This is a genomic window from Ruegeria sp. YTSA072, from assembly GCF_059610285.1.
The window spans coordinates 684,449-738,770 of the sequence record NZ_JBXWNI010000001.1 but is presented as its reverse complement, the minus strand read 5'-3'; the positions used below and the strand labels follow the sequence as shown (position 1 = coordinate 738,770).

The following is a 54,322-nucleotide window of genomic DNA, read 5'->3' as shown; positions in this document are numbered from 1 at the left end:
GGCACGTTCGGCCACCGCCTGGTTTTCCCGGAATGCACCGGATTGTTTGAGCAGCTCATCCACCAGGGTCGTTTTACCGTGGTCCACGTGAGCGATGATTGCGATATTGCGCAGGTCCATGAGAGGTCAGCCTTTGAACGGGAAGTTGCCGCGCGCATAACGCGGATTGACTGAATAGGCCAGCCCTAACCGGTCGTCAGTGGCCCGCTGTGCTGGAAAACAGGTGAATGACCAGGATTCCGGCCAATATCATCGCCAAACCGAGCACCGCAGGCCAGTCCAGGCGCTGACCAAAAACTATGAAGCCTATGATGGCGATCAGCACGATCCCCAAGCCGGACCAGATGGCATAGACGATGCCGACCGGCATGTACTTTAGGGTGAGGCCCAGCAGGTAAAAGGCAATTCCGTAACCCACGACAACCAAAACAGAGGGCCAAAACCGGCTGAACTGCTGGCTGGCCTGCAGCGCCGTTGTGCCAATTGTTTCGGCGAAAACCGCCAGCAAAAGGATGAGATAGGCTTTGGGCACGGCAGGTCTCGATTCAGTTGTAGTTGGGGAGGTTGACCACAAAATCCCAATTCACGACAAGGGGAATGTGAATGGATATCGGGAAAAGTTCTGTGTCGGAAGAACCGGGACTACCCACCGAAGAGGTCAGGATAACCATACTATTTCAAAGAGAAAAATTCTGATATGAAATGGGTGGTTTTTAGTTTTCTTTTATGAGTTTTCAATGACGAAATTTGCGATATCCGTGATCGTTGCTTCGGCATTCATAGTGGCGCTTGGGTGGCTTGCGGGCGGGGGGTCCGTCGACATAAACGCAGCCAGTGGTGTTGAGCGGTTTGAAAGTTTTCAGGTTTAAGTGCCTGCCGGAACGATTGGAAAAGGGGCCTTTGCGCCCCTTTTTCTATTGGCTCAACCGACAGTGTTTTCTGAAAAATACGTGCTCAGTTTCGGTCGCAACCATGACCACAGCGCTGGTGCGCCGCGATTGATCGGCGTTCCCACACGGCGTTCGATCTGGGCAAAGGTCACGTTGTAATCGACCCAGGATCCGCCACCTGTTTCAAGGTTCCCGATCGGGGTTTGAAACCGATCGATCGCCTTGGCAAATCGCGCGTCTGGCGACTCGGCGGCTTCGAACTCCTCCCATAGCGTCCGGAAGGCGTGCTGAGGTGCCTCGGGCAACAACCCGAACAACCTGTCGGCTGCTGCCTTTTCCTCGGCTTCTTGTGCGGCGTGGTCGACTTGTCCGTGGATGGGATGATCTCCGGCATCAATTTCGACGATGTCATGCAGCAGAAGCATTTTCAGGACTTGGTCCAGCGATACACCGGGCTGCGCGTATTCCGCCAAAACCCAAGCAAACAGCATGATGTGCCAGGAATGTTCGGCCGAGTTCTCAAACCGATCGTCAGACAACAGGCGCGAGGCGCGGTAAACGGACTTCAGGCGGTCTGCCTCAGTCAGAAAAGCCAGCCGTTCTGAAAACGCAGTTTCGGGCGTTGACTGCGCGTGCAGCAGGGCGCTGGCCAGAGCGTGTGCTTGGGGGAATTCCTGTGCCAAATACGCGACGCGACCACTGCTGAGGTTTTCCCGCGCTACTTCAACATGATCCGGGTTGGGGGTTGGCGAACACAAGACTTGAAACAGCGGTTGGCATCGGTCCAGATACTTGGCGAATTTCGCGTCCGGCGTCGTGTCGGCCTCGAACTCTTCCCACAGGGCTTGAAACGCAGACGTCTGATCGTCCGGCAAGAGATTAAACAACTCGTCCGCCGCCGCGCGCTCGGCGCGTTCCACGGCGTTCCAATCGGTTTCCAGGTGAATGGGGTGATCGCCGACGATGATCTCGACCAGATCGTGCAACAGCAGCATGCGTATGACGCGGTTAATGTTAACGTCGTCACCCGCCAGCGGCTCCATCGTCAGTGCCCATAAGGCCAGGTGCCAGCTGTGTTCTGCAGAGTTTTCAGGGCGGGACCGATCCAGTAGCGCATTGGCGCGATCGACCGACTTCAGCCTGTCCGCGCGTTTCAGGAATTCAAGTTGCGCGGACAGTCTTTCAGTCATTTCTTTTCAATCGCTTTCACTTGGGATCGATGTTTGGTCAGTGCGTCGATGACAAACTTGCGCGCTTTGCGTTCAGCAATACGTACACGCATTTCGGTCAAAAAGGCCTCTTCCAAGGTCTGGGAGGATGCGCCCAAAAGCTCTCCCACCTCGACAAAGAAACGATCATTGCCGGTTTCGTCCATCACTTTCATCGTGTCCTCGGCCAGTTTGGCCGCGAGGTTACTGATGGTGTCGGACATCAGCGCGTGTTCTCGGTCAGGCGACGCTTCACATAGTCACTGACATCGGTGATCAGCGTGTCCATATGACGGTCCTGGAAGAAGTGATCAGCACCCTCTACCTCGTTATGGGTGATGGTGATGCCCTTTTGCTCGTGCAGCTTGTTGACCAGCGACGTGGTGTCGGCGGGCGGGGCCACACGGTCGGAAGAGCCGTTGATGATCAGGCCGGACGAAGGGCAGGGGGCCAGGAACGAGAAGTCATACATGTTGGCTGGTGGCGACACGCTGATAAAGCCTGTAATTTCGGGGCGGCGCATCAGCAGTTGCATTCCGATCCAGGCGCCGAACGAGAAGCCGGCAACCCAGCAGTGCTTGGAGTTGTTGTTCATCGACTGCAGATAATCCAGCGCTGACGCTGCATCGCTCAGCTCACCGATGCCCTGATCGTATTCGCCCTGGCTGCGGCCCACGCCGCGGAAGTTAAAGCGCAACACGGTAAAGCCCATGTTGTAAAACGCATAGTGCAGATTATAGACCACCTTGTTGTTCATGGTCCCGCCGAATTGTGGATGCGGGTGCAGCACGATGGCAATCGGTGCGTCTTTTTCCTTTTGCGGGTGGTAGCGGCCTTCCAGGCGGCCTTCGGGTCCGGGAAAAATCACCTCGGGCATGTGTGCTTTGGTCCTGTCTTTTTCTTCCTGATGCCATGATATACTTGACGGTAATCGTAAGGCACTTTAGAACGGTTCTAATTATGATGCTTTGCGCTAGGCGCTGCCTGTCGGAGATACGCACTGGCGGCGGCGGCGTCAATGTTTTCGCTTATAACCTGCCATGAGGGAAAGACAATGAAGCTTTCGACAAAGGGTCGTTACGCGATGGTTGCACTGGCTGATATTGCTCTACAGCCCTCGGACCGCTTGGTGACGCTTAGCGAAATCTCCGAACGTCAGGATGTCTCGCTTCCTTATCTTGAACAGCTTTTTGTCAAATTGCGCCGGGCCGAACTGGTTTCGTCCGTACGTGGACCGGGCGGCGGGTATCGTCTGGCGCGGCCTGCTTCCGAGATTCGGGTGGTCGAAGTTCTGGCGGCGGTGGATGAAACCGTGGACGCGCTGCAAAAAGGGGCCGGGGCATCCGGGGCATCCTCGGGCAGCCGGGCGCAGTCTTTGACCAACCGTCTTTGGGAAGGTCTCAGTGCGCATGTCTACGTTTTTTTGCACCAGACGCGCCTGTCTGACGTGATCAAGAACGACCTGGCCCCGTGCCCGGCAGTTCCCAGTCTGTTTTCCATCGTTGATGAGTAATCTAATGCTGTTTGCCTCTTGGGTTTCTTCCCCGCTTTGCGACCAGGAAAAGATGTATCCATGAATCGTGTTTATCTGGATCATAACGCAACATCACCGCTGCGTCCCGAGGCCCGCGAGGCCATGGTGGCGGCGATGGAATTGTGCGGGAACCCTTCGTCCGTTCACGCCGAGGGCCGTGCGGCCAAGGCTCTGATCGAGCGGGCAAGGGCGCAGGTTGCAGCCGCATTTGGTGGGGATGGGGCAGACATTGTGTTTACATCAGGTTCGACCGAAGGGGCCGCGCTGACATTGATCAATCGTGATTTGCACGGGTCCGCGATTGAGCATGACGCGATCAGATCATGGATCACCGAAGACTTGCCCGCGTCGCAATCTGGTCAGGTGGACGTGTCAAACCCCGAGCAGTCGACCCTGCAATTGGCGAACTCCGAAACCGGGATCGTGCAGTCGCTACCTAAAGGATTGGCTGTAACCGACGCGACACAGGCCTTTGGTAAATTGCCGGTGGCCTTTAACTGGCTGGGCGTCCAGATGGCGTTAATTTCGGCCCACAAGCTAGGCGGCCCGAAAGGTATTGGTGCGGTGGTGATGAAACGTGGCACCGAACTGCCTGCAATGATCAAAGGCGGTGGGCAAGAGATGGGCCGACGGTCAGGTACTGAAAATGTCATTGGAATCGCAGGGTTCGGGGCGGCAGCTGAAGCTGCGGCGCGGGATCTTTCAAATGGTATCTGGGAACAGGTTCGTGAATTTAGAAATATTCTAGAAAATGCCCTTGAGGCTGGTTCTAAATCTACTATTTTTGTCGGGAAAGGTCAGGACCGCCTTCCGAATACCTCGTGTTTCGCAACCCCCGGCTGGAAGGGCGAAACGCAAGTCATGCAGATGGATCTGGCAGGTTTCGCTATCAGTGCAGGTTCTGCCTGTTCCAGCGGCAAGGTCCGGGCAAGCGCGGTGTTAACCGCGATGGGTTTTGATGAGGTCACAGCAGCAAGCGCGATCCGCGTGTCTCTGGGACCTTTGACCACTGAAGAAGATGTGCTGCGTTTCGCCGAAACGTGGCTTGAAAAAGAAAAGAAGCATCGCGCGCGCGCCGCGTGATCTGACGGAGGTATCATATGGCCGCTTTGGACCAGACCCAGGTAAAAGAAGGTGTCGATCAGGAAACCGTGGACGCGGTACGCGAGGTCAGTACCTACAAATACGGTTGGGATACCGATATCGAGATGGAGTATGCGCCCAAGGGCGTGAACCCGGATATCGTCCGGCTGATCTCGGAAAAGAACGAAGAGCCCGAATGGATGACAGAGTGGCGTCTGGCGGCCTTCGAACGCTGGACCAAGATGGATGAGCCGAACTGGGCTATGGTCCACTATCCCAAGATCGACTTTCAGGACCAGTATTACTATGCCCGTCCCAAGTCGATGGAGGAGAAGCCGAAGTCGCTGGACGAGGTCGATCCAAAGCTGCTGGCTACTTACGAAAAGCTGGGTATCCCGCTGAAAGAACAGATGATTCTGGCCGGTGTCGAAGGCGCCGAGGATATGCCTGCCGAAGGTCGCAAGGTAGCTGTGGATGCGGTGTTCGACTCGGTTTCCGTTGGCACAACGTTCCAGGACGAACTGGCCAAACACGGCGTGATCTTCTGTTCGATTTCCGAGGCGATCAGGGAGCACCCTGAACTGGTCAAAAAATATCTTGGCACCGTTGTGCCTGTTTCTGACAACTTTTACGCCACTCTGAACTCGGCCGTATTCTCGGATGGCTCGTTTGTCTACATCCCGCCAGGCGTGCGCTGCCCGATGGAGCTGAGCACCTATTTCCGCATCAACGCGGAAAACACGGGTCAGTTCGAACGCACACTGATTATCGCGGACAAGGGTTCTTACGTTTCGTATTTGGAAGGCTGCACCGCGCCGCAGCGCGACACGGCCCAGCTGCACGCGGCTGTTGTTGAGATCATCATCGAAGAAGATGCCGAGGTAAAATACTCGACCGTTCAGAACTGGTTCCCCGGTGATGAAAACGGCAAGGGCGGTATCTATAACTTTGTGACCAAGCGCGCCGATTGCCGGGGTGACCGGTCCAAGGTGATGTGGACCCAAGTGGAAACCGGATCCGCCGTGACCTGGAAGTACCCTTCCTGCATCCTGCGCGGTGACGAAAGCCAGGGTGAGTTTTACTCGATCGCCATTACCAACAACATGCAGCAAGCTGATACCGGCACCAAAATGGTGCATCTGGGCAAGAACACCAAGTCACGTATCGTGTCCAAAGGGATCAGCGCGGGTAAAGCACAGAACACCTACCGTGGTCTGGTCTCAATGCATCCCAAGGCAAAGGACAGCCGCAACTATACCCAGTGCGACAGCTTGCTGATCGGCGATAAATGCGGCGCACACACGGTGCCGTATATCGAGGTTCGCAACAATTCCTCGCGCGTGGAACATGAGGCGACGACATCCAAGGTAGATGACGATCAGCTGTTCTACTGCCGTCAGCGCGGCATGGACGAGGAAGAGGCCGTGGCCCTGGTCGTCAACGGGTTCTGCAAGGACGTCCTGCAGGCGTTGCCGATGGAGTTTGCCATGGAAGCGCAGCAGCTTGTGGCCATCAGCCTTGAAGGATCAGTGGGTTAACCCCGCATTCCTCTGAATTTAGAACATATCGGGGCCGGATGGCCCCTTGCGGTACGCAAAAGGACAAAAAATGCTGGAAATCAAAAACCTGCACGTGAAACTTGAGGAAGAAGAAAAGCAAATCCTTAAAGGTGTCGACCTGACCGTCGAGGCCGGAAAGGTGCATGCGATCATGGGGCCGAACGGTTCGGGCAAGTCGACACTCAGCTATGTGCTGTCGGGCCGCGATGGGTACGAAGTGACCGAAGGCTCTGCCACGCTGGAAGGTGAGGACCTTTTGGAGATGGAGCCGGAAGAGCGCGCTGCGGCGGGTATCTTTTTGGCATTCCAGTACCCTGTGGAAATCCCGGGCGTTGGTAACATGACCTTCCTGCGCACGGCCGTGAACGCTCAGCGCAAGGCGCGCGGCGAAGATGAACTGTCAGCTGCTGATTTCCTGAAGGAAGTTCGGGCCAAGGCGAAATCGCTGAAAATCGACGCGGATATGCTGAAGCGCCCTGTGAACGTCGGCTTCTCGGGTGGTGAGAAGAAGCGTAACGAAATCCTGCAGATGGCGATGCTGGAACCCAAGATGTGCATTCTTGACGAAACGGATTCGGGTCTGGACGTCGATGCGATGAAACTGGTGGCCGAAGGCGTGAACGCGTTGCGTGATGAAGGCCGTGGTTTCCTGGTCATCACCCACTATCAGCGCCTGTTGGATCACATCAAACCCGATGTCGTGCACATTATGGCAGACGGTCGAATTGTTAAAACCGGCGGTCCCGAACTGGCATTGGAAGTTGAAAACAACGGTTATGCCGACATCCTGGCCGAGGTGAACTGATGGCTTTGCCCGAAGTAAAACAAACCGCGACCGAGGCACGGCTGGCCACGCTGACCATGCCCGATGCCGGGTGCACCCGTGCCGCACGCGAAGACGCGCTGGCTCGTGTGTTGGAAATGGGTCTGCCGGGTCGGCGCGACGAATATTGGAAGTACACGCGCCCCGACACGCTGATTTCGGTCGAACAGCCGCATGCCGCTTTGTTCCACTCGGACGAACCGCTGCTGTTTGGCAATCTCGACCGGTTGAAGATCGTGTTCATCGACGGTGTGTTCAGCGCCGAAGACTCGGATGATTTAGAGCTGGAAGGTGTCAACATCGATCGGATCGAGGATATCTGCTGTAAGGATATTCACTGGGCGAAAGAGTTGTACGGCGTTCTGGAATCGCGCGGGCAATCCCCGGTTCAGCGGCCGTTGGCTGCTTTGAATACGGCTTTTGCCGCAGACGGTGTTGCGATTCACGTCACCGGTAAGCCGACCAAGCCGATCAGCCTGATCTATCGCCATGCATCCGAGACCTCGGACGCCATGCTGCACCACATCATCCGTGTTGAAAGCGGCGCTGAGGTTACGATTTTGGAAAACGGCCCGGCAGCGTCGCGGTTCAACAAATGCATCGAGATCGACATCGCCGATGGCGGTACGTTGCATCACGTGCGCGCGCAGGGCAGGGACCATGAACGTCGCGCCGCGACCCACATGTTCACGCGGCTAGGACAGAAATCTGTCTTTAAGTCCTTCACGCTGACAGTGAATGGAGTTTTGACACGTAACGAACAGGTGATCGAACTGACCGGCGACGACGCTATTGCTCATGTGGCAGGCGCCTGCGTAGGTGATGGTGATTTTCACCATGACGACACGGTTTTCGTTACCCATGACGCAGTGAACTGCGAAAGCCGTCAGGTCTTTAAGAAAGTTCTGCGCAACGGCGCGACCGGCGTGTTCCAGGGTAAGATCCTGGTCAAAGAAGGCGCACAGAAGACTGATGGATATCAGATCAGCCAGTCCTTGCTGCTGGATGATGACAGCCAGTTCCTCGCCAAGCCCGAACTTGAGATCTATGCCGATGATGTTGCGTGTTCACATGGCTCGACCTCGGGTGCGATTGATGAGACGGCGCTGTTCTACCTGCGTTCGCGTGGGGTTTCGGTTAAGGACGCCACCAATATGCTGACACTGGCATTTTTGGCCGAAGCCGTCGATGAGATCGAAGATGAGGCATTGGCAGAGGCCATCGTGAACCGCCTTGAAGGCTGGCTGTCGCGACACATCTGATGCCTTTGACCTCGGATATCGTGGCCACTTATCGGGGGCCGGGTCGTGTCGTGCGGCGGCTTCTTGACCTTGGCCCGCGCGAGGACAGGGCGTTGATGTTTGTCATGGCGTTCTGCGTCGTGGCATTCATCGCGCAATTGCCCAGCCTTGCGCGACGCGCGCATATCGAAGGGCTAGAACTGGATATGTTGATGGGCGGTGCCTTGATGGGCACCGTCATTATTCTGCCTCTGTTTTTCTACCTGCTGGCATTTGTCTCATACGGCGCGGCCCGGTTGGTCGGCGGTCAGGGGACGTCCTATGGCGCTAGATTGGCTCTGTTCTGGGCGCTATTGTCCTCAACACCTCTGGTTTTGTTGAATGGTTTGGTCGGTGGTTTCATAGGATCTGGCCCGGCCCTGACACTCGTCGGGATCGTCTGGTTCGCAGTTTTCCTGTGGTTCTGGCTGGCAGGTCTCAGTCAAGCGCAAAGGCGGCAAGAATGAATCCCACTGGCTTTGTCGATCTTGCGATCTTGACCCTGACACACCCCGCCCAAGCGGCCCGACGCCTTTTGGACATGCGGCCTGGGCGTGAATTCCTATGGCTGGCTTTCTTTTTGGCTGTGGTGCTGAATGGCCTTGTGCAACTGGGTATTGATCACTTGATTCCCGTCCCCAGTGGTGAATCCGTACCCCCACCTACGCCTGTGTTCGTGGGTCTGGTCCGATCTGCGGGCGCCATGTTGCTCAGCGTCGGGGCATTCCTGTTCGTGGGGCGGTTACTGGGGGGCCGTGCAACATTCGATGACATTCTGACGCTGACGATCTGGCTGCAATACCTTCAGATCGCTGCGATGGTGATCACGCTGGTCATCACCATCGTGCTGCCGTTTTTGATGCTTATGTTTTTGCTGGCCACGGCGATTATCAGCCTTTACGTCACGCTCCATTTTCTGAATGAAGCGCATCAGTTCGGTTCGCTTGCTAAATCCTTCGGGGTCATCGTGTTATCTGCCTTGATTGCAGTGCCCTTTGTCCTCGCATTAACGCCCGGCGGCCCCGTATAGGGAATAAAAGACCATGTATGACGTGCAGAAAATCCGCTCAGACTTTCCAATCCTGTCTCGGGAAGTGAACGGCAAGCCGTTGACCTATCTGGACAATGGCGCATCGGCGCAGAAACCGCAGGTCGTGATTGATGCGGTGACACGGGCATATTCCGAAGAATACGCGAATGTTCACCGCGGCCTGCATTACCTGTCCAATCTGGCGACCGAAAAATACGAATCCGTTCGCGGAACCATCGCCCGTTTTCTGGGCGCGGCGGACGAGGATGAAATTGTCTTGAACTCAGGCACGACCGAAGGCATCAATCTGGTCGCCTATGGCTGGGCCATGCCGCGCATGCAGGCCGGGGATGAGATCGTGCTGAGCGTGATGGAACACCACGCCAATATCGTTCCCTGGCATTTCCTGCGCGAACGTCAGGGCGTCGTCCTGAAATGGGTCGACGTGGACGCTGACGGTGGCCTTGACCCGCAGGCCGTGATCGACGCGATCGGTCCCAAGACCAAGCTGGTTGCAGTGACGCAATGTTCGAACGTGTTGGGCACGGTGGTCGATGTCAAAGCGATCACAGAAGGCGCGCACGCAAAAGGCGTACCGGTGTTGGTCGATGGCAGCCAGGGTGCCGTGCACATGCCTGTCAATGTCGCTGATATCGGATGCGATTTCTATGCAATTACTGGCCACAAGCTTTATGGCCCTTCGGGGTCGGGTGCGATTTACATCAAATGCGAACGCATGGCCGAGATGCGCCCCTTTATCGGTGGCGGCGACATGATCAAAGAGGTCAGCAAGGACCAGGTGATCTACAACGACCCGCCAATGAAGTTTGAGGCCGGAACGCCCGGTATTGTCCAAACCATCGGTCTGGGTGTTGCGCTGGATTACATGATGGATCTGGGGATGGAAAATATCGCCGCTCATGAGGCCGGGTTGCGCGACTATGCCATGCAGAAACTGACCGGTTTGAATTGGTTGCAGGTTCAGGGCACACGCCCGGACAAGGCCGCGATCTTCAGCTTTACGATGGACGGGGCGGGGCACGCACATGATGTCTCGACCATTCTGGATAAGAAAGGCGTGGCTGTCCGTGCCGGTCATCACTGCGCCGGTCCGCTCATGGATTTCTACGGTGTCACCGCGACTTGCCGCGCAAGCTTTGGTCTGTACAACACCACGGAAGAGGTCGACATACTGATCGACGCGCTGGAATTGGCACACGATTTGTTTGCGTGAAACCTGGCCGATCCGGAAAGATTTGCAGTTGCGCCCGGATCGGATCAAGGTTAGCTAACGGCCAAGGCACCTGTAGCTCAGCTGGATAGAGCGCTGCCCTCCGAAGGCAGAGGCCAGAGGTTCGAATCCTCTCAGGTGCGCCAAAAGATTCTTTATATCTCATTGTGGTATAAGCGAGGCGATCTTGAGCGAGACTTCCTCATTTCAGTTCGAGTGCCGTTGAATTCAAAACAGTTTCGTTCAATTCTTATACCAGCAGTAAGGTCTTCTCCACGTAAGATCGGTTGGCTTTCTGGATTAAGAGATGTGATTTGCATGCAGTATTGGGTTCCGCGCATTTTTTCTTCTTTACGTACTCGCCAAATGGGAATCTTAAGCTCCGGAGATGCTATAAGCCTCAGAAATATCGCGTCTCTTATTTTTGGGGGAATGGTCCATCGGACTACTGAATATCTGTCTCCATATGCAACATAGCCCGAGTTGCAGAGGTCCTAGTGACTTTGACTACCGCCGATTACGGAAGTGAAAGCGAAATTTGCGTTCCAACTGCAACGGTTTTCGAGATCCTTTTTCCTGTTTTGGGTGAGTTTGACTCCAATTGAAAAGGGGTAAGCGCCTATTGATGTTCAGAAGAACAGTTAAGGCCTGCCTATCTTCAGAAAATCCAGTAGTCACACATTTTTCGGGGCGGGAGATGTCGAAGGAAGCGAGCGCCGCTTAAGATCTTCGGTGAGAAGGGCTGGCTGCTTCCTTCAAGCAAGTGGGTGCCGCTAATTCCGCCGCCGGGTACGCTGCGTACGCGGTAGGGTTTCACCGCGACTAATTTAGTGGAGTGATTTCGGACCTTCAACGCCTCAGTATAGCCGGAAATTTAGCCCCAGCCTGCTGCCGTACCAATGTCATCTACCGGGCCAGTAAGCTGCTCAACAATCTCATCAATTTGTGCACGCGAAGCGCAACCATTTGTTGATAGATTCTCATCAATCTTCGCGACTTTCTCAATCCAAATTGCGATGCGAATGCTGAGTTTTTCATCAACCCAAATTTCGGTTTTCTGCGGTTTCCGATCCAGCTAAGTCTTGGCGGTCGATTCAAAGAAGCTAAAAATCTAAGCGTCAGGTGACACTGCAAGCAAATTCATTGTTAGCCGCGCTGTGAAAGGAACAAGCTCTTCTTCAATGAGAGTCGTGAGCGGTTCCAAAAAATGGCAGGATTTGCGAAAATTCGATTTATTTGAGAGAACACCGGGACCGCCCATCGAATAGTAATAGTTGAAGAATGCCTTTGCGATGGCAGGACCTCGTGCGCGTTGACGACAAATGTTGACGCCGAAACGAGTGCAAATAGGGCGGCACCAATCATGCTGTGTTGAGCGACCTTGGAGTTCATGAGCTTGAAATACATACATTCCCTCTCATTTTTTAGGCGGCGAGTGCAGAGTAGGTCGCAGCAATCCAAGTTTTGTTCTGTTGGTAATTGAGCGCCGGAAAATAATGTTCCAGCGCTCCTTTCGTAGTACAGAGACCGAATTGGACGGCCTCTGATGCCGGTTTACGCTTACGGCCAGGAACGCTCGCCCTCGATAACCTGGGCGCTTAGCTCCAGATCGCTCACGTTCTCAAAGTCGGGATAGGCCGCCTGCATCGCGGCGATCAATTCTGCCGAACCTTCCGCCTTGTCCGCGGCTGCCTCAAACGCGGCGACATATTCCTTTGTGAAATCAACGATGCTTGCGTTTTCTGCGCTGTCCCCAATGACGTGGCCCGAAACAATCCGCTTGGGGTTCAGTTCCAGAATATGGTCCAACGTTGCACGCCAGCTGTCGCGGCTTTCCGGGGTTTGGTTGTCGGCCATCCAGACATGCACGTTTTCATAAAGAACAACGCCACCCAGCACGGTTTTTTCCGAAGGCACCCACAGGAATGTATGAACCGGATCGTGTCCATCGAGGCCGATCACCTGCACGGTTTCACCATCGACCGTCAGGCTGTCGCCTTCCAGAACCTCAGGCACAATCAATTCGGATGGGGCGTTCGCGTCCAAGATCGGGCCCCAGAAATCGTATTTGAGCTGGATGGTTTTCTCGATGCCTTTGACGGTCTCAGGTGTCGCGACAATTTTGACATCCGGGTAAGCTGCGCGGATCGTATCCAACCCGAAATAGAAGTCAGGATCCTTGTGGCTGATAAAGACGGTCGTCAGGGATTTGCCTGTCGCCTTGATCATATCAACCAGTTGCTGGGCATCGTCCTTTTCAAACTGGGCGTCCACCAGGATCACCTCATTCGGACCTTCGATCAGGTTCGATGAGACCGGGAACAGGCTGCCTTCATTCGGGCTGAAGGCGGTGATGGTGAGATCAGCCGCAAAGGCTGCGGTGGACAGCAGCATGGCTGCAGTAGAAGTGAGGATCGTCTTCATAGGGATGCTCCTTGCATTTATGCGGCCAATGCCGCGATCTCTTCAGGAAAGTGGTAGTAGGTTGAGACGTCGACTTGGGTTGCTCCGCCGTCGGTTTGCATCACCAGAGTCGGGACACCTTGCGACCCGAACCGTGATTGCAATTTTGCAGCGTCCGTACTGATCTGCCGGGCGAGGCTTCTGCCTTCGACCGGCGGACGGTTCACGCCGAATTCAATCAGGGCACTACGAACCGCTTCGCTGTTACCAGCGGAAATACCGTCGACATAACGTGCCTGTTGCAAAACAAGTGCCATCTTCATCTCCGCCATGGCGCCTTGATCATGAACCAAAGCTGCGGCGTATGCGGTCAGGCTGGAATCCAGCACTTCATCCGGGTTTCCCAGAATGTCTTGAACATAAGTGTCACTGAACACTTGGCCGGTCAGCTGTTCAATGCGTCGGTCGTATTGCAAAGCCATTCGAGCGAAGCCATCGCCCATTCGGTATGCGTTTGCGCCCTGGAACAAATGGCGATGCATAACGGTGACATCAGCACCACTCTCAACCAGCACGTTGATCACCGGTGCCGCGCCATAGCACCAGCCGCAATAGGTATCGTAGATGTAGGTGAAGCGCGTCATTGCAGTCTCCGTTTTGGTAAACCACAAGTAGTGCGCCGCCATTGTTGACTAAAGACAATAACTGTAGACACAATGTCTGTTAAAAAGTGACGAATGATGAAAAAATCGAACTTAAATCGTCTGGAGTACTTTGTTGCCATCGCGGAAGAGGGAACGATTACTGCGGCCGCTGAACGAATGCGTATTAGCAAGGCGGTTGTCAGCAAGCAGCTTCAATTGCTGGAGGAAGAGCTTGGTGCAACTCTTGTAGTGCGCAACTCTCGCCATCTAAATCTCACGGAAACCGGACAATCCTTCTATGAGGCCGCGCGTGCATCAGTGGCGCAGGCCGAAGAAGCTTATGAAATGGTAAAGCAAGGGCGCGCTGAACCGACTGGAAACCTGCGCATCACCGCCCCTCTCGATATGGGCGTAACATACGTTTCACCGGTCGTGGCCGAGTTTCGCATCGCCTATCCGGCTGTCACGATTGATTTGACGCTAAGCGATACGCGGTTCGATCCGGTCGAGGCACGATTTGACATTGCATATCGGGTAGGCTGGCTTGCCGATTCCGCCAACGTCGCGCGCAAGTTGGCCGACTTTCAGCAAATCGTAGTGGCGTCGCCTGACTTGGTTGAGCAACTTGGGCGACCAGAACATCCGGAACGATTGGCAGCGTTTCCGTTCGTCGAACACAGAGCCTTACCAAACTCACTGAATTGGAAATTTAGTAAAGCTACCGGTGAAACCTGTAACGTTCAAATGAACCCCGCGCTGAGAGCAGACGTAACACCAGCGATCAAGGCAATGGCAACCGAAGGGGCCGGGATTTCCATTCTGCCGGATTTTTTCGCTAAGAGAGAAATCGAAAATGGCACATTGATCCGGCTTGTTCCGGACTGGGCGCTTTCGGCCGGAGGAATCTATGCTGTTTACCCTCCCACGCAGTTTCGATCGGCTGCTACGAAACAGTTTGCGGAACTTTTTGCACAAAGACTTCGCAACAGTCTGGCGTAAGAGGAGGGTGGCGCAACTCAGTCAATTTTCGCGTCCGTCTAGCATTGAAACGCATGAACGCTACGCAGAACTTAGCACGGTTGGCGCTAAAGTCGGCTTTGTCCGTAAAGCCGAACTTGACATCCTTTTCCAGGCTCGTTTGATGGATGGTCGGGTTGGCTCCAATGTCCGGTTCCAGCCCAAAATATTATCTTGTGGCAATGCATCAGAAGTCTGCTTTCCTTATCGTCCGCTCCTTGGTGGTGACGATGAGCTCAAATCACTCTCTTAGTAAATCGCCCCGTTTGCCCCCATAGGCGCTGACGGCAGACAGTTTGTGCAGGTTTTAAACCCATCAGTTGTGGAGAACACAAATGACGATGTGGGGGATCACTTTCAACGTTGCGGTCGGCCGGACGAAAATCGCGCTAATTATTTTCTCAAGGCATCTTTTTGAAACCTGTGGGCGGGATTGCCTGAAAGACGCTCAATTCGTGAAGTCTCAGTTGCCCATGACCAGAAATCGGGCTTCGCAGTATTTGCGAGGCCTGTTTCATTTGCAGCCACGTGATATCAATTGCGGCCATCTGGCGCGGCCCGGGAACCAAGTTCCGGCGTCTCGACACGGCATAGTCGGCGCAATTGGAACCCTAAATCTTGGCATAGTATGCCGAGTTTCGAGGTTATGCAGGCGATTTGGCAGCTCCCACAAGTGACTACGAAATCGCGAATATTTTTTTCTTTTAAGGGGATAGTGGCGGAGAGACAGGGATTCGAACCCTGGGTGGGCTTGCACCCACAACGGTTTTCGAGACCGCCCCGTTCGACCACTCCGGCACCTCTCCGCGGGGGTCTGTGAGGGGGGGATTTAGTGAGGAACGCGCGGGGGTGCAAGCAGAAAATTCCTGAAAATGACAAAGCCGGGATTTTCCGTTGCCTGGCGCGGTATTTCCCCTAGGCTCATGGGTATGACTTATCCTTTACGCCAAACTATCCTGCCGCTATTCGCCGCCGTTCTGTTCGTAATCTACGGGTCGCAGCAAGCACTTGCTGCCGGACGGGACCGGATCGAAGCCTTTTTGACAACAACCGGATTCGACGTTGCACTTGAAAGCATCGCGCTGGCCTCGGCCTCAGCCCCGCAAATGTTGGGAATCGATCCTGACGGGTTTGGGTCGGACTGGACACGCCTGACCGAAGAAGTCTTTGACACTAAGGACATGCGCGAAACAGCCGTATCTATTCTGGAACAAACGCTGAGCGATGAGGCGCTGACCCATGCGGTCGAGTTCTATGCATCCGACCTTGGGCAACGGCTGGTCGAGTCCGAGAATGCATCGCACATGGTTGAAGATGACGATGCCAAGCAACTGGAAGGGCAGAAAATCGTCTCGGACCTGATCAAGGATGGATCCAAGCGGGTCGAAAATCTGAAACGCATGAACAATGCAATTGATTCCAGCGGGACGGCATTACGTGCGCTGCAGGAAATCCAGGTGCGCTTTTTGCTCGCTGCCAGCGCCTCGGGGGTGATTGACTTGCAACTGGGCGCGGATGAACTGCGTCAGATGATGAAGCGCAATGAGACCGGCATGCGGCAAGCTTTGCAGCTGTCCGCGCTTGCCGGGGCAGCCTATACCTATCAGGACTTCTCGGATTCCGAGGTCGTCGCCTATGCTGAGGCTTTGGAGCAGCCTTTGATGCAAGAAGTCTATGAGCTGCTGAATGCCATCCAATACGAAATCATGGCTATGAAGTTTGAAGATCTGGCCGCGCGGATGGCGGAACTACATCCGGCCCAGGATATCTGATGCGCCTGATCGCTGCTTGTTTCGCCGTGTTTCTGTCAGCCATGCCACTGGCAGCGTCCGAGCGGGTTGAACGCCTCATGCTGGCACTTCAATTGGAGCAGGTCGTCGATATCTTGCGCGACGAAGGTTTGGCACAGGCGAAAGACCTGAACGACACATTTCTGGGTGGTGACGGCGGGCCGTTTTTTGATGATCAGGTGGACGAAATTTATGATCCACAGTGGATGCAGGAACAGATTTCTGGGACCTTCGAGACCAGCCTGACAGCCAGCCAGATGGATCGCGCCATCCTGTTCTTTGAAAGTGATGTCGGGCAAACCGTTATCACTCTGGAAAACTCGGCCAGAAAGGCCTTCGCGGATGAAACCATCAAGGACATGGCACGCGAAAACTATCTGAACGGGGCAGGCGGCACCCAGCTTTACCGGCTGGTCGGCGAGTATATCGAAGTCAACGACCTTATAGAAAAGAACGTACAAAGCTCGCTTAGTTCGGATTATAACTTTTTTCGCGGCCTCAGCGCGGATGCCGGAACCAGCTCAGAAGATATTCTGGCGCAGCTCTTGTCGGACAAGGACAGGCTTGCCGAGGAAAACCGCATCTGGTTGTATTCCTTCCTTCTGGTGGCCTATCAACCGCTCGATGAGGCTCAGATGCGGGAGAATATTGCTTTTTCCCGAACTGAGACCGGGCGCGCCGTAAACGAGGCCTTTTTCGATGGTTTCGATAAGATGTATGACCAGATCTATTTTCAACTGGGTCAGGCCGTCTCACGGGCGCTTACCGCATCAGATCTCTGACCGCGCATTTGATGTTGACTTTGCCGACCAATCTATGGATAAGCGCGCATCCCGGCCGGTTTTCCGCGCCGGGTGTCGTTATTATTGACCCCAGGGCTTTGTCCCACGGGTCGTCACACAGCCCGAAAAGGGCGCGCTGTTCGAGGTGGCGAAAGCCAAAAACGCCCGGTCGGGGACCATAGAACGCGATTAGACAAAGGAAAGACGCATGTTTGCGGTCCTCAAGACTGGCGGCAAGCAGTACAAAGTTCAAGCGGGCGATATCCTCCGCGTTGAAAAATTGGCTGCCGACGCAGGTGAAACAGTTCAATTCAACGATGTTCTGATGCTGGGCGGCGACGCTCCGGTTGTCGGTGCACCGTTCGTCGCAGGCGCAGGCGTTCAGGCCGAAGTGATCGAACAGATCAAAGGTGACAAGGTCATCAACTTCGTAAAACGCCGTCGTAAGCACAGCTCGAAGCGTACCGTTGGCCACCGTCAGAAGCTGACTCTGGTCAAGATCACCGACATTTTGGCGTCAGGCGCCGACAAGTCGGGCATCAAAGCTGCAACCGGTTCGGCGCCGGCTGGCGAAGCTGCCCCCGTGGCAAAAAAGCCTGCCAAGAAAGCTGAAGCCAAAGCAAAGGCACCTGCCGCAGCTGCTGCCGCTGACGATCTGACCCAGTTGACTGGTGTCGGCCCCGCCGCTGCCAAGAAGCTGGCCGAAGCCGGTATCGAGAGCTTTGCCGCTCTGGCCGCCTTGTCGGACGAGCAGATTGCTGCTATCGAAACGGTCAAAGTGAAACCCGAATGGGTTGAGCAGGCCAAAGATCTGGCTAAAGGCTAAGGAGAGACAGAATGGCACATAAAAAAGCTGGCGGTTCCTCCCGTAACGGTCGCGACTCAGCTGGTCGCCGCCTTGGCGTAAAACTGTATGGTGGCCAGGCCGCCATTTCAGGCAACATCATCGTGCGTCAGCGCGGCACAAAGTTCTGGCCGGGCGAAGGCGTAGGCATGGGCAAAGATCACACCATCTTTGCAACTGTGGATGGCGCCGTGAAGTTCCACAAGGGACTGAAAAACCGCACCTTTATTTCGGTCCTGCCAGTGGCGGAGGCCGCAGAGTAAGCCGAAACCCAGAAGGTTTAAGAAAATTTCTTGGGGGACCGGCAGAAAGTGCCGGTCCCCTTTCTCGTTTTCAGGAGCGGTCCCATGACCGAAGTGATAAAAACAGAGCGTCTTGTATTACGTCGGTTTCGGCGTGAGGATTCGTCGCGTCTTGTCACTCTTCTGAACGATCTGGACGTGGTGCGCTGGTTGACGGTTGTACCGCACCCCTATGAGAACGCGCATTCGACCGAATTTGTGGACGAGATGGCTGCCGAGCATGATGCCTTTGCCATTACTCGGGAAGAGAACCTTATCGGCTGCATCTCGACCGGATCACAACTGGGGTATTGGGTTGCCAAAGCGTTCTGGGGGCAAGGTTATGTGACCGAAGCCTCCCGCGCGATGATTTCGAGGTTCTTTGCGGCTGATCAGCAGAAACTGACCTCGGGTTATCATGTCGGCAACGAACGGTCCAAGGCGGTTCTCTCCAAACTTGGGTTCAAACCAAATGGCCAGCATCGTGCGACGGTGCAGTCGACCAACGAAGATGTGATAATTCAGGACGTTCTGCTGCGTCGTGCGGGCTGGGAGGCGATGCAATGACCGTTGCAACCACCAGTTTCCTAATCTTCGCAGCCTCTCAGGTCGGAACGCCCGGTCCCGCCAATATGGTCCTGCTGGGTACAGGTGCACGCTATGGGTTTCGGGCGGCTCTGCCGTTTGTGGCCGGTGTGATCCTGGGCAAACAGCTGATCATCTGGCCCGTTGGTTTTGGTCTGTTGCAACTCGCAGATCAGGCACCGATTGTCTTTACGGTCCTGAAATACGCCTCGGCGGCGTATATCTGCTGGTTGGCCTGGAAGATCGCCAATCTGCGTCTTTCGCGCAGTGAAACTGTGGGAGACGTGCCCGGTTTTTGGGCGGGGCTGATCGTTCATCCCCTTAACCCGAAGGCTTGGGCCATGATCATAGCCGGATTTACCGGGTTCGTTGCGGTTGGCACGCCCAGCTTTAACGCGACGTTCACGATCGCTCTCTGTTTATTGCTTTGCCAGATGGTTTTACACCCGATCTGGACATTTGCCGGAGATAGAATTGCCCACGTGGTTGAAGGTCGGCCCGTGGAAAAATATCTGATGTGGACGTTAGCGAGTCTCACTGTTGCGTCCGTATTTTTTGTGTTGTTCGGAGGAGGAACGCACTTATGAAACTCGAGACAATAATAAACCAGCCGGTCCTCGAAACCGAGCGGTTCGATCTGCGCCCTTTGCGCCGGTCGGATATGGGTCTCATCGAGCATTATGCAGGCGATGAGCGCGTGGCACGTATGACCACGTCGATCCCGCATCCGCTGCCACCGGGGTCGGTCGAGGCGTTTGTGACGCGTTCGATGGCTGAAGACCGGGATGAGGACGTCTGGGCGATGGACGCCACCAAAGATGGTGGGCCGGAACTGATTGGTTTGATTTCGCTTACACGGCTGGATCGCAATCAGTCCGAAGTTGGCTATTGGGTGGCGCCTGTTTACTGGAATACAGGCGTAGCCTCACTGGCCGTCGAAATGTTGGTAAAAGCTAACCCGCTTGAAAATTCAAGTTTGTTTGCCAGCGTGTTTCAGGACAATCCAGCCTCGGCCCGGGTTCTGACCCATTGCGGGTTCCAGTATCTGGGTGATGCCGAAAGTTACTCGGTGGCGCGCGATGCGAATGTGCCCACCTGGACATATAGTAAAAAACTCTGACTTGTGGCCGATGGGGCCCTTGCAGTAGGGGACAGTTATGAAATTTCTCGATCTTGCAAAGGTCTACATCCGGTCCGGGGCCGGCGGTGGCGGGTGCGTCAGCTTTCGGCGTGAAAAATACATTGAATACGGCGGTCCCGATGGCGGTGACGGCGGTAAGGGCGGGTCTGTCTGGGCCGAGGTTGTGGATGGGCTGAACACCCTCATCGACTTCCGCTATCAGCAGCATTTCTTTGCCAAAAACGGCCAGCCCGGTCGGGGTCAGCAGCGTACAGGCAAGGATGGTGACGAAATCATCCTACGTGTGCCGGTTGGAACCGAGATACTGGACGAGGACGAAGAGACTGTCATCTGCGACCTGACAGAGGTTGGGCAGCGTGTTCTGCTGGCCAAGGGCGGCAATGGTGGCTTTGGCAACCTGCACTTCAAATCGGCAACCAATCAGGCTCCACGCCGGGCCAATCCAGGTCAGGCAGGGATCGACCGCACGATCTGGCTGCGGCTGAAGCTGATTGCCGATGTGGGCCTGTTGGGCATGCCCAATGCTGGTAAATCGACCTTTCTGGCGGCCACATCGAATGCGCGCCCCAAGATTGCCGACTATCCGTTCACGACCCTGCATCCCAATCTTGGTGTGGTCGGTGTCGACAATGTGGAATTCGTCGTCGCGGATATTCCCGGCCTGATCGAAGGCGCCCATGAGGGACGCGGGATCGGTGATCGGTTCCTTGGTCACGTGGAACGTTGTGCCGTTCTGCTGCATCTGGTCGATGGCACCTCGGAAACCGTCGCCGAGGATTACCGCACCATCATTCATGAACTCGAAGCTTACGGCGGTGAACTGGCTGAAAAGCCCCGGATCACAGTTTTGAACAAGGTCGATGCGCTGGACGAAGAAGAATTGGCCTTACAACGGGCTGAGCTGGAAGAGGCTGTTGGTGGCCCTGTGATGACCATGTCTGGCGTTGCGCATCTGGGCGTGACCGAAGTGTTGCGCGCTTTGCGTGCCCAGATCGACGAAAACCGTCTGCGACAAAAACCCGTTGAGGAGACCAAGTCTTGGCAACCCTGACCGCAGCACGCCGATTGGTGGTCAAAATCGGCTCTGCCTTGCTGGTGGACCGTGATACCGGGTTGCTGAGGTCGGATTGGTTGCACTCGCTGGCCCAAGACGTGGCCTGGCTCAAAGGGCAGGGAACTGACGTCATTTTGGTCTCATCCGGCTCGATTGCGTTGGGGCGCGGTGTTTTGGGCCTGCCCATGGCGGATTTGCCGTTGGAACAATCTCAGGCCGCCGCTGCTGTTGGCCAAATTCGGCTGGCGCGGGCCTATGAAGAGGCTTTGACGCCGCACACAATCACAACTGCGCAGGTTTTGGTGACGCTGGAAGACAGCGAAGACCGGCGGCGGTATCTGAACTCTCGCGCGACGCTGGAAACGCTGCTGAGCTTGGGCGTGGTTCCGATCGTCAACGAAAACGATACGGTGGCTACGGATGAGATCCGCTACGGCGACAATGACCGGTTGGCGGCGCAGATCGCGGTGACGGTTGGGGCCGATCAATTGATCCTGTTATCGGATGTCGACGGTTTCTACACCGGGAACCCGAGTGAAGACGGAAACGCCAAGCGTTTCGATGTTATTGAGACCATCACGCCCGAGATCGAGGAAATGGCAGGCGATGCCGGTTCCGGTCTATCCAAAGGCGGAATGAAGACCAAGCTGCTGGCCGCCAAGATGGCAACTGCTGCCGGTTGTGACATGGCGATCACCGAAGGTTCGACTTTGAACCCGCTGAAATCGCTTGAAGATGGCGCCAATTGCACTTGGTTTACAGCGAAGCTGGACCCGCATGCCGCGCGCAAGCGCTGGATTTCGGCAATGAAACCGCGCGGTGAAATCGTGGTCGATGCTGGCGCGGCTAAAGCGTTGGGTAATGGCAAAAGCCTGCTGCCCGCTGGAATCGTTGAAGTCACAGGCGACTTCGGGCGCGGTGACCCAGTTGCGATTATGGACCCGCAGGCGCGACGGCTGGCACAGGGGCTCAGCCGATACACCGCGCAAGAGGCGGATGCGATCAAGGGGCGAAAGTCCTCGGAAATCGAAGAGACGTTGGGCTATCCGGGCCGCGCCGTCCTGATCCACCGAGATGATTTAGCGCTGTAACGGCGCGATGTTAAAACGCAAAGACCGACCGAAAGGCACCTGAGATGAAGGATTTCGACAACATTCCCGCCCTTATGGCCGATCTTGGAAAACGCGCCAAAGCGGCCTCGGCCGATTTGGCCTTTGCTAGCGCCGAGCGTAAACATGCTGCCTTGAATGCCGCGGCTGACGCTGTTTGGGCCAACCGCGCGGATATCATTGAGGCCAACAAGAAAGACCTGGAGTTTGGGCGTGAAAAGGGCCTGAGCCCGGCGATGATGGACCGGCTGATGCTGGACGAAGCGCGGATTCAGGGCATGGTCGACGGGCTGCGCACGGTCGCGGATCAGGCAGACCCCGTGGGCGAGGTTCTGACCGAATGGGACATGGCCTCGGGCCTGAACATCCAGCGTGTTCGCACGCCTCTGGGCGTTATCGGAGTGATTTACGAAAGCCGTCCAAATGTGACGGCGGATGCCGGCGCACTGTGCCTGAAGTCGGGCAACGCAGTGATCCTGCGCGGCGGCTCTGAAAGTTTCCATTCCTCAACCGCCATTCACGCCTGTCTGGTCCAAGGGCTAAAGGCGGCAAACCTGCCAGAAGATGCCATTCAACTTGTGCCCACGCGAGACCGCGCCGCAGTGCAAGAGCTGCTGACCATGACCGATTGTGTGGACGTCATCGTTCCGCGCGGCGGAAAAGGTCTGGTTGGGTTGGTTCAGCGCGAGGCACGCGTGCCCGTCTTTGCGCACTTGGAAGGTATCGTGCACATCTATGTCGACAAGGCTGCAGACCCCCAAAAAACGCTGGACGTCGTGCTGAACGCCAAAACCCGGCGCACTGGGATTTGTGGTGCTGCCGAGTGCTTGCTGATCCATCAGGATGTGGCTGAAACACTCGGCCGGGATATAATTTCCGCCCTGCTTGCGGCGGGCGTCGAAATCCATACCGAAGGCGCGTTGGCCCTGGACGGCACTATCGCGGCCACGGGCGACGACTGGGGCAAGGAATTCCTCGACAGCATCATCGCGGCCAAGCCGGTAGCTGATATCGATGCAGCGATCGCGCATATCCGTCAGTTCGGTTCGAACCACACTGATTGCATAATGACCGAGGATGCCGATGCCGCTGCCCGGTTCTTTGAGCGACTCGACAGTGCGATCCTGATGCACAATGCCTCAACCCAGTTTGCCGACGGTGGCGAATTCGGGATGGGGGCCGAGATCGGAATCGCAACCGGCAAAATGCATGCGCGCGGCCCGGTCGGGGCCGCTCAGCTGACGAGCTTCAAATATCTTGTCCGCGGCAACGGAACCGTACGGTCTTAAAACCGGATAGCGACGCGGGTTGAGGTGGTTTCCGCCACAACCCGCCGACCCATCGAGGCAGCGGTCTGGGGCAGCAGTGCAAACTGCACCTGTGCTGGCGTCACCTTGTTCGCAAATTGGCCTTTGGGTAGGTTCTTCCAAAGATCAGCCTCAATATTCAGCTTGTCTGCCACACCGGTCACTGTCCAACTGCCACCGTTAATTGCCACGGTGACGTCGCCCCCCATCGGCATGGCTCTTTCGCAACACATCAGGGCCAGAAAGGCGAGCTTGACCTGATTGCGTGGCATCGAATCGGTCACGTGCCAGTTGACACGCACACGACCAACGCTTTCAACGTCTTTCAACAACTCAGTGACTTCGGCCCGGCCCAACGGTTGATCGCTGGCCGACCCAAAAGCGACGCGAAAGAACCTGATCTTTGCTCCGGCGCTTCCGACGCTGCCCGAGATCAGCTCCATCTCGGGGCCCTGCATGGTTCCGACCATCTCAAGCAGTTCCAGCCCGTTGTTTATTGCGCCAATGGGGCTGATCAGATCGTGACAAATTCGAGACCCGATCAGTTCGGCCAGATTGACGTTGGTGTCGCCCATGCGTACCTCTCCTGTTGTATCTGCCGCCGGACCGGAGCCCGATCATGACAGACCTCAATGCCATACTTGCACCGGGCATGTATGTCCGCCACCCCGATTTCCCCGATTGGGGCGTCGGACAAGTGCAGTCCAACATCGGCGGCAAAGTCACCGTGAATTTCCGCGATCAGGGAAAAGTGGTGATTGACGGAACCCGCATCGCCCTGACGCCCGTCTTTGATCTGTGAAACTTGTTTAAGAATGGTTAACGATGGGCCGCCGCCGCGCCGGTTGCCATTTGACCGAAAACTGCGGTATCAGCGCGCAAACAAAAGCGGAATACCCGATGCCGGATGCAGGCCCTTCTTTCACTGTCAAACTTGCCGAATCCGAGGCCGAACTGCGCGCAGCCCAAAGGCTGCGATATGACGTGTTCGTCCGCGAATTGGGCGGCGGCGGCAAAATGGTGGACCACGAGGCAGGGTTAGAGCAGGATCAGTTTGATCCTTATTATGATCACATGCTGGCGTATGATGACGCCACTGGCGAAGTTGTGGGCGTTTACAGGCTGTTACCGGGTGAACGAGCCATCGAATTGGGGCAGTTCTATTCTGAGGATGAATACGACCTGACCGTGTTGAAACAAAGCGGTCGCAAATTGTTGGAGCTTGGACGTTCCTGCCTTCACCCGGACTATCGGGGCGGAACGGCGATGTACCAGCTATGGAACGGCCTGGCAGGCTATGTGGCCGAGCGCGAGATTGAGGTGTTGTTCGGGGTCGCCAGCTTCCACGGCATCAATGTGCAGGAACTGGCCCAGCCTTTGTCGATGTTGCACCACAATCATCTGGCCCCGCCAGACTTGCGGGTCAGGGCGCAACCCGAAGTGTTTCAGAGCATGGACCTTGTCGCGCCGGATGCGCTGGATCGCCGTGGGGCGATGGTACAGGTTCCCGCGCTGATCAAGGCGTACCTGCGGTTGGGTGGCTTTGTGGGCGAGGGGGCGTTTATCGACCACGCGTTCAACACAACAGATGTTTGCCTGATCCTCGACACGGCGCGCATGAACGAGCGCCAGCGGCGTATTTACGGCGGAGCCTGATCCAGTGAACGAACCGCTTTGGGACAGTGACGACGCGCCAGACCCGATTGAATTGGGTGTATTTGGCTGGGCATTGGTGATCTTGCGCGGCCTTCCCTTGGCACTGCTGGTTTTTGGCGGACTGCTCGTTTTGTTGACCGTTCGCCTGATCGAGCGCCCGCTGTTCGGTTTACGGCGTCCGATCACACCGTTCATTGCGCAGTTTGTCTGCCGCAATGCGCTCCGGCTTCTTGGCATCGGCTTTCGCAGTACCGGTGAGTTGATGCGCGAACGCGGCGCGGTGGTCGCAAACCACACTTCTTGGCTCGACATCTTTGCGCTGAACGCCCGTAAGCGGGTGTACTTCGTGTCCAAGGCCGAGGTGGCCAAATGGCCGGGTATCGGCTGGCTAGCCCGCGCCACGGGCACGGTGTTTATCGAACGAGATCGCAAGAAAGCCCGCGAACAGACCCTGATCTTTGAAGAGCGCTTGAAAGTCGGGCATAAGTTGTTGTTTTTCCCCGAGGGCACCTCGACCGATGGTCTTCGTGTTTTAACTTTTAAAACAACGCTTTTCGCCGCGTTCTTCTCGGATGAATTGCGGGACTTCATGTATGTTCAGCCTGTATCCGTAGTCTTTCACGCGCCAAAAGGGCAGCCTGACAGGTTCTATGGCTGGTGGGGCGATATGGATTTTGCCCCGCATCTTCTCAAGACCTTGGGCGCGCGTCGGCAGGGGACGGTGGAATTGATTTACCACGTTCCAGCCAAAGTCAGCGATTTTGCCGACCGCAAGGCGTTGGCGGCACATTGCGAAGAGGCAGTGCGCCACGCGCATGCAATTGCGCGGCTTGAAAAATAAGGCCATTTGGCACTTGCACAGGGCGAATTCCTACCGTATACGCGCGCCATTAAAACCCGCAGGCGGGGTTTGGGCTATTTGAGGGAGACATCCTTATCTGGCCCGCCGGTTGGAGCATCCGCTTCTTTCACCCCCGCCCAGGCGTAAACCGGAAAAGGAAAATAGCATGGCTCTTCCCGAGTTCACCATGCGTCAGCTGCTGGAAGCTGGCGTTCACTTTGGTCACCAGACACAGCGTTGGAATCCCCGCATGGGCCCGTTCATCTACGGCTCGCGCAATGGCATCCACATCATGGACCTGACCCAGACCGTTCCGATGCTGGACCAGGCTCTGCAGGCTGTTCGTGACACTGTCGCAAAAGGTGGCCGCGTTCTGTTCGTTGGTACCAAGCGTCAGGCAGCTCAGCCGATCGCAGAAGCCGCTGAAAAGTCGGCTCAGTACTACATGAACCACCGCTGGCTGGGCGGCACGCTGACCAACTGGAAAACCGTTTCTCAGTCGATCAATCGTCTGAACCAGATTGACGAAGCCATGGAATCGGGCGCCGAAGGCCTGACCAAGAAGGAGCGTCTGGGCATGGAACGTGACCAGGGCAAACTGCAGGCATCGCTGGGCGGTATCCGCGAAATGGGCGGCGTTCCTGATCTGCTTTTCGTCATCGACGTCAAAAAAGAAGCACTGGCCATCGCCGAAGCCAACAAGCTGGGTATCCCGGTTGTGGCAATTGTCGACACCAACTGCTCGCCCGATGGCGTGGATTACATCATCCCCGGCAACGACGACGCAGCGCGCGCGATCTCTCTGTATTGCGATCTGGTTGCTCGTGCCGCTCTGGACGGTATGACCGCTCAGATGGGTGCTGCAGGCGTTGACCTGGGCGCATTCGAAGAAGCACCGGTTGAAGAAGTCGTTGCGGAAGAAGCACCCGTTGCAGAAGAAGCCACGCCGGAAGCCAAAGCCGAAGCGTAAGCTGCCCGTCACGTAAATGACATATGGAGCAGGGTAGACCTGCCCCAATTCCGTTTGAATTGAGGAGAGCCAAAAGATGGCAATCACAGCAGCAATGGTTAAAGAACTGCGCGACTCGACCGGCGCAGGCATGATGGACGCAAAAAAAGCGCTGACCGAAACCGGCGGCAACATGGACGAAGCAGTTGATTGGCTGCGCACCAAAGGTCTGGCCAAAGCGGCCAAGAAATCCGGCCGTACCGCAGCAGAAGGTCTGGTTGCTGTTCACGTCAACGGTGGCAACGGTGTTGCTGTCGAAGTAAACTCGGAAACCGACTTCGTCGCAAAGAACGCCGAGTTCCAGGAAATGGTTGGCAAGATTGCTTACGCGGCAGAAGGCGTCGACAATGTCGAAGCTCTGTTAGCGGCTGATCTGGGCGGCAAGAACGTTGCTGACACCCTAACCGACAAGATCGCCACCATTGGTGAAAACATGTCGGTTCGCCGCATGGCGAAACTGTCGGGCGACACTGTTGTGTCCTACGTTCACAACGCAGCCACCAACGGCATGGGCAAAATCGGTGTTCTGGTTGCTCTGTCCGGTGGCGACGAGGTGATCGGCAAGCAGATTGCGATGCACATCGCAGCTGTGAACCCGGCGGCCCTGTCTGAAGCGGACATGGACTCGGCTGTTGTCGAAAAAGAAAAGCAGGTTCAGATGGACATCGCCCGCGAATCCGGCAAGCCGGAGCAGGTGATCGAAAAAATGATCGTTGGCCGTATGAAGAAATTCGTAGCGGAATCAACTTTGCTGAACCAGTCGTTCGTTGTGAACCCTGACCTGACCGTCGAAGCCGCAGCCAAAGAAGCAGGCGCAACCATCACTGGTTTCGTCCGTCTGGAAGTTGGCGAAGGCATCGTGGTCGAAAAAGAAGACTTTGCAGCCGAAGTTGCCAAGGCCGTACAGGGCTAATTCTGGCAGAGGCCCTGAAAGGGGCCTTAACCTGAACAGAATTAAACCGGCTACTTTCCAGTAGTCGGTTTTTTTGCGCCTTCCGGCGTTGGGAACAACAGATCATACACTACTAATGGAAGGATTGAGGGGCCCCGCAGATGGGGATGGTCGAGGCCCCCCAAAATTCCGACTAAGAGACGCGGACAAATAGACGCCTTTATGTCAGAGCGACCGGAGAGCTTCGGTATTGCAAAGATCCGATCAAAATGTTCCCAGGCTAAAGCCACCACTCACGGAACAATATCACTTTGCAACTGGGGCTCAGATTCGGAAAGTCATGTTTTCCTTACCCTACGTAAATTGACGCAATTTAGCGTCAAAAAGGACACATCAGGCTTCCATGATGAACATCTGATTTTGCAGGGATGCTTTGAGCACGGCTTGCGCTGTTGTTTCGACTGATAGAGACTCACGGGCAAGCCTCAAATGCTTTTCAACGGTCGCCGATGTTAACCCCATCAAAAGCGCTATGTCCTGCGTCGTCTTCCCATCTCCAACCCATTCCAGCGCCTCGCGCTGACGCTTCGTCAGAGCGCGATTGGGGGTGTTGTAGGGCAGGGTAAGTATCTTCAGATGCGCGACATTGTTCATCAACAAGATGTCATCGCCATGTTCAGCCCAGATTGCGTCAACCTCATCCTGGCTAGTGGCACCACCAGCCGAAAGAGAGATCGCCCCCTTGGACCGCATCGAAACCGAGGTGAAACTGATAGTGTATCCCGCCACAACGCCTTTTGACCGATTGAACTCATATACCTGGCGTTCCTGGGCGGTCATCGTGCCGTCGGAATTCATATCCTGAATCATTCTCCAACTGGCCGCGCCTTCATTGTGCAGCGCCCATTTCAGCATGGGTGCATGAAAGTACAGCCCATCGCGCACGAAACCATCGATGTACTCTTTGCCGTGGTTTGTAAGGATGGTGAAGTCTTCGGGGTCTCCCAAAGACGTTTCGGTCCTGTAGCGCGTATAGCCGTATAGCAGACGGTGGAAACCGAAAATTGCCATCTGGCGGCAATGAGCGTCCCAAAGCTCTTCCAGAGTTTTGACGTAGCTGAGGAAATTCAGATACTCACCCAGCTTCATACGGACCCCTCATTTTGCAAATGCGCCGACAGCGCATCCAACGCCATCACATAGCCCTGCAGCCCAAAGCCGCAGATCTGTCCCAGCGCAACCGGCGCCACAAAGGATTTGTGTCGGAAGGGTTCACGTGCGTGTATGTTCGACAGGTGAACCTCAACAACCGGCAGGTCTACCGAAGCGATCGCATCCATCAAAGCGATCGAGGTGTGTGTATACGCCCCAGCGTTCAGAACGATCCCGTCTTGATTGCCTTTGGCCGCGTGGATCGCGTCGATCAGCACACCTTCGTGATTGGATTGCAAGTGTGATACGTCCAACCCGATAGACGCGCCGTGGCTTGCACAGGTTTCTTCGACCATTTTCAGCGTTGTACGGCCATAAACCTCGGGTTGTCGTGTGCCCAGCAAGTTCAGGTTCGGACCGTTCAAAATCAGAACTTTATGCATTCATTCTCCGTCCCATTACTGGTTGATAAACGTGATTAGGTATGGATGTCCACCAGCCTGCGCACTCATCAGGCGAGTGTCGCGCATCTAACACCATCTGATCTTGAACCAAGCGTCGAAAACCAGTCAGGATTCTGGCATCGTTACCACAACTTTTCCAAGAACGGTGCGGTCGTTCAACAATTTCAGTGCCTCGCTTGCATCCGCTAAAGGAAACCGCCGACTGATTTGCGGCTTTATCTGTGAATTGGCGTATAAGTCGAACAACTCGCTGATATTTTCGGCATGGCCCTTGGGATCCCGATAGACCGAAGCCCCCCAGAACACGCCAACGACCTGGCAGCCCTTCAACAATGGTAGATTGAGTGGGACTTTGGGAATACCGGCCGGAAACCCGACAACAAGGAACCGGCCATTCCACGCCATGCTGCGCAGCGCTGGTTCGGCATAATCTCCGCCAACGGCATCATAGACGACATCCACGCCATTTGCGCCCGCCATGGCCTTGATTTCACCAGAGAATGCCTTTTGGGCGTCGCGGTCCATCTGGCGGGAATATACGATTGTGTCGTCCGCGCCGATTTGACGGCAAAAATCCGCCTTTTCCTGAGAAGATACGGCCGCTATGACACGCGCGCCCATCGCCTTGCCCAGCTCAATGGCCGCGCTACCGACACCACCTGCGGCACCCAGCACCAAAAGCGTTTCACCAGGCTGCAATGCGGCACGGTCTTTCAGCGCGTGGTAGGACGTGCCGTAGGTGAAAATGAAACATGCCGCGTCATCGAATGGCATCGATGTGGGGAATTTCACGGCTGTAGCCGCCTTGACCGTCAATTGCGTGGCAAAACCGCCATATCCGGTCAGCGCCAGAACCCTGTCCCCAACCTCGAATCCGGTTACGCCTTCGCCAACGCCCAATACCTCACCCGCAATTTCCCCACCCGGGGCAAATGGTCTGGGTGGTTTAATCTGATACAGGTCTTGGATCATCAACGTATCGGGGAAATTGACGCCAGCAGCCTTAACCCCGACCAGCAACTCTCCCTTTCCTGGCACCGGGTCGGGCAGGGTCGTAAGTTCCAATGTATCCGGTCCGCCCGGCGCGACGCTGAGTAACGCTTGCATAATGACTGTCTTGTCCTTGTTATTCGGTTGAGAGGACCTTTGGCGCAGCGGTGAATGTTGTCAAGAATTCCGCAGGGTGCAAATCTCGCCGAAAATCGCCACCTGTGCCCCAATTCAAAACCGAGGAGCAGACCATGACCCCTGAAACCCTATTCTCGCTGCAGGGAAAAACCGCACTGGTGACAGGTGGTGCCACCGGCATTGGCCGGATGGCTGCGGAATCGCTTGTAAGGGCAGGGGCACGCGTACTGATCGCGTCGCGCAAAGGGGAAGCCTGTGAAACCGTCGCGGCCGAGCTGAATGCTCTGGACGCGCCCGGAAGCGCCGAAGGTTTCAGCGGAGATGTTGGAACGGAAGACGGCGTTGTGGCCATCGTCGATGAGGTCAAGAATCGCACGGATACCCTTGATATCCTGATGAATAATGCGGGCATCTCTTGGGGTTCACCGCTGGGACAGTTTCCCCATCACGCGTGGGAAAAGGTCAATTCCGTCAACGTCGCTGGTCTGTTCGAACTGACGCAGCGCCTGTTGCCGATGCTGATGAAGTCCGGAACACCTGACGATCCGGCGCGCGTCGTCAACGTTGGATCAGTAATGGGTGAGGTGCCGATGGGCGACGGTGCATACAGCTATTCCGCATCCAAAGCTGCGGTGCTGCACCTGACCAAGATTTTAGCCAAGGAATTGTCGCCCTATCACGTCACTGTTAACGCGCTTGCACCGGGACCATTTGTATCACGGATGACAGCCTTTGCGACGGCAGACGAGGGCACGCGCGAAAAGGTTGGCAAGACAGTTCCGTTGGGCCGTGTAGGTCGAGACGAGGATATCGCCGGGTGCATGTTGTTCCTGTGCGGGCGTGGCGGCAGCTATGTGACCGGAGCCGTCATCCCAGTTTCTGGGGGCCTAAACGTGGTGACCGCCGGTAATCTCTTCGCCGAAGCACTATAGGGCCGGGGGAATAGTTGTTGGAAATGCGTGATAAATCACAACTCGACCTGACGGCGCTAGACGCCTATCTCAGCGCAAATTTGGACGGTTACATGGGGCCGCTGGAAGCGACGAAATTCGCCATTGGACAATCCAACCCAACTTTCGAACTGCGCACACCTTCCAAGAGTTATGTGCTGCGCCGTAAACCGCCAGGCGTTTTGCTGAAATCAGCCCATGCCGTGGAACGCGAGTTTCGCGTTCAAAGTGCTCTGGCCGATAGCGCGGTTCCGGTCCCTCGGATGATGCTGCTTTGCGAGGATGACGACATCATCGGTTCGGCGTTTTATGTCATGGAACGGTTGCAGGGGCGTGTATTCCTTGAGCCGACGGTGGATGAGGACGACAACGCAACTCGCAGTGGTGTATTCGACGAAATGAACCGCGTGCTGGCCGATTTGCATGACGTCGATGTGGACGCAGTAGGCCTGTCCGACTATGGCCCGCCCGGCAATTACTTTGAGCGCCAAATTGCCCGATGGACCAAGCAGTATCGCGCATCCGAGACAACGACCATCCCCGAGATGGATGCGCTTATCTCCGCGCTTGAGGGGGCCATTCCGGACGATGACGGTCAGCGCACATTGGTGCATGGTGACTACCGCATCGACAATCTGATGTTCGAACAGAACGGTTGCCGCTGCATTGGCGTTCTGGATTGGGAGCTGTCGACGATCGGGCACCCTTACGCAGATCTGGCAGCGGTTATCATGCAGTGGCAACTGCCCCCCGGAAACGAGGGTCGCGGGTTGGCAGGCGTCGACCGTCAAGCCCTGGGAATACTGTCAGATCAAGAATTTATCGGGCGATATTGCCAACGCCGCGGCTTACCTGGGATTGAAAATTTCGGGTTCTACCTGGCGTTCAATTTCTTCCGAATGGCCGGAATTCTGCAGGGTGTGTACAAGCGCGCATTGGACGGCAACGCGTCTGATCCCAAACGCGCGCAGGTATTTGGGGCTTATGTTCCGGTGTTTGCAAAACACGGGCTGGAAGCACTGAAATCGTAGATATTCCGTCAGGCTGATGGCCGGGAAAGCTCCAACTCAATATTGCCAAGGCTGTTTTTGCCAAAGAACATCTCGGTGCCCACAAACATTGTGGGCACACCGAATACACCTTGCTTTACGGCGGCTTTGGATTGCTCTTTGAGCCGCTGCTTTATTTCGGCACCCGTCATGGCCTCGCGGATCTTGCGCGCAGGAAGTTTGTTTTCCTGCAAGATATCCATCAGCACTCCCAGTTCATCAACTTTCTGGCCATGCACCCAAATCGCATCAAATATTGCGTTTATGTATTTAGATTCCCATGATTTACCCGAGGCAAATACAGCGCCGCGCGTGGCAAATTTTGTGTTCACCGGGAAATGCGGGCTCATATGAAAGCTCAATCCGCGTCTGCGAGCAAAGCGATGAAGATCATGGGTCAAATAGGCTGTTTTCTGGCGATTTTCCGAAAATGCCTCGAACGGGTTCTGATTATGTGTCGCCTTGAATATCGTCGGCAGTAACACGGGCACATAGCTTACCTGCATGCCATTTCGTTTCGCCAGTTCGGGCAAAACCTTATGGGCCAGAAATGCGTTTGGGCTGCAAAAATCGAAAATGAAATCTATGGTCTGCGTCATTGTCTAAACTCCGATACGACGATCTGTGAAATGAACTCTGAACCACCAGACGAATCTATAACGCGTCTAGTGTACAGGCGGGAAGGCTGGCGCGCACTGGCCGTTGGTCACGATGTGGGAAATCAGGAATTCCTCTATTAATTCAGTGCGTCACCGGTCAAGATCAATCAAACCGCCGAGGAGGTTCGAGAAACCCATGCGCAGCCAGACCACCCTTGATCCCGCCCGCCTGAACCGCATACGGGACTGGATGCAGCGATATGTCGATGAGCGCAAATACGCGGGTAGTTCATTACTATTGACCCACCACGGGTCCGAGGGGTTTTTTCACGCCTGTGGCCTTAGAAATGTTGAAAAGGACCTACCGTTTCAGCGCGATACGCTTGTGCGGATCTATTCTATGACGAAACCCATCACCTCGGTCGCGGTGATGATGCTGGCCGAGCGTGGGTTGTTCCACCTCGACGCGCAACTTTCTGAATTTCTGCCTGAATTTGCTTCCGTTCAGGCTCTTGTTCCTGGGGCGGAGAGGCTGGATCAAACCGAAGATGCACCATCCCTGACACTGCATCAGCTACTGACCCACACAAGCGGATTCAGTTATCCGTTCAATCCCGGTGTTCTTCCGGCAGCGATGGATGCACAGAAGCTGATTTTTAGCCCCAATCAAGGGCTTTTGAAGGACAGGATCGGCGCACTGGCACAGCTGCCATTGGCGTTCCAGCCCGGAACCCGTTGGGAATATTCAGTTTCCACTGATGTGTTGGGCCGCTTGGTCGAGGTTGTGTCCGGCAAAACCTTGGATCAGTTCTTCGCGCAAGAGATCTTTGAGCCCCTTGAGATGGCCGAGACCGGATTTTCTGTGCCCAAAGGGGCAGGGGATCGGTTCGCGTCTCTCTATACGCCGCTGGCCGGGGACGCGATGGCGCTGAATTCAGCTGAGACCGGCGACGACACCCTGCGATTGACAGACGAGGCAGGCGCATCCCCATTTGAAAAGGCGACGACCTTTTCGGGCGGTGGCGGTCTGGTCAGCACGATCGACGACTACGTCAAATTCACCGAGATGATGCGAAACCGGGGGCAGGGCAACGGCCACCGCTTGCTGGGTCCAAAGACAGTCGACTTCATGCTGCAAAACCACTTGCCGGGCGATATCGCCTCGATGGGCCCGCAAAGCTTTGCCGAGCAACCGATGGAAGGCATGGGATTTGGTCTGGCCGGGTCTGTCATCATCAACCCTGGCAGAACCCGAACACCTGGGTCATTAGGTGATTTTAGTTGGGGCGGTATGGCTTCGACATTCTTCTGGATTGACCGCAGCAACGATCTGTCGGCCGTATTCTTCACCCAATTGTCGCCGTCCAGTTCTTACCCGTCCCGATCCGAGCTAAAGGCGCTGGTAATGGGCGCGTTGGTTGATTGACCCGGATGGCGCTGATACGCCTTTTTCATAGCCAACCGGAGAGTCGCCAATGACCGAAGCAGAACGTGTCCTTCTTGACCTTTTGAACCTCGAGAGGCTCGAAGTTGACCTGTTCCGAGGCACCGGGTCAGGCGGCGAGACTCCGACGCGTATCTTTGGCGGGCAGGTGGTGTCGCAGGCTCTGGCGGCGGCGTATCGTACTGTGGATGATCGGCTGTGCCATTCGCTGCATGCGTATTTTATTCGCCCGGGCGATCCATCTATTCCTGTTATTTATCAAGTTGATAGAGCCCGGGATGGAGGTTCATTTACCACACGGCGCGTGGTCGCGATCCAGCATGGCAAACAGATTTTGAACGTATCGGCCTCGTTCCACATTGAGGATGAAGGCTGGGATCATCACCATGAGATGCCCCAGATGGAGGACCCGGAAAGTTATCCGTCGCGCACTGAACTGCGCAAGAAATACGTGGATTTGGTACCCAAACACATGCGTGGTGAGCTGACACGCGAACGGCCAATCGAGGTCCGTGAGGCCAGCCATCTTGATCCGTTCCACCCTGAAATATCGGACGATCGAAATCAGGTCTGGTTCCGCATGCCCGGTGCAGTGGGGGCGGATTCTGCCACTCAGCAATTGCTGCTGACTTACGCGTCTGACATGTATCTGATGGGATCAGGTATGCGACCGCATGGCCTCAGCTGGTTTACGGGGCAGGTCAATGGGGCCAGCCTGGATCACGCCATGTGGTTCCACGCGCCGATCCATTTTGAAAACTGGCATCTGTATTCGATGGATTCGCCATGGAGTGGGCGAGGGCGCAACTTCAACCGAGGGTCGATTTATGCACAAGACGGCACTTTGGTTGCGTCGGTCACGCAGGAAGGCCTGATGCGAAAAGCCCAGAAGAAACTTTAATCATCGTCCGTAAACTGTTGATTTAACTTGTTCATGCCCCTAAGCCAGCTGTCGTAATCACTGGATTTGTGCCGAATGTAGTCCAACACTTTCGAATGCGGTAGCACCAGAAACTGTTCCGACTCAATGGCTTCGACACAGGCCTGGGCCACGTCTTCAGGCTCTAGCATACCGTCGATAGACGCTACCGAATCCTCAAAGCCGCGTGTCATTTCGGACCGAACCGCTTGCGGACATAGAACCGAAACGCGCAGGCCTTTATGGCTGTATGTCAGCGACAGCCATTCGGCAAAGCCCACGGCGGCGTGTTTAGAAACGCCGTACGGTGCAGCGCCAGGCTGGTTCAAAAGTCCTGCAGCCGAGGCCGTTGTCATGATGTAGCCACCGCCGCGCGCGATCATATGCGGAACGAGGTGACGCGCGGTCCAGACATGCGACATGACGTTGATTTTCCAGATCCGGTCCCAGTCTTCATCCGGAACGTCCAGACCACCAAGGGTCAGGATCCCAGCATTTGCACAGAACAGATCAATCGGGCCAATCTCATCTTCGACGTGATCAATCAACGCTTTGATACTGGCTTCGTCTGAAACATCGCATGTGACCGCATGCCCGTTGATATCCGTGGCCACAGAACGCGCAGCTTCGGTGTCTATGTCTGCGCATACGACCGTTGCACCTTCGCGCGCGAACCGGGTTGCCAGACCTTTACCGATACCGTTGGCTGCACCGGTTATCACCACAGTCTTGCCATTCAAGTTCATCAGGGACTCCGAATTGGACGTTTTGAAAGGCATCGTAAGGGATTGGCAATTTTGGGAAAACCGGAAATTGCCAATGTTACGGTTTTACCATAATACCGATTATGCGGCTTTTAGAATATCCTAGTAGAAGGCCTGAAGTCCGGTCTGTGCCCGCCCCAAAATCAAGGCATGAACGTCGTGCGTGCCCTCATAGGTGTTTACGGTTTCCAGGTTGACCATGTGACGGATAACCTGGAATTCCAGTGAGATGCCATTGCCGCCGTGCATGTCGCGGGCATTCCGCGCGATATCCAACGCTTTGCCGCAGTTGTTGCGCTTAACGATCGAGATCATCTCGGGCGCAGCTTCTGCCTCATCCATCAAACGGCCAACGCGCAGGCTAGCTTGCAGGCCTAGGGCGATCTCGGTTTGCATATCCGCCAGTTTGCATTGGAACAGTTGCGTCTGCGCCAGCGGCTTGTTGAACTGTTTGCGGTCCAGACCATACTGACGCGCACCGTGCCAGCAGCTTTCAGCGGCGCCCATGACGCCCCAGCTGATCCCGTAGCGCGCACGGTTCAGACAGCCAAACGGACCCTTCAGGCCCTGAACATGCGGCAGCAAGGCGCCCTCGTCCACTTCGACGCCGTCCAGAACGATCTCACCCGTGATCGATGCCCGCAGGCTCATTTTGTTCTGAATTTTGGGTGCGCTCAAACCTTTGAGGCCCTTGTCCAAAACAAATCCACGGATCTTGCCGTCATGAGCATCGGACTTAGCCCACACCACAAAGACGTCTGCGACGGGTGAATTCGAGATCCACATCTTGCTGCCGGTCAGCCGATAACCACTGTCGATCTTTTCCGCGCGGGTTTTCATGCCCGCCGGGTCCGAGCCGGCATCAGGTTCTGTCAGACCAAAGCAACCGATCCATTCGCCGCTGGCCAGTTTTGGAAGGTACTTCCGGCGCTGTTCTTCGCTGCCATATGCATAGATCGGGTACATCACCAATGAGCTTTGCACCGACATCATCGAGCGATAGCCAGAATCCACACGCTCAACCTCGCGCGCGACCAGGCCGTAGGACACATAGCCACCACCAAGACCGCCGTATTCTTCGGGGATCGTGGTGCCCAAAAGGCCCATTTCACCCATTTCGCGGAAGATTTCCGGGTCCGTTTCCTCGTTCTGGAAGGCTTCCAGAACCCGTGGTTGCAGCTTTTCCTGACAATATGCCTGCGCACTCGCGGCGATCATGCGCTCATCTTCTGTTAGTTGATCCGCCAGACGAAATGGATCGTCCCACGAGAACGCCCCCATGTCAGGTGCATCTTTGGCGCGCAAAGTCGGTTTGGTGTTCGGGGCGTTCATTTTGGTTCTCCGCTAGTCGGCTTTGTCGCAAAATACCCTGCCGTAACCGCAAATAACAGCTACAGATTCGCAACGAACCATGAGTAAACCGCATAGAAGAGGGCAGTGCGCCCTGCCCCGTGTTTTTACCCCAGCGCATACCCTGCGCCGCGAACCGTACGCACGGGATCTTCACCGCCATGCTGCGTCAGCGCCTTGCGCAAGCGGCCGATGTGAACGTCTACCGTTCTGGTATCGACGTAGATATCGCGCCCCCAGACCCGGTCCAGCAGCTGTTCGCGGCTCCATACGCGGCCCGGTTTTTCCATGAACGTGCTCAACAGACGAAACTCGGTCGGGCCCAGTTTTAGCGGCTTGCTGTTGCGGCTGACCTTATGTGTCTCGGAATCCAGAATGATATCCGCAAATTCAAGCTTGATACCGACCGTCGCCGGGCGAACACGGCGCAACTGTGTGCGAACGCGCGCCATAAGCTCGACAACCGAATACGGCTTGACCACATAGTCATCCGCCCCGGTTTCCAGACCACGCACCTTGTCGACCTCTTCCGACCGGGCTGAAAGCATGATGATGGGGATCGATCGTGTATCCGGGCGCGTTTTAAGGCGCCGGCACACTTCGATCCCGCTGAGGTTGGGCATCATCCAGTCCAGAACGATGATGTCCGGGCTGTCTTCATCAACTAGCAGCAATGCCTCGTCGCCATTGGCTGCCTTGGATACACGAAACCCTTCTGCTTCGAGGTTGTAAGCCAGCACTTCACGCTGGGCCAGTTCATCCTCAACAACCAGTACCGTAGGCTGATCAGCGGACATAATCGTTGCCTCCTAGGCGGTTTGCGAGGTGGTATCAGCTTTGGGACGTGTTTCCGACGGCCGTTCCCCAGTCACCAGATAAACCACCTGTTCAGCGATGGCTGTAACGTGATCGCCCATCCGTTCAATGTTTTTTGCGATGAAATGCAGGTGCATGCACGACGAGATGTTGCGGGGATCTTCAGCCATGAAGGTCAGAAACTCGCGGAACAGGCCGTTATACATCTGGTCTACTTCTTCATCCCGCTGGATCACGTCAGCGGCCAATTCGGCGTCACGTTGAATATAAGCGTCCAACGCGTCGCGCAGCATCCGCTCGACCTCGCGCGCCATACGGCGCAGGGCTGCGGCACTGCCGTTGATCTCGCCGGCGTCGACAAGAACCGTGGTGCGTTTGGCAATGTTTTTGGAATAGTCGCCGATACGTTCCAGGTTGGCCGAGACCTTCAGAACCGACAGAACCAGACGCAGATCGCTCGCTGTGGGTGCCCGCAGCGCAATCACCCGCGCGGTTTCTTCGTTGATCAGATCCTCAAGCGCATCAATGGCTTTATCGCCCTGACGCACCTCTTGGGCCAATTCGACATCCCGGGTTTCAAGCGAGCGCGCAGCGTTCATGATCGCGGCCTCGACCAGACCACCCATCTTCATGATATGGGCTTGAACCGCTTCAAGGTCGCGGTCGAATGCGGATGCAATATGTTGTTCGGTCATTTTAAAATACCTGTCCTCAGCCGATACGGCCGGTGATGTAGCTTTCCGTGCGGGGGTCTTCCGGGTTGGTAAAGATCTGGCCGGTCTCGCCGAATTCAACCAGATTACCCAAATGGAAGAACGCCGTTTTCTGGCTGACCCGCGCAGCCTGTTGCATTGAGTGTGTCACGATCACCACCGAATAGCGCGAACGCAACTCGTCGATCAGTTCCTCGACTTGCGCAGTGGCAATCGGGTCCAACGCCGAGCATGGCTCATCCATCAGCAAAACCTCTGGTTCCGTTGCCACGGCACGGGCAATACACAGGCGCTGCTGCTGACCACCGGACAGGCCTGTACCGGGGGCGTCCAAGCGGTCCTTGACCTCATCCCATATCGCGGCACGACGCAGAGATTTCTCAACAATATCATCTAGTTCTGATTTGTTCTTTGCAAGACCATGGATGCGCGGGCCATAGGCAACGTTGTCATAGATCGACTTGGGGAACGGGTTTGGTTTCTGAAACACCATTCCGACCTTGGCGCGAAGCTGCACTGGGTCGACGCGCTTGTCGTAAATGTCTTCGCCGTCCAGCAGGATATCGCCCTCGACCCGGCAGATGTCGATGGTATCGTTCATCCGGTTGAGGCAGCGCAGAAAAGTGGACTTGCCGCAGCCCGATGGGCCGATAAAGGCCGTTACGGTCTTGTCCTCGATTTGGACATCCACGTCTTTGATGGCGTGCGTGTCGCCGTAATAAACCTGAACGTTGTTGGCGGCGATCTTGATGGCTTTGGAGTCCACGGTTCTCTCCACTCGTGTCATATCATTCATAATAGCCCCCATTTACCAGCGGCGTTCAAAGCGGCGGCGCAGAAGTACCGCAATGGTGTTCATTGTAACGAGGAAGATCAACAGGATGATGATGCCCCCCCATGCACGTTCATAAAAGGCCGGGTCCGCGCGCTTGGACCATTCATAGATCTGCGCCGGCATGGCCGAGTTGGGCGACAGGAAACCCGCAACAATTCCGTCGGGCGGGTTTGAGGCGATAAAGCCCACCATACCGATCAGCAGCAGCGGTGCGGTTTCCCCCAGTGCCTGCGCCAGACCAATGATGGTACCGGTCAGAATACCGGGTGCGGCCAGCGGCAGAACATGGTGAAACACCGCCTGCATTTTCGAGGCCCCTACCCCAAGCGCCGCATCACGGATCGACGGCGGAACCGCCTTCAACGATGCGCGGGTCGAGATAATGATCGTCGGCAAGGTCATCAGGGTCAGCACCAGACCACCCACCAGCGGGGCTGACGTCGGCAAGTGCATGTAGTTGATGAACACAGCCAGACCCAGAATACCGAACACGATCGACGGCACCGCGGCCAGGTTCGAGATGTTGACCTCGATGATATCGGTCAACCGGTTTTGCGGTGCGAATTCTTCAAGATAAATCGAAGCCGCCACACCGATGGGCAAGGCCAACGCTAGAACCACCAACATCATGAACAATGAACCCAGCATGGAGACACCGATCCCAGCCGCCTCGGGCCGCTGGTCCGACGCATCTGCACCGAAAATGAAATCCGGGTTGAAGGCTTTGTACAGCACACCCGCATCGCGTAGTTGATCCACGAAATCCAACTGTTCGACCGAAATGCTTTTGTCGTTGGCAATCGACTCGCGGGTTACGCGGCCTTTCATGTAGCCATCGACACGGCTATTGACCAAAAAGCGGAAGCTGACCGTTTTGCCGATCTCATCGGGGTTGGCGATCACATAGTTCCGCAACTCGGCTTGCGCGGCCTTGGACAGGATCTTGCCCATCTCCTTGGGTTTCAGGTCTGTCTGGATGCTCAGCTTTTCAACTTCGCTTTCCAGCGCAGACGCGATCAGAGGGGCATAGCCAAAGGTCGAAACCTTTTTGATATCCTCGATATTGCGGTTGCCCTTCTTGTCCAGCTTGTCGGCCTTCAGTTCGACATTCAGTTCAAGAAAGCTTTGCTGAAAGGCACCGGTGCCAGCGGTGACAATATTGGTCACCAGCACAATCAGCATTAGCAAGCCGATCCCGATGGCGGCGATGCCGTACATTTTGAACCGGCTTTCAGCCGCATTGCGCCGCTTGGTGCGTGCATCCTTTTCGAACAGCGAACCACTTTTGGGCTTCGCGGTCGGAGCAGCGTCAGGCGTTTGGGAAATATCGGTCATTCGTACTGCTCCCGGTATTTGCGTACGATGTAGAGGGCGAAGATGTTCAGCCCCAGCGTGATGATGAACAGGGTCAGACCCAGCGCAAAGGCCACTAGCGTTTCGGGGCTGGCAAAATCGGTATCGCCGGTCAGCTGGCTGACAATCCGTGTGGTGATGGTTGTCATCGCCTCGAACGGGTTACCCGAGAATTTGGCGATCGCTCCGGCGGCCATCACAACAATCATCGTTTCACCAATGGCGCGGCTTGCGGCCAGAAGGATCGCGCCGACAATACCGGGCAGCGCGGCCGGTAAGATCACGTTGCGCACGGTTTCCGAATGCGTCGCACCCAGACCCAGCGAGCCGTCGCGCATGGTTTGTGGCACCGCGTTGATAATGTCGTCCGACAGTGACGAGACAAACGGGATCAGCATGATCCCCATAACCAACCCGGCAGTCAGAACCGCATTTGAGCTGGCCATCCAACCCACACCCAGCATGCCACCGTCGCCGAACATCGACACCAACGCCGGACCCACAGTCAGCAGAGCAAACAGACCGTAAACGATGGTCGGAATACCGGCGAGGATTTCCAGCAGTGGTTTGGCAATGGACCGCGTCACACCCGAGGCATACTCGGACAGATAGATCGCGGCGAACAATCCAATTGGGACCGCCACAAGCAGCGCGATCACTGAAATGTACAGCGTGCCCCACAACAGCGGCAGGATCGACAGCTCACTGCCACCGCGGAAGTTCGGCGCCCATGTGCTGCCAAAAAAGAAGTCCTTCCACGAATGCAGCTGAAAGAAGTTCATCGTCTCAAAAAGCATCGACAGAACAATGCCGATGGTTGTCAGGATCGCGATCGACGCGGCCAGCAATAGCAGGGCCAGAACCCCCTGCTCTACCACGTTGCGGGCCCTAAACTCCTTGTGCGTGCGCACATAAGCAAAGGCGGCCCCAAGCAGTGCCAAGGCCAAAACCACGACCTGCATCGCAACTTTCCCTGTGGACGTCATGCTGCGGAACTTCTGTGCTGCGACCAAAATCGGCTGTGTGATGTCCTGAGTCAGAACCTGGCCGGCGTCTTTCAGCGTTTTTGTCAGCGCTTCAATATCCGCATTGCCGTTTCGGGCTTGAGTTTCGGTCATCGCACCGCTGGCGACAGCGCCGTCCAGGCCGTATGCGACGCGGCGCACTTCACTCATGATCAGGCCACGCTCCGACCCTTCGGGCACTGCCTGATCAGGAATGAGGCTGGATACCGTGCTGTTTACGATCATCGGCTGGGCAAGAAGCCAGACGATCAGCACCCCAACTGCGGGAACCAGAGCCGTCAACGCAACATTGTAACCGTAGTAAGACGGTAAAGAATGCAAATCGCGGACGTTTCCACCCGCACTTGCCAGAGCGCGGGACCGACCCGCAAAAAATCCGATCACTGCCAGCGCAAGCAGGATAAGCAACAGCCAGGATAACGCCATGAGAACTCCGTGGGGATGGCAGAGATGGAGTCAAAAAGAACCGGGGCGCGAAAAACCGCCCCGGTTCCGTTCGTATGTGTGATTAGGAACCGCCGCCCAGAACGGTTTCGTTGGCAACAGCTTCCTGTACCTTGACCAGCTCAGGGTCGGATACCAAGCCGTATTCTGCCAGCGGGCCGTCGGGACCTGCGATCTCGTCAGCGACGAAGAACTCAGCATATTCTTTCAGGCCGGGGATCACGCCGATATGTGCTTTCTTCACGTAGAAGAACAGCGGGCGCGAAACCGGGTATTCGCCAGTTGCGATCGACTCGGTCGAAGGAACAACGTTAGACATGGTTGCGACTTGCAGCTTGTCGGTGTTGTTCTCGTAGAACGCCAGACCAAAGACGCCGATGCCGTCTTTGTTGCTGTCGATGCGGGCCAGAGTTTCGGTGTAGTCACCGTCGATGTCGACCGAAACGCCGTCGGTGCGGATGGCGATGCACTGCTTTTCAGCTGCTTTCTTGTCGTCGCCGGCGGCTGCCTTGAACACTTCGAAATCGCCTAGGTGCTCACAACCCGCCAGGATCACCTTGTCTTCAAACACTTCACGTGTGCCGTGCTTGGTGCCCGGAATGAAGGTTGCGATCGGTTGCGCCGGGAAATCCGGGTTCACGTCGGCCCAGGTTTTATTCGGGTTGTCGACAACTTCACCGTCTACAACGATTTTCGCGGCCAGCGCTTTGTACCAGTCTTCCGGCGTGAACTCGAACGAGTTGCCGTTGATGTCGGATGCGAAAACGATGCCGTCATAACCGATCTGAACTTCGATGATGTCGGTCACGCCGTTTTCGGCACAGGCTTTGATTTCTTTTTCACGGATCGCGCGCGAGGCGTTCGCAACGTCGATGGTGTTTTCGCCAACACCTTCACAGAAACGCTTCAGGCCCGCCGAGGAACCACCCGATTCAACAACTGGCGTAGGGAAGTCAAAGTTTTCACCGAAGGCTTCAGCCACGATCGAGGCATATGGCAACACAGTCGACGAACCGGCAACCTGAACTTGATCACGAGCGGCGGCCGTGGTGGCCGATACAGCAGCGATGGTGAGAGCCGAAGCCGACAGTTTAACAAAGGACATTACAGTCTCCTTGAGAAAGGTAAATTCTGATCACCCCCATGATGATCTTGGGGCGAACCCCTAAGAGGCGTCGGTAAGCCTTTTGTGACAAGTTCGTAACGGTTTTATGACACGTAACGATTTTCTTACGTATTCTTAACTTGACCCCACGAAACACCGTTCGTGTTCGAAATGGAACCGCGCTGGAAGTCCGAGATCAGCGTGGCAAAATCACTGTAAATACAGAACCTTTGCCCAGGGTGCTTTCGACACGCAACCGGCCCCTATGGCGGTTGACGATGTGCTTTACAATCGCCAGGCCCAACCCTGTACCGCCCAATTCGCGGGACCTGTGACTATCGGCGCGATAGAATCGCTCGGTCAGGCGCGGCAGATGTACGGCATCAATGCCTGGGCCTTTGTCTGCGATCTGTACCCGAACCGCAGGACCGCGCATGGCGGTGTCGCGGTCGGATGCCTGAATGCGCACATCAACACTACCGCCACTCCCACCATATTTGATGGCGTTCTCAACGAGGTTCGTAAACACTTGGCGCAGTTGGTCGCTGTCTCCGGTCACCGAGATAGGTCCCGAAGACGTATCCAGTGTCAGGTCCACATTTGCAGCCTCGGCCAGGGGACGAAGCGTTGTAAGCGTTGATTGCAACAAGCCCGTCAGATCTAGCTGCTCTTTGGGGCGAACCCGCTCTTCGCTCTCGACCCGGTTCAGGGATAGCAGATCCCCGACCAGCCGGTTCATCCGATTGGCTTCGTCGGTCATGATCTGCAGAAACCGTTCACGGGCGGCTGTATCGTCTCGCGCTGGACCGCGCAATGTTTCTATAAAGCCCATCAGAGCGGTCAGAGGCGTGCGCAATTCGTGGCTGACATTTGCCACGAAGTCACGTCTCATTTGTCCGGCCTGTTCCAGATGCGTGACGTCCTGGAAAACGACCATCACGGCCCCGCCCTCCACCGCGCCCACACCATTCATGTAACGGCATTGCACTTCGAAAGTGGTGTCCTGGGCACCATCATTGGACAAATGGCGCGTTTTGGACGAGCCCTTGCTGCGCAGGCTCTGCTCTATCGCGTCGATAACTTGTGGTTGCCGAAGGATCGTCGCGAAATGACGGCCTTCGATGTTCTGACCCAGCATTGTTCTGGCTTCGGTGTTAGCCGCTATGATGCGCTCGGTCTGATCAACCATAAGCGTGGGCATCGGAATGGCCGACACAATTTCAGCAAGCAGGTCGTTTGGCATTTCCGTCACTCTTGATGCGTTTGGAATCAACCTAGGACACAGGTTTCAAAGTTTTGCGAAACGCGCGCATATTCTGCTGATAGTGAAGCGCGCTGAAGGTGATTTTTTGCGCTGCCGCCGCATCCAGTTCCCGCACAACTTTACCCGGCGACCCCATGACCAGAGAGTTATCGCGTATTTCCTTGCCTTCGGTAATCAGGGCGCCGGCACCGATAAGACAGTTTTTCCCGATCTTCGCCCCATTCAGAACAATCGCCCCCATCCCGATCAGCGTGTTTTCCCCGATCGAGCAGCCATGCAGCATGACTTTGTGCCCGATGGTGCAGTTCTTACCAATGGTTAGCGGATACCCGGCGTCGATATGCATGACGCAGTTTTCCTGAACGTTGCTGCCCTCGCCCACGCGGATCTCTTCGTGGTCGGCGCGGATCGTGCAGCCAAACCAGACCGAGGCACCCTGTTCCAGAACGACTTTCCCAATCAGGTTTGCGTCCGGCGCAACCCAGGTGTCTTCATGGATTTGCGGCACGTGGTCACCCAAAGCGTAAATGGTCATGCCAAGCCCTCAAATTCGTTTTGCAGCGTGCGGACATGGTTCTGTAGGCTGGGCTGCTGGATGCGGCGCATGCGTTCGGCGCTGACGATGGTTTTAAGCTTCTCTTCGGTGGTATCCAGATCGTCATTGATCAGAACATAGTCATAATAGCCCCAGTGGCTGATCTCATCCCAACTTTTCAGCATTCGTTTTGCGATCACGTCTTCACTGTCCTGACCGCGGCTTTCCAGCCTGCGGCGCAGCTCAGGGATCGACGGCGGCAGGATAAAGATCGACAAAGCGTGCTTGCCCAAATCCGAATTGCGGATTTGCACCTCGCCTTGCCAGTCCACGTCAAACAGAACGTCTTTGCCGCTGTTAATGGACTCGCGCACCGGACCCGCAGGTGAGCCGTAGAAATTGCCAAACACGTGCGCGTGTTCCAGCATTTGCCCCTCAGACACCTGCTGCCGGAACGCATCTTCACTCAGGAAGTAATACTCGCGCCCGTCTTCCTCACCCGGGCGTGGTGCGCGGGTGGTGGCCGAGACCGAAAACTCAAGCTCGGAATCCCACTGCATCAGCCGTTTCGCCAGGGTCGATTTACCGGCCCCCGAAGGCGAGGACAGAATGATTAATAGGCCGCGTCGATCCGCCATTTGGGCGCTCCTGTGGTTATTCTACGTTCTGCACTTGCTCGCGCATCTGATCTATTACGGCCTTTAACTCAAGGCCGACCGCTGTCAATTCCGCGCTTTGCGCCTTTGAGCACAGAGTATTAGCCTCACGGTTGAACTCCTGCATTAGGAAATCCAGCTTGCGCCCGACCGCCGCGTCCTGCACCAGCAGATCCCGCGCCGCCACGACATGCGCCTTCAGGCGATCAATCTCTTCGGTGATGTCCGCCTTGACGGCAATTAACGCCAATTCCTGAGCGACGCGGTCCGGATCAGCCCCCTGCGCGTTGTCCATCACCCGCGCCAGATTATCCCGCAGCGCCTCGGCCACCTTGTCCTTGCGCCGCTCTGCCAGCTCTACCGCCTGGACCGTTAATGAAGCAACCAAGCTTAGTTGATCATCCAGAACAGTTGCCAGCGCCCGCCCCTCAGACTGGCGCATTTCTATGAATTCGCCCAATAGGCCAGTGAACTCTGTCGTCAGTTGGCCAACCAACGGGCCCGGGTCATCCCCATCACTGCCCGCATCCAACATACCCTTGATCGAGATCAGATCAGCGGCCGTCGAGGGCCTAAGGGTTACGTCCCGCGCAATGGCCATTTCCTGCGTTCGCGCCACAGCCTCAAGAACGGCACCCATGGCAGTCTCGTTCAGGACCAGGTCCGCCTGCGTTTCATCTCGGCTGAGGCGCAAAGACAATGTCACATTGCCCCGACTGAGTTGTTTCGACATGGCGGCGCGCAATGCGGCCTCAAGCCCGATCAACCAGTCCGGCACGCGCAGACGCATGTCCAGCCCCTTGCCGTTCACGCTGCGCAACTCCCACGTCCAGCTATGCGGCCCAAACGCCCCTTTGCCCGAGGCGAAACCCGTCATGGATTTAATCATGCCTGCCCTTTCCATAGCTACCAGTTTTCAGTTTGCTGGGCGCACCTAATGCGAACTGCGCGCACAGGGCAAGAGTTTGCTGACTCTGCCTTTGTCGGCCAGTCGTTAACCATTCGTTAAAGATTTACTCCAAAATTGATTCAACCTGCGTCAGTCTTACACCTACGAACACCGGTCTCGGATAGAGGTCCCCAGTATTTCGCATTTTAGGAAAATGACGGTCGATAGGCGCCAGGGTGATAATGATGAAAACCTTTTTCGGGAACGGTTTCGAGTCAAGTTTTGGAAAGATCGTCGCTATGGATCGTTTTGACAGCGGGCGCAGCCTTTCGCCCATCCGACAGGCCGAGGCGTATTGGACGGCACTTTTGACAGGTGACGGGGTTCCCATGCGGTCGCAAATCGACCCCCGCGGGCTAGAGAACATTTTGGAATACACTTTCGTTCTGGAACGCATCGCCCCCGGACTTACCCGGTTCCGTCTGGCCGGGAGGCATTTGAACCAGCTGGCCGGGATGGAAGTGCGTGGTATGCCGCTGACCTCTTTCTTTGAGCCCGACGCGCGGGACCAGATCAAAACCGTGTCGGAACAGGTATTCGCACAGCCAACAATCGCCAATCTGACCCTGGAATCATCAGGTCGATTGGGGCGTGTGCAATTGCAGGCCCGCATGCTTCTGTTGCCGTTGAAAAGTGATCTGGGTGATGTCAGCCGCATTCTCGGCGTATTGGTCAGCGACGGCGCAATCGGTGCAACACCCCGTCGGTTCACAATCTCAGCAAACAACTTGCGCCCGGTGTCGCATGTGCAGGTTCCCAAACCGTCGCAAACGGTCGAGACAGGCTTCGCCGAAGATCAGCAAAAATTTGACCGTCCCGGTTCACATCTGAGGCTGGTTGTGTCGCGCGATGACTAATCACAAACAAAAAAGGCGGGCCTGTGCAGCCCGCCTTTTCGTTGATTTTTGATAACCTTAACCGGCTGCGCGCTTTTTGCGGTCGCGGCGCAAGTTGGTCAGTTCTTCTGCAACCAGGAATGCCAGTTCCAAGGACTGCGATGCGTTCAGGCGTGGGTCGCACGCTGTGTGGTAACGATCTGACAGGTCCTCTTCGGTCACTGCGCGCACACCCCCGGTGCATTCGGTGACGTCCAAACCGGTCATCTCGAAATGCACACCGCCGGGAACCGTACCCTCGGCCTGATGAACGCCAAAGAAGTCGCGTACCTCACGCAGGACCGAGTCGAACGGACGGGTTTTGTACCCGGTTGCCGACTTGATCGTGTTGCCATGCATAGGATCGCAGACCCAAGTGACATTGGCGCCCTCTTCCTTAACCGCCTTGACCAGACGCGGTAGGTGCTCGCCTGCCTTGCCTGCGCCAAACCGTGCGATCAGGGTCAGGCGACCCTCTTCGTTTTCCGGGTTCAGCTTGGCCATAAGAACCTTGAGGTCCTCGGCTGTCGTGGTCGGGCCGCATTTTAGGCCAATCGGGTTCAGTACACCGCTGCAGAATTCAACATGTGCTCCGTCTGGCTGACGCGTACGGTCGCCTATCCAGATCATGTGACCGGACCCTGCCAACCAGTTGCCAGACGTCGAATCGAGACGGGTCAGAGCCTCTTCGTATTCCAGCAGCAAGCCTTCATGGCTGGTGTAAAACTCCACGGTTGAGAACTCATGCGTAGTGTCCGCTGTGATCCCGGCGGCATCCATGAAGTCGATCGTGTCTTGAATACGGTCCGCAATTTCCGAGTATTTCTGAACATCCTGTTCATCCGTGAAGCCCAATGTCCACGAATGCACCATGCTCATATCGGCGAATCCGCCGGTCGAGAATGCACGCAACAGGTTCAAGGTTGCGGCAGCCTGCGTGTAGGCCTGCAGCATCTTGCTGGGATTCGGGATGCGGGCTTCGGGTGTGAAAGCCAGTTCGTTGATGATGTCACCACGATAGCTGGGCAACTCAACACCGTCCAAAACCTCGGTCGGGGCACTGCGCGGCTTGGCAAACTGGCCAGCCATGCGGCCCACTTTGACCACAGGCACCTTGGCACCATAGGTCAGTACCATCGCCATCTGCAGCATCACCTTAAAGGTGTCACGAATTGCATCCGCGCTGAATTGTTCAAAGCTTTCAGCACAATCCCCGCCCTGTAACAGGAAAGCCTCGCCGCGACCGGCGGCACCCAGATGTTGCTTGAGACGCCGTGCTTCGCCAGCAAAGACCAGCGGGGGATACTGAGAAAGCTGAGCCTCGACTTTGGCCAGCGCGGCCGCATCGATATAGTCTGGCATCTGAACCCGGGGCTTGTTGCGCCAGTTCGTTTTTTGCCATTCGGTCATAGCTTTGATCTCCGCTGAAGTAGTCAGGTCGTCTCTATACAAAATGCATTGAAGAGTGACCATATACGATTTGCGCCTCTTGACGGGGGAAACAAGCTTTGATCATGGTGGCTGGCAACAACGACGCCGGACGCGACGTAACAACGCGCCGAATCAAGGACACCAAGCCATGCAAGAGCAACGCCAAGTTGTCACAGTGGAAGGCGCTGAGGCCAATCCTCGGCGTTTCGTATTTGTCCTTTTGGACAAGTTTTCCCTGCTGTCTTTTGCCTCGGCGTTGGACAGCCTGCGGATTGCCAACCGTATGGCAGACAAAGAACTCTACACGTGGACCCTTGCTGGTGAAGGTGGTGATACGGTCAGCTGTTCTGCCGGGACTACCTTTAACGTTGAAGCCGACTTGGTCGAACTGCAACGCGACGACGTGATTCTGATCTGCGGTGGCGTAGACGTTCAATTGGCGACAACAAAGAAAGTGCTGAATTGGGTCCGACGCGAGGCCCGGCGCGGCTTGCGCATCGGCGGATTGTGTACGGCAGCTTATACGTTGGCCAAAGCCGGGTTGCTGGACGGCAAACGCGCCACGATCCACTGGGAGAATTCTGACAGCTTTATCGAAGAATTCGACGAGGTTGAGCTTACTAAATCGGTTTTTCAGATCGACGGTAACCGGATGACGACCGCGGGCGGCACATCCTCAATCGACCTGATGCTCAAGATCATTGCCGATGACTATGGTGAGGATCTGGCGAATGCTGTAGCGGATCAGATGATCTATTCCTCGATCCGCACCGATCAGGACACACAGCGCCTGTCGACCCCGACCCGGATTGGTGTACGCCACCCCAAGCTAAGCCAGGTCATCCTGATGATGGAAAAGAATATCGAAGAGCCGATCTCGCCTTCGATTCTGGCTAAGGATGTCGGCATGTCCACGCGACAGCTGGAACGCCTGTTCCGGCGTTATCTCAGCCGCTCGCCCAAGCGATACTATATGGAGCTGCGCCTGCACAAAGCGCGCAACCTACTGATGCAGACAGATATGAGCGTAATCAACGTGGCTCTGGCTTGCGGCTTTGCCTCGCCCAGCCATTTCTCAAAATGCTACCGGGCTCATTACAACACCACGCCTTACCGTGAGCGTGGTGCTCAAAGCGGGCGGCTGTCTGTCTGATCCGCGCCTATTTGGGGGTCATGCGATAGATGGCTCCTTGTCCCACCGAAATAAACCAGATTGCCCCATCCGGGGCTTCGACAATGTCGCGAACGCGCTCGGTTTCCGGCCCTTTGATCTGTTCGACCTCGCGCAGCGGTGATCCTTCAAGGCGCGAGATGTAGTCAAACTTGAGCGACCCGACAAAGATATCGCCCCGCCACTCTGGCCAAAGCTTGCCGGAATAGACCAGCACACCGGACGGTGCGATGGACGGATCCCAATAGTGTTCCGGCTGTTCCATACCGGGTTTCGAGGTCCCCTCTCCGATTTTTTGGCCCGAATAGTGAACGCCGTAGGAGATCACCGGCCAGCCGAAATTCCGCCCCGGTTGGATCAGGTTCACTTCATCCCCGCCCTGCGCACCATGCTCTGAAATCCACAAGCGACCTTGCCTGTCCAACCCAGCGCCCTGCGGGTTCCGATGACCAAATGACCAAATCTCAGGGCGAATTCCAGCCTGTCCGACAAAAGGGTTGTCGCCAGGTACCGTGCCATCGCGATTGATGCGAATAACGGTGCCCATGTGGTTTGACCTGTCCTGCGCTGACGGACGGTCGCCGCGATCCCCAATCGTTACAAACAGCGTTCCGTCCTGCGCCTCGACCACGCGCGATCCGAAATGACGGCCGGTCGAACCGCCCGGAACTGCTTCGAAAATGATCCGCACGTTATTCAAGCGGCTCCCGTTTTCCGACAGGCGCGCCACGGCCACCGCTGTTCCCGCCCCGCCATTTTGGGGTTTGGAGAAGGTCAGAAATACTTCGCGGGTCTGCGGAAAATCCCGTGCCACGGTGATATCGAGCAGCCCGCCCTGCCCGTTCGCAGCCACCTTGGGCACCCCGGCAATGCGTTTGACCTTGCCTTGCGAGACAAACAAAAGATCGCCGTCCCGTTCGGTCACCAATGTTCCGCCTCCGGGCAATAAGCCGATCGCCCAAGGTGCATCCAGCCCGGTGACCATCGCCGTGACCTGAACCGTCCCGGCTGAGGTTTGAAGGGTATCGGCGCTGATGGGGCCGGCAAAAACCGACAGGACCAGAATCGCGGCAGCCCTAAGCATGAGAATCTCCAACTTTGGTAAAACGTGACAAACTCATCAAAACAAATAGGTTTATTCTTGGCAAAAACACATTTGCGTTAGGACTTTTCTTTTCCAGACAGCTTGCCTAGGGTCTTGCCCAGAACGAATACGTTCCAATAAGGGAGTAACCATATGAAAAAGCTGCTTACTGCAACCGCAGCATCCGCTCTGCTGGCTGGTCCGGCCCTGGCCGAAGACGTCACTTTGGGCGTTCTGTTCGGCTTTACCGGTCCGATTGAATCGCTGGCACCGGCAATGGGTTCAGGCGCCGAAATGGCGATGGCCGAAGTCACCGAATCCGGCAAACTGCTGGACGGCTCAAAGGTCACCGCATCGCGCGCTGACACCGGCTGTATCGACAACGGTCTGGCGACATCGAACGGCGAACGCATGATTGCGGACGGCGTTGCGGGCATCGTCGGTGGCGACTGCTCGGGTGTGACCGGCGCGATCCTGCAAAACGTTGCGATCCCGAATGGCATGGTCATGATCTCGCCGTCGGCAACATCGCCGGGTCTGTCGACTATGGAAGACAATGGTCTGTTCTTCCGCACCGCACCGTCGGATGCGCGTGAAGGCGAAGTGATGGCTGACATCCTGAAGGATCGCGGCATCAACTCGATCGCCCTGACCTATACCAACAACGACTACGGCAAGGGTCTGGCAGACGCGATCCAATCCTCGTTCGAAGCAGCCGGCGGTGAAGTGACCATCGTTGCCGCGCACGAAGACGGCAAGGCTGACTACTCGGCTGAAGTTGGTGCGCTGGCATCGGCTGGTGGCGATATTCTGGTTGTCGCAGGCTATCTGGACCAGGGCGGTCTGGGCATCATTCAGTCCTCGTTGGACAGCGGTGCGTTTGACACATTTGGTCTGCCGGGCGGCATGATCGGTGACTCGCTGCCTTCCAACGTCGGTCCCGACCTGAACGGCTCGTTCGGTCAGATCGCCGGTTCGGGCGGTGAAGGTGCTGAAAAGTACTTTGCTATGGCCGAAGCCGCAGGCTTTGACGGTTCGTCGCCCTATTCGCCTGAATCCTATGACGCTGCCGCGCTGTTCATGCTGGCCATGCAGGCGGCAGGTTCGACTAACCCGGCTGAATACGGTGCCAAGATCTTGGATGTCGCCAACGCCCCGGGTGAGAAGATCTATCCGGGTGAACTGGCCAAAGGTCTGGAGCTTCTCGCCGCTGGTCAGGACATCGACTATGTCGGCGCGTCGGGTGTTGAGCTGATCGGCCCCGGTGAAAGCGCGGGTTCTTATCGCGAGATCGAAGTAACCGACGGCGAAAACAAGACCGTCAACTTCCGTTGAACCGGTCTTAAACGTCATAAAATCAAGCAGCCCGGGCCTTGTGTCCGGGCTGTTTCAATGAAAAAAGGCCGCACCTCACCTTTTGGGGTCGAGGAAGCAGAAACACCGACAAGGGTGGCTAGGGGAAAAGATGATCGTCGTCGAGGACGTGCACAAGCATTTCGGCGGGTTTCACGCGGTGGATGGGGCGTCGCTGGAAATCCAAAAAGGTTCGATCACGGGCCTGATCGGGCCAAACGGGGCGGGAAAGACCACCCTTTTCAACGTGATCGCGGGCGTTCTGCCTCCGACAAGCGGCAGAGTGTTCATGGACGGCGAAGAGATCACCGGCCTGCCTCCGCATGACTTGTTTCACAAGGGTCTGCTGCGCACCTTCCAGATCGCGCACGAATTCTCTTCGATGTCCTGCCGCGAGAATCTTATGATGGTGCCCGGCACGCAATCAGGTGAATCCCTGTGGAACACTTGGTTTGGTCGCAAGCGCATCGCCGACGAAGAACGAGCCCTGAAGGCAAAGGCCGATGAGGTGCTTGAGTTTCTGACTATCGAACATCTGGCCGACCACAAGGCAGGTCAGGTCTCGGGCGGTCAGAAGAAGCTGCTGGAACTCGGCCGCACCATGATGGTCGACGCCAAGATCGTTTTTCTGGACGAGGTCGGCGCGGGCGTGAACCGCACCCTGTTGATGACCATCGCCGACACGATCCTGCGTCTAAACAAGGAACGCGGCTATACTTTCGTCGTCATCGAGCACGACATGGATTTTATCGGCAAGATCTGTGACCCGGTCATCTGTATGGCCGAGGGCAAGGTTCTGGCTGAGGGTACACTGGACGAGATCAAGGCCAATGAGCACGTGATCGAAGCCTATCTGGGGACCGGCCTCAAGAACAAAGACAAGCTGGAGGCCCAAACATGA

Annotated in this window: 60 protein-coding genes and 2 tRNA genes (2 of these 62 cut by a window edge); 35 read left to right on the top strand and 27 right to left on the bottom strand. The window is 56.0% G+C overall.

The features are described 5' to 3' along the window. Both typA and AC2FIB_RS03650 read right to left on the bottom strand, forming a co-directional pair. Positions 1-120, bottom strand: the beginning of a protein-coding gene (gene typA / locus AC2FIB_RS03655) for a translational GTPase TypA (RefSeq protein ID WP_282118403.1). 1,698 nt of this gene lie to the left of the window's left edge; only the first 120 of its 1,818 coding nucleotides appear in the window; the start codon lies at positions 118-120; its stop codon lies beyond the left edge, outside the window. A gap of 76 nt (positions 121-196) precedes the next feature. Next, on the bottom strand, positions 197-532 hold the full coding sequence (locus AC2FIB_RS03650; protein ID WP_496733264.1) for a DMT family transporter: 336 nt from the start codon (positions 530-532) through the stop codon (positions 197-199). Positions 533-737: 205 nt separating this feature from the next. Between AC2FIB_RS03650 and AC2FIB_RS03645 the strand changes: the two genes are divergently transcribed. Next, on the top strand, positions 738-869 hold the full coding sequence (locus AC2FIB_RS03645; RefSeq protein ID WP_472723796.1) for a hypothetical protein: 132 nt from the start codon (positions 738-740) through the stop codon (positions 867-869). A gap of 53 nt (positions 870-922) precedes the next feature. Here the strand turns inward: AC2FIB_RS03645 and AC2FIB_RS03640 are convergent, their stop codons facing one another. Genes AC2FIB_RS03640 through AC2FIB_RS03630 form a run of 3 tightly spaced genes read right to left on the bottom strand, consistent with a single transcriptional unit; the run spans position 923 to position 2,975 of the window. After that, entirely contained in the window at positions 923-2,080 is a 1,158-nt protein-coding gene (locus AC2FIB_RS03640) for an HD domain-containing protein (RefSeq protein ID WP_496841735.1), read from the bottom strand. Next, positions 2,077-2,322, bottom strand: coding sequence for a hypothetical protein (locus AC2FIB_RS03635; RefSeq protein ID WP_058277973.1), 246 nt, complete (start codon positions 2,320-2,322; stop codon positions 2,077-2,079). Before AC2FIB_RS03635 ends, AC2FIB_RS03640 begins: the two co-directional genes overlap by 4 nt. Next, positions 2,322-2,975, bottom strand: a complete 654-nt coding sequence (locus tag AC2FIB_RS03630) for an alpha/beta hydrolase (RefSeq protein WP_058271679.1) — start codon at positions 2,973-2,975, stop codon at positions 2,322-2,324. The genes AC2FIB_RS03635 and AC2FIB_RS03630 overlap by 1 nt, the downstream gene beginning before the upstream one ends. Positions 2,976-3,152: 177 nt before the next feature. On the opposite strand from AC2FIB_RS03630, the gene iscR reads away from it, so the two are divergent. From iscR to AC2FIB_RS03585, 9 genes are all read left to right on the top strand, one after another. Beyond that, positions 3,153-3,611 carry a Fe-S cluster assembly transcriptional regulator IscR gene (gene iscR / locus AC2FIB_RS03625; RefSeq protein ID WP_058271678.1) on the top strand — a complete coding sequence of 153 codons (459 nt, stop codon included), beginning with the start codon at positions 3,153-3,155 and terminating at the stop codon, positions 3,609-3,611. Positions 3,612-3,671: 60 nt separating this feature from the next. Beyond that, positions 3,672-4,715: a cysteine desulfurase family protein gene (locus tag AC2FIB_RS03620; protein WP_496841734.1), complete on the top strand. Its 1,044-nt coding sequence runs from the start codon at positions 3,672-3,674 to the stop codon at positions 4,713-4,715. 17 nt (positions 4,716-4,732) lie between these two features. Further along, positions 4,733-6,253: a Fe-S cluster assembly protein SufB gene (gene sufB / locus AC2FIB_RS03615; RefSeq protein WP_058271676.1), complete on the top strand. Its 1,521-nt coding sequence runs from the start codon at positions 4,733-4,735 to the stop codon at positions 6,251-6,253. 70 nt (positions 6,254-6,323) lie between these two features. Further along, positions 6,324-7,079, top strand: coding sequence for a Fe-S cluster assembly ATPase SufC (sufC, locus tag AC2FIB_RS03610; RefSeq protein ID WP_113790584.1), 756 nt, complete (start codon positions 6,324-6,326; stop codon positions 7,077-7,079). After that, positions 7,079-8,359, top strand: coding sequence for a SufB/SufD family protein (locus AC2FIB_RS03605; RefSeq protein WP_496733258.1), 1,281 nt, complete (start codon positions 7,079-7,081; stop codon positions 8,357-8,359). The genes sufC and AC2FIB_RS03605 overlap by 1 nt, the downstream gene beginning before the upstream one ends. Beyond that, on the top strand, positions 8,359-8,844 hold the full coding sequence (locus AC2FIB_RS03600) for a YIP1 family protein (protein ID WP_058271673.1): 486 nt from the start codon (positions 8,359-8,361) through the stop codon (positions 8,842-8,844). Before AC2FIB_RS03605 ends, AC2FIB_RS03600 begins: the two co-directional genes overlap by 1 nt. Beyond that, a complete protein-coding gene (locus AC2FIB_RS03595) occupies positions 8,841-9,407 on the top strand; it encodes a Yip1 family protein (protein ID WP_496841733.1) in 567 nt (188 codons plus the stop codon). The genes AC2FIB_RS03600 and AC2FIB_RS03595 overlap by 4 nt, the downstream gene beginning before the upstream one ends. A gap of 13 nt (positions 9,408-9,420) precedes the next feature. Continuing rightward, the gene (locus tag AC2FIB_RS03590; RefSeq protein ID WP_496733255.1) at positions 9,421-10,641 is read left to right on the top strand and encodes a cysteine desulfurase; all 1,221 of its coding nucleotides are present in this window, start codon (positions 9,421-9,423) and stop codon (positions 10,639-10,641) included. A 66-nt stretch (positions 10,642-10,707) separates the two neighbouring features. Then, a tRNA-Arg gene (locus AC2FIB_RS03585) sits at positions 10,708-10,784 on the top strand. Between the two features lie 1,414 nt (positions 10,785-12,198). Here the strand turns inward: AC2FIB_RS03585 and AC2FIB_RS03580 are convergent. Together AC2FIB_RS03580 and AC2FIB_RS03575 are read right to left on the bottom strand one after the other, a co-directional pair. After that, entirely contained in the window at positions 12,199-13,062 is an 864-nt protein-coding gene (locus AC2FIB_RS03580) for an MBL fold metallo-hydrolase (protein WP_496733254.1), read from the bottom strand. 17 nt (positions 13,063-13,079) lie between these two features. Then, positions 13,080-13,685: a DsbA family protein gene (locus tag AC2FIB_RS03575; protein ID WP_496733252.1), complete on the bottom strand. Its 606-nt coding sequence runs from the start codon at positions 13,683-13,685 to the stop codon at positions 13,080-13,082. A 96-nt stretch (positions 13,686-13,781) separates the two neighbouring features. Between AC2FIB_RS03575 and AC2FIB_RS03570 the strand changes: the two genes are divergently transcribed. After that, a complete protein-coding gene (locus AC2FIB_RS03570) occupies positions 13,782-14,684 on the top strand; it encodes a LysR family transcriptional regulator (RefSeq protein WP_496733250.1) in 903 nt (300 codons plus the stop codon). Between the two features lie 734 nt (positions 14,685-15,418). On the opposite strand, the gene AC2FIB_RS03565 is transcribed toward AC2FIB_RS03570, so the two are convergent. Then, a tRNA-Ser gene (locus AC2FIB_RS03565) sits at positions 15,419-15,508 on the bottom strand. 117 nt (positions 15,509-15,625) lie between these two features. Here AC2FIB_RS03565 and AC2FIB_RS03560 point away from each other — a divergent pair. The 10 genes from AC2FIB_RS03560 (at position 15,626) to AC2FIB_RS03515 (ending at position 23,577) form a co-directional block, all read left to right on the top strand. Further along, a complete protein-coding gene (locus tag AC2FIB_RS03560) occupies positions 15,626-16,474 on the top strand; it encodes a DUF2059 domain-containing protein (RefSeq protein WP_058271646.1) in 849 nt (282 codons plus the stop codon). Next, positions 16,474-17,274 carry a DUF2059 domain-containing protein gene (locus tag AC2FIB_RS03555; RefSeq protein WP_496841732.1) on the top strand — a complete coding sequence of 267 codons (801 nt, stop codon included), beginning with the start codon at positions 16,474-16,476 and terminating at the stop codon, positions 17,272-17,274. Before AC2FIB_RS03560 ends, AC2FIB_RS03555 begins: the two co-directional genes overlap by 1 nt. Before the next feature lie 208 nt (positions 17,275-17,482). Next, entirely contained in the window at positions 17,483-18,100 is a 618-nt protein-coding gene (locus tag AC2FIB_RS03550) for a 50S ribosomal protein L21 (protein WP_496733249.1), read from the top strand. An 11-nt stretch (positions 18,101-18,111) separates the two neighbouring features. After that, entirely contained in the window at positions 18,112-18,381 is a 270-nt protein-coding gene (rpmA, locus tag AC2FIB_RS03545; RefSeq protein ID WP_058271644.1) for a 50S ribosomal protein L27, read from the top strand. Positions 18,382-18,465: 84 nt separating this feature from the next. Further along, the gene (locus AC2FIB_RS03540) at positions 18,466-18,966 is read left to right on the top strand and encodes a GNAT family N-acetyltransferase (RefSeq protein WP_496722846.1); all 501 of its coding nucleotides are present in this window, start codon (positions 18,466-18,468) and stop codon (positions 18,964-18,966) included. Further along, positions 18,963-19,571, top strand: coding sequence for a LysE family translocator (locus tag AC2FIB_RS03535; RefSeq protein ID WP_496733248.1), 609 nt, complete (start codon positions 18,963-18,965; stop codon positions 19,569-19,571). Before AC2FIB_RS03540 ends, AC2FIB_RS03535 begins: the two co-directional genes overlap by 4 nt. Continuing rightward, positions 19,568-20,104, top strand: coding sequence for a GNAT family N-acetyltransferase (locus AC2FIB_RS03530; RefSeq protein WP_496733246.1), 537 nt, complete (start codon positions 19,568-19,570; stop codon positions 20,102-20,104). The genes AC2FIB_RS03535 and AC2FIB_RS03530 overlap by 4 nt, the downstream gene beginning before the upstream one ends. A gap of 37 nt (positions 20,105-20,141) precedes the next feature. Further along, positions 20,142-21,176: a GTPase ObgE gene (gene obgE / locus AC2FIB_RS03525; RefSeq protein WP_109311490.1), complete on the top strand. Its 1,035-nt coding sequence runs from the start codon at positions 20,142-20,144 to the stop codon at positions 21,174-21,176. Continuing rightward, a complete protein-coding gene (proB, locus tag AC2FIB_RS03520) occupies positions 21,164-22,270 on the top strand; it encodes a glutamate 5-kinase (RefSeq protein ID WP_496733244.1) in 1,107 nt (368 codons plus the stop codon). Before obgE ends, proB begins: the two co-directional genes overlap by 13 nt. Positions 22,271-22,314: 44 nt before the next feature. Then, positions 22,315-23,577, top strand: coding sequence for a glutamate-5-semialdehyde dehydrogenase (locus tag AC2FIB_RS03515; protein WP_496733243.1), 1,263 nt, complete (start codon positions 22,315-22,317; stop codon positions 23,575-23,577). Here AC2FIB_RS03515 and AC2FIB_RS03510 read toward each other — a convergent pair. Beyond that, positions 23,574-24,170, bottom strand: a complete 597-nt coding sequence (locus AC2FIB_RS03510; protein ID WP_496733242.1) for a histidine phosphotransferase family protein — start codon at positions 24,168-24,170, stop codon at positions 23,574-23,576. The genes AC2FIB_RS03515 and AC2FIB_RS03510 overlap by 4 nt on opposite strands. Positions 24,171-24,214: 44 nt before the next feature. Between AC2FIB_RS03510 and AC2FIB_RS03505 the strand changes: the two genes are divergently transcribed. From AC2FIB_RS03505 to tsf, 5 genes are all read left to right on the top strand, one after another. Further along, positions 24,215-24,397, top strand: a complete 183-nt coding sequence (locus tag AC2FIB_RS03505; protein WP_170557337.1) for a DUF3553 domain-containing protein — start codon at positions 24,215-24,217, stop codon at positions 24,395-24,397. Positions 24,398-24,495: 98 nt separating this feature from the next. After that, positions 24,496-25,251, top strand: coding sequence for an L-ornithine N(alpha)-acyltransferase (gene olsB / locus AC2FIB_RS03500; RefSeq protein WP_496841773.1), 756 nt, complete (start codon positions 24,496-24,498; stop codon positions 25,249-25,251). A gap of 4 nt (positions 25,252-25,255) precedes the next feature. Continuing rightward, on the top strand, positions 25,256-26,092 hold the full coding sequence (gene olsA, locus AC2FIB_RS03495) for a lyso-ornithine lipid O-acyltransferase (protein ID WP_496733241.1): 837 nt from the start codon (positions 25,256-25,258) through the stop codon (positions 26,090-26,092). A gap of 166 nt (positions 26,093-26,258) precedes the next feature. Continuing rightward, entirely contained in the window at positions 26,259-27,062 is an 804-nt protein-coding gene (gene rpsB / locus AC2FIB_RS03490) for a 30S ribosomal protein S2 (protein ID WP_058271914.1), read from the top strand. 76 nt (positions 27,063-27,138) lie between these two features. Next, positions 27,139-28,014 carry a translation elongation factor Ts gene (gene tsf / locus AC2FIB_RS03485; protein WP_496733240.1) on the top strand — a complete coding sequence of 292 codons (876 nt, stop codon included), beginning with the start codon at positions 27,139-27,141 and terminating at the stop codon, positions 28,012-28,014. A 372-nt stretch (positions 28,015-28,386) separates the two neighbouring features. Here tsf and AC2FIB_RS03480 read toward each other — a convergent pair whose 3' ends face one another. From AC2FIB_RS03480 to AC2FIB_RS03470, 3 genes are all read right to left on the bottom strand, one after another. Further along, entirely contained in the window at positions 28,387-29,142 is a 756-nt protein-coding gene (locus AC2FIB_RS03480) for a helix-turn-helix transcriptional regulator (RefSeq protein ID WP_496733239.1), read from the bottom strand. Beyond that, complete coding sequence (aroQ, locus tag AC2FIB_RS03475) at positions 29,139-29,588, bottom strand: type II 3-dehydroquinate dehydratase (RefSeq protein ID WP_496733238.1); 450 nt, start codon at positions 29,586-29,588, stop codon at positions 29,139-29,141. Before aroQ ends, AC2FIB_RS03480 begins: the two co-directional genes overlap by 4 nt. Positions 29,589-29,714: 126 nt before the next feature. Continuing rightward, positions 29,715-30,716: an NADPH:quinone oxidoreductase family protein gene (locus AC2FIB_RS03470; RefSeq protein WP_496733237.1), complete on the bottom strand. Its 1,002-nt coding sequence runs from the start codon at positions 30,714-30,716 to the stop codon at positions 29,715-29,717. 134 nt (positions 30,717-30,850) lie between these two features. On the opposite strand from AC2FIB_RS03470, the gene AC2FIB_RS03465 reads away from it, so the two are divergent. Together AC2FIB_RS03465 and AC2FIB_RS03460 are read left to right on the top strand one after the other, a co-directional pair. Beyond that, positions 30,851-31,669, top strand: coding sequence for an SDR family oxidoreductase (locus AC2FIB_RS03465; protein WP_496733236.1), 819 nt, complete (start codon positions 30,851-30,853; stop codon positions 31,667-31,669). Between the two features lie 23 nt (positions 31,670-31,692). Further along, the gene (locus AC2FIB_RS03460) at positions 31,693-32,718 is read left to right on the top strand and encodes a phosphotransferase family protein (RefSeq protein WP_496733235.1); all 1,026 of its coding nucleotides are present in this window, start codon (positions 31,693-31,695) and stop codon (positions 32,716-32,718) included. A gap of 8 nt (positions 32,719-32,726) precedes the next feature. On the opposite strand, the gene AC2FIB_RS03455 is transcribed toward AC2FIB_RS03460, so the two are convergent. Continuing rightward, the gene (locus AC2FIB_RS03455; RefSeq protein WP_496733234.1) at positions 32,727-33,335 is read right to left on the bottom strand and encodes a 2-hydroxychromene-2-carboxylate isomerase; all 609 of its coding nucleotides are present in this window, start codon (positions 33,333-33,335) and stop codon (positions 32,727-32,729) included. 196 nt (positions 33,336-33,531) lie between these two features. Between AC2FIB_RS03455 and AC2FIB_RS03450 the strand changes: the two genes are divergently transcribed. Both AC2FIB_RS03450 and AC2FIB_RS03445 read left to right on the top strand, forming a co-directional pair. Continuing rightward, complete coding sequence (locus AC2FIB_RS03450; protein WP_496841731.1) at positions 33,532-34,761, top strand: serine hydrolase domain-containing protein; 1,230 nt, start codon at positions 33,532-33,534, stop codon at positions 34,759-34,761. Positions 34,762-34,810: 49 nt separating this feature from the next. Continuing rightward, positions 34,811-35,680 (top strand): acyl-CoA thioesterase, encoded by an 870-nt coding sequence (locus tag AC2FIB_RS03445; RefSeq protein ID WP_496733232.1) that lies wholly within the window; start codon positions 34,811-34,813, stop codon positions 35,678-35,680. Here the strand turns inward: AC2FIB_RS03445 and AC2FIB_RS03440 are convergent. The 12 genes from AC2FIB_RS03440 to AC2FIB_RS03385 form a co-directional block, all read right to left on the bottom strand. Continuing rightward, a complete protein-coding gene (locus AC2FIB_RS03440; RefSeq protein WP_496733231.1) occupies positions 35,677-36,444 on the bottom strand; it encodes an SDR family oxidoreductase in 768 nt (255 codons plus the stop codon). The two genes, AC2FIB_RS03445 and AC2FIB_RS03440, sit on opposite strands and share 4 nt — an antisense overlap. Before the next feature lie 120 nt (positions 36,445-36,564). Continuing rightward, positions 36,565-37,794 carry an acyl-CoA dehydrogenase gene (locus tag AC2FIB_RS03435; protein WP_496733230.1) on the bottom strand — a complete coding sequence of 410 codons (1,230 nt, stop codon included), beginning with the start codon at positions 37,792-37,794 and terminating at the stop codon, positions 36,565-36,567. 125 nt (positions 37,795-37,919) lie between these two features. After that, positions 37,920-38,609, bottom strand: a complete 690-nt coding sequence (phoB, locus tag AC2FIB_RS03430; protein ID WP_109311502.1) for a phosphate regulon transcriptional regulator PhoB — start codon at positions 38,607-38,609, stop codon at positions 37,920-37,922. A gap of 12 nt (positions 38,610-38,621) precedes the next feature. Further along, positions 38,622-39,323, bottom strand: a complete 702-nt coding sequence (gene phoU / locus AC2FIB_RS03425) for a phosphate signaling complex protein PhoU (RefSeq protein ID WP_496733229.1) — start codon at positions 39,321-39,323, stop codon at positions 38,622-38,624. Between the two features lie 16 nt (positions 39,324-39,339). Continuing rightward, positions 39,340-40,137, bottom strand: a complete 798-nt coding sequence (gene pstB, locus AC2FIB_RS03420) for a phosphate ABC transporter ATP-binding protein PstB (RefSeq protein ID WP_058271912.1) — start codon at positions 40,135-40,137, stop codon at positions 39,340-39,342. Positions 40,138-40,149: 12 nt separating this feature from the next. Further along, complete coding sequence (pstA, locus tag AC2FIB_RS03415; protein ID WP_496733228.1) at positions 40,150-41,511, bottom strand: phosphate ABC transporter permease PstA; 1,362 nt, start codon at positions 41,509-41,511, stop codon at positions 40,150-40,152. Beyond that, entirely contained in the window at positions 41,508-42,980 is a 1,473-nt protein-coding gene (gene pstC, locus AC2FIB_RS03410; protein WP_496733227.1) for a phosphate ABC transporter permease subunit PstC, read from the bottom strand. The genes pstA and pstC overlap by 4 nt, the downstream gene beginning before the upstream one ends. Before the next feature lie 82 nt (positions 42,981-43,062). Next, positions 43,063-44,103 (bottom strand): substrate-binding domain-containing protein, encoded by a 1,041-nt coding sequence (locus AC2FIB_RS03405; protein WP_496733226.1) that lies wholly within the window; start codon positions 44,101-44,103, stop codon positions 43,063-43,065. 196 nt (positions 44,104-44,299) lie between these two features. Continuing rightward, on the bottom strand, positions 44,300-45,346 hold the full coding sequence (locus tag AC2FIB_RS03400) for an ATP-binding protein (protein WP_496841730.1): 1,047 nt from the start codon (positions 45,344-45,346) through the stop codon (positions 44,300-44,302). Between the two features lie 31 nt (positions 45,347-45,377). Further along, complete coding sequence (locus tag AC2FIB_RS03395; protein WP_496733224.1) at positions 45,378-45,902, bottom strand: gamma carbonic anhydrase family protein; 525 nt, start codon at positions 45,900-45,902, stop codon at positions 45,378-45,380. Continuing rightward, positions 45,899-46,540, bottom strand: a complete 642-nt coding sequence (gmk, locus tag AC2FIB_RS03390; RefSeq protein WP_496733223.1) for a guanylate kinase — start codon at positions 46,538-46,540, stop codon at positions 45,899-45,901. The genes AC2FIB_RS03395 and gmk overlap by 4 nt, the downstream gene beginning before the upstream one ends. Before the next feature lie 16 nt (positions 46,541-46,556). After that, positions 46,557-47,447 carry a YicC/YloC family endoribonuclease gene (locus AC2FIB_RS03385; protein ID WP_496733222.1) on the bottom strand — a complete coding sequence of 297 codons (891 nt, stop codon included), beginning with the start codon at positions 47,445-47,447 and terminating at the stop codon, positions 46,557-46,559. Positions 47,448-47,692: 245 nt separating this feature from the next. On the opposite strand from AC2FIB_RS03385, the gene AC2FIB_RS03380 reads away from it, so the two are divergent. Next, positions 47,693-48,364, top strand: a complete 672-nt coding sequence (locus AC2FIB_RS03380) for a PAS domain-containing protein (RefSeq protein ID WP_496738282.1) — start codon at positions 47,693-47,695, stop codon at positions 48,362-48,364. Between the two features lie 57 nt (positions 48,365-48,421). On the opposite strand, the gene AC2FIB_RS03375 is transcribed toward AC2FIB_RS03380, so the two are convergent. Then, positions 48,422-49,792: a class II 3-deoxy-7-phosphoheptulonate synthase gene (locus AC2FIB_RS03375; RefSeq protein ID WP_496733220.1), complete on the bottom strand. Its 1,371-nt coding sequence runs from the start codon at positions 49,790-49,792 to the stop codon at positions 48,422-48,424. 169 nt (positions 49,793-49,961) lie between these two features. Here AC2FIB_RS03375 and AC2FIB_RS03370 point away from each other — a divergent pair, with 169 nt between their 5' ends. Continuing rightward, entirely contained in the window at positions 49,962-50,966 is a 1,005-nt protein-coding gene (locus tag AC2FIB_RS03370) for a GlxA family transcriptional regulator (protein ID WP_496733219.1), read from the top strand. Positions 50,967-50,973: 7 nt separating this feature from the next. On the opposite strand, the gene AC2FIB_RS03365 is transcribed toward AC2FIB_RS03370, so the two are convergent. Continuing rightward, positions 50,974-52,068 carry a PQQ-dependent sugar dehydrogenase gene (locus AC2FIB_RS03365; RefSeq protein ID WP_496841729.1) on the bottom strand — a complete coding sequence of 365 codons (1,095 nt, stop codon included), beginning with the start codon at positions 52,066-52,068 and terminating at the stop codon, positions 50,974-50,976. Positions 52,069-52,221: 153 nt separating this feature from the next. On the opposite strand from AC2FIB_RS03365, the gene AC2FIB_RS03360 reads away from it, so the two are divergent. Then, complete coding sequence (locus tag AC2FIB_RS03360) at positions 52,222-53,403, top strand: ABC transporter substrate-binding protein (protein WP_108858629.1); 1,182 nt, start codon at positions 52,222-52,224, stop codon at positions 53,401-53,403. A 130-nt stretch (positions 53,404-53,533) separates the two neighbouring features. After that, positions 53,534-54,322: an ABC transporter ATP-binding protein gene (locus AC2FIB_RS03355; RefSeq protein WP_282118423.1), complete on the top strand. Its 789-nt coding sequence runs from the start codon at positions 53,534-53,536 to the stop codon at positions 54,320-54,322. Beyond that, positions 54,319-54,322 carry the start of an ABC transporter ATP-binding protein gene (locus AC2FIB_RS03350; RefSeq protein ID WP_282118422.1) on the top strand. It continues 839 nt past the right edge of the window, so only the first 4 of its 843 coding nucleotides appear in the window; its start codon is at positions 54,319-54,321; the stop codon falls past the right edge of the window. The genes AC2FIB_RS03355 and AC2FIB_RS03350 overlap by 4 nt, the downstream gene beginning before the upstream one ends.

What these genes read in the sequence shown, in the direction of transcription:
- AC2FIB_RS03645 (WP_472723796.1), top strand. Translation starts at nt 738, where the DNA reads ATGACGAAATTTGCGATATCCGTGATCGTTGCTTCGGCATTCATAGTG.
- AC2FIB_RS03640 (WP_496841735.1), bottom strand. Translation starts at nt 2,080, where the DNA reads ATGACTGAAAGACTGTCCGCGCAACTTGAATTCCTGAAACGCGCGGAC.
- AC2FIB_RS03635 (WP_058277973.1), bottom strand. Translation starts at nt 2,322, where the DNA reads ATGTCCGACACCATCAGTAACCTCGCGGCCAAACTGGCCGAGGACACG.
- AC2FIB_RS03630 (WP_058271679.1), bottom strand. Translation starts at nt 2,975, where the DNA reads ATGCCCGAGGTGATTTTTCCCGGACCCGAAGGCCGCCTGGAAGGCCGC.
- iscR (WP_058271678.1), top strand. Translation starts at nt 3,153, where the DNA reads ATGAAGCTTTCGACAAAGGGTCGTTACGCGATGGTTGCACTGGCTGAT.
- AC2FIB_RS03620 (WP_496841734.1), top strand. Translation starts at nt 3,672, where the DNA reads ATGAATCGTGTTTATCTGGATCATAACGCAACATCACCGCTGCGTCCC.
- sufB (WP_058271676.1), top strand. Translation starts at nt 4,733, where the DNA reads ATGGCCGCTTTGGACCAGACCCAGGTAAAAGAAGGTGTCGATCAGGAA.
- sufC (WP_113790584.1), top strand. Translation starts at nt 6,324, where the DNA reads ATGCTGGAAATCAAAAACCTGCACGTGAAACTTGAGGAAGAAGAAAAG.
- AC2FIB_RS03605 (WP_496733258.1), top strand. Translation starts at nt 7,079, where the DNA reads ATGGCTTTGCCCGAAGTAAAACAAACCGCGACCGAGGCACGGCTGGCC.
- AC2FIB_RS03600 (WP_058271673.1), top strand. Translation starts at nt 8,359, where the DNA reads ATGCCTTTGACCTCGGATATCGTGGCCACTTATCGGGGGCCGGGTCGT.
- AC2FIB_RS03595 (WP_496841733.1), top strand. Translation starts at nt 8,841, where the DNA reads ATGAATCCCACTGGCTTTGTCGATCTTGCGATCTTGACCCTGACACAC.
- AC2FIB_RS03590 (WP_496733255.1), top strand. Translation starts at nt 9,421, where the DNA reads ATGTATGACGTGCAGAAAATCCGCTCAGACTTTCCAATCCTGTCTCGG.
- AC2FIB_RS03580 (WP_496733254.1), bottom strand. Translation starts at nt 13,062, where the DNA reads ATGAAGACGATCCTCACTTCTACTGCAGCCATGCTGCTGTCCACCGCA.
- AC2FIB_RS03575 (WP_496733252.1), bottom strand. Translation starts at nt 13,685, where the DNA reads ATGACGCGCTTCACCTACATCTACGATACCTATTGCGGCTGGTGCTAT.
- AC2FIB_RS03570 (WP_496733250.1), top strand. Translation starts at nt 13,782, where the DNA reads ATGAAAAAATCGAACTTAAATCGTCTGGAGTACTTTGTTGCCATCGCG.
- AC2FIB_RS03560 (WP_058271646.1), top strand. Translation starts at nt 15,626, where the DNA reads ATGGGTATGACTTATCCTTTACGCCAAACTATCCTGCCGCTATTCGCC.
- AC2FIB_RS03555 (WP_496841732.1), top strand. Translation starts at nt 16,474, where the DNA reads ATGCGCCTGATCGCTGCTTGTTTCGCCGTGTTTCTGTCAGCCATGCCA.
- AC2FIB_RS03550 (WP_496733249.1), top strand. Translation starts at nt 17,483, where the DNA reads ATGTTTGCGGTCCTCAAGACTGGCGGCAAGCAGTACAAAGTTCAAGCG.
- rpmA (WP_058271644.1), top strand. Translation starts at nt 18,112, where the DNA reads ATGGCACATAAAAAAGCTGGCGGTTCCTCCCGTAACGGTCGCGACTCA.
- AC2FIB_RS03540 (WP_496722846.1), top strand. Translation starts at nt 18,466, where the DNA reads ATGACCGAAGTGATAAAAACAGAGCGTCTTGTATTACGTCGGTTTCGG.
- AC2FIB_RS03535 (WP_496733248.1), top strand. Translation starts at nt 18,963, where the DNA reads ATGACCGTTGCAACCACCAGTTTCCTAATCTTCGCAGCCTCTCAGGTC.
- AC2FIB_RS03530 (WP_496733246.1), top strand. Translation starts at nt 19,568, where the DNA reads ATGAAACTCGAGACAATAATAAACCAGCCGGTCCTCGAAACCGAGCGG.
- obgE (WP_109311490.1), top strand. Translation starts at nt 20,142, where the DNA reads ATGAAATTTCTCGATCTTGCAAAGGTCTACATCCGGTCCGGGGCCGGC.
- AC2FIB_RS03515 (WP_496733243.1), top strand. Translation starts at nt 22,315, where the DNA reads ATGAAGGATTTCGACAACATTCCCGCCCTTATGGCCGATCTTGGAAAA.
- AC2FIB_RS03510 (WP_496733242.1), bottom strand. Translation starts at nt 24,170, where the DNA reads ATGGGCGACACCAACGTCAATCTGGCCGAACTGATCGGGTCTCGAATT.
- AC2FIB_RS03505 (WP_170557337.1), top strand. Translation starts at nt 24,215, where the DNA reads ATGACAGACCTCAATGCCATACTTGCACCGGGCATGTATGTCCGCCAC.
- olsB (WP_496841773.1), top strand. Translation starts at nt 24,496, where the DNA reads ATGCCGGATGCAGGCCCTTCTTTCACTGTCAAACTTGCCGAATCCGAG.
- rpsB (WP_058271914.1), top strand. Translation starts at nt 26,259, where the DNA reads ATGGCTCTTCCCGAGTTCACCATGCGTCAGCTGCTGGAAGCTGGCGTT.
- tsf (WP_496733240.1), top strand. Translation starts at nt 27,139, where the DNA reads ATGGCAATCACAGCAGCAATGGTTAAAGAACTGCGCGACTCGACCGGC.
- AC2FIB_RS03480 (WP_496733239.1), bottom strand. Translation starts at nt 29,142, where the DNA reads ATGAAGCTGGGTGAGTATCTGAATTTCCTCAGCTACGTCAAAACTCTG.
- aroQ (WP_496733238.1), bottom strand. Translation starts at nt 29,588, where the DNA reads ATGCATAAAGTTCTGATTTTGAACGGTCCGAACCTGAACTTGCTGGGC.
- AC2FIB_RS03470 (WP_496733237.1), bottom strand. Translation starts at nt 30,716, where the DNA reads ATGCAAGCGTTACTCAGCGTCGCGCCGGGCGGACCGGATACATTGGAA.
- AC2FIB_RS03465 (WP_496733236.1), top strand. Translation starts at nt 30,851, where the DNA reads ATGACCCCTGAAACCCTATTCTCGCTGCAGGGAAAAACCGCACTGGTG.
- AC2FIB_RS03460 (WP_496733235.1), top strand. Translation starts at nt 31,693, where the DNA reads ATGCGTGATAAATCACAACTCGACCTGACGGCGCTAGACGCCTATCTC.
- AC2FIB_RS03455 (WP_496733234.1), bottom strand. Translation starts at nt 33,335, where the DNA reads ATGACGCAGACCATAGATTTCATTTTCGATTTTTGCAGCCCAAACGCA.
- AC2FIB_RS03450 (WP_496841731.1), top strand. Translation starts at nt 33,532, where the DNA reads ATGCGCAGCCAGACCACCCTTGATCCCGCCCGCCTGAACCGCATACGG.
- AC2FIB_RS03445 (WP_496733232.1), top strand. Translation starts at nt 34,811, where the DNA reads ATGACCGAAGCAGAACGTGTCCTTCTTGACCTTTTGAACCTCGAGAGG.
- AC2FIB_RS03440 (WP_496733231.1), bottom strand. Translation starts at nt 36,444, where the DNA reads ATGAACTTGAATGGCAAGACTGTGGTGATAACCGGTGCAGCCAACGGT.
- AC2FIB_RS03435 (WP_496733230.1), bottom strand. Translation starts at nt 37,794, where the DNA reads ATGAACGCCCCGAACACCAAACCGACTTTGCGCGCCAAAGATGCACCT.
- phoB (WP_109311502.1), bottom strand. Translation starts at nt 38,609, where the DNA reads ATGTCCGCTGATCAGCCTACGGTACTGGTTGTTGAGGATGAACTGGCC.
- phoU (WP_496733229.1), bottom strand. Translation starts at nt 39,323, where the DNA reads ATGACCGAACAACATATTGCATCCGCATTCGACCGCGACCTTGAAGCG.
- pstB (WP_058271912.1), bottom strand. Translation starts at nt 40,137, where the DNA reads ATGAATGATATGACACGAGTGGAGAGAACCGTGGACTCCAAAGCCATC.
- pstA (WP_496733228.1), bottom strand. Translation starts at nt 41,511, where the DNA reads ATGACCGATATTTCCCAAACGCCTGACGCTGCTCCGACCGCGAAGCCC.
- pstC (WP_496733227.1), bottom strand. Translation starts at nt 42,980, where the DNA reads ATGGCGTTATCCTGGCTGTTGCTTATCCTGCTTGCGCTGGCAGTGATC.
- AC2FIB_RS03405 (WP_496733226.1), bottom strand. Translation starts at nt 44,103, where the DNA reads ATGTCCTTTGTTAAACTGTCGGCTTCGGCTCTCACCATCGCTGCTGTA.
- AC2FIB_RS03400 (WP_496841730.1), bottom strand. Translation starts at nt 45,346, where the DNA reads ATGCCAAACGACCTGCTTGCTGAAATTGTGTCGGCCATTCCGATGCCC.
- AC2FIB_RS03395 (WP_496733224.1), bottom strand. Translation starts at nt 45,902, where the DNA reads ATGACCATTTACGCTTTGGGTGACCACGTGCCGCAAATCCATGAAGAC.
- gmk (WP_496733223.1), bottom strand. Translation starts at nt 46,540, where the DNA reads ATGGCGGATCGACGCGGCCTATTAATCATTCTGTCCTCGCCTTCGGGG.
- AC2FIB_RS03385 (WP_496733222.1), bottom strand. Translation starts at nt 47,447, where the DNA reads ATGATTAAATCCATGACGGGTTTCGCCTCGGGCAAAGGGGCGTTTGGG.
- AC2FIB_RS03380 (WP_496738282.1), top strand. Translation starts at nt 47,693, where the DNA reads ATGAAAACCTTTTTCGGGAACGGTTTCGAGTCAAGTTTTGGAAAGATC.
- AC2FIB_RS03375 (WP_496733220.1), bottom strand. Translation starts at nt 49,792, where the DNA reads ATGACCGAATGGCAAAAAACGAACTGGCGCAACAAGCCCCGGGTTCAG.
- AC2FIB_RS03370 (WP_496733219.1), top strand. Translation starts at nt 49,962, where the DNA reads ATGCAAGAGCAACGCCAAGTTGTCACAGTGGAAGGCGCTGAGGCCAAT.
- AC2FIB_RS03365 (WP_496841729.1), bottom strand. Translation starts at nt 52,068, where the DNA reads ATGCTTAGGGCTGCCGCGATTCTGGTCCTGTCGGTTTTTGCCGGCCCC.
- AC2FIB_RS03360 (WP_108858629.1), top strand. Translation starts at nt 52,222, where the DNA reads ATGAAAAAGCTGCTTACTGCAACCGCAGCATCCGCTCTGCTGGCTGGT.
- AC2FIB_RS03355 (WP_282118423.1), top strand. Translation starts at nt 53,534, where the DNA reads ATGATCGTCGTCGAGGACGTGCACAAGCATTTCGGCGGGTTTCACGCG.